Genomic DNA, 57,544 nt, shown 5'->3' with positions numbered 1-57,544 from the left:
GATCGTGGTGGGGACGGTGGTCACGGAGGTGACGGTCAACCCGGCCGAACCCGCCACACCATCGATCGTGGCCGATACGGTGGAGGAGCCAGCTGCAATTCCGGTGGCGGTGACGGTCGACGATGTGCTCGACGAGAGCGACACCACGGTCCCGGCGCCGGTCGCCGCCCACTGCACGGCACGGCCGGAGATGATCGCGCCGTTGACGTCGCGCGCCACCGCGGTGGCCTGCGCCGTGGCACCCGGAAGGATGCTCGACACATTCAGCGTGACCTGCACGGTCTTCACCGTGGCCACGGCTGCCTGGACGGAGAGGCTCGCCCCCCCGCTCTTCCCCTCGCTTTGGGCGGTGATCGTCGCGCTCCCGGCCCCGACCGCGGTGACGTACCCGCTTTGCGAGACCGTGGCGACCGCCGTGTTCGACGAACTCCAGGCGATCGTGCGCCCGGAGAGCGTGCTGCCGCTCGCATCGCGCAAGACCGCCGTTGCTTGCGTCCCCTGCCCCACCGTCAGGGCGGACGAGGCGAGCGAGACCGACACCGACGCCACGGGATTGGCGGTGGGCGTGGCGCCAGCCACCGCGATCGTGACGCTGGCGCTCTTCCCCTCGCTGGTGGCGGTGACGGTCGCCGTGCCGGCGCCGACGGCGCGCACCATGCCGCTCGCATTCACCGTCGCGACGAGCGTGCTCGACGAGGTGAAGTAGATCGTCCGTCCGTTGAGCACCGTCCCGGTGGAGTCTCGCAGCGTCACGGCCAGGAAGGCGGAGTCGCCCACGACCATCGACGAGACGGGACTCGTGAGGGTGACCGAGCTGACCGGGAGCGGCGTCGATGCCTGCACGGTCACGCTCGCGAAGCCTTCCTTCTCCGCCGTCAGGGCCATGATCGCCGTGGACCCCGCGGCGAGTCCCGTGACCGTACCGGCGTTCGAGACCGAGACCGTGGCCGGATCGACGCTGCGGAACGTGACGGGATAGTCGAGGATCTCCTTGCCGCTCGTGTCGTAGACCTTCGCCATCGCGCTCGTGGTCTCGCTCACGCGCAGGACGGCGGAGTTGAGCGTCACCTTCACCGCGCCGACCGTCGGCGACGGCGGCGCCGTCACGGTCACGCTGGCCTGCGCCGATGCCCCTTCGATGGTCGCCGTCACGGTGGCACTGCCAGCCGCAACGCCCGTCACACTCCCGGTCGGCGACACGGTGGCCACGGAAGGCGCCGAGGTGGACCACGCCACGGGACGATTCTGCAGGACGTTACCCTGCGCATCGCGTGCCGTGGCGACGAGCTGCACCGCCTTCCCCGCCTCGACGCTGGGGGCTGACGGCGACACCGATACGCTCGCCACCGGGACGTTCTGGACCGTGACGGACGCGGTGCCGACGAGCGTCCCGACCGCGGCCCGGACCGTCGCGGTCCCGAGCGCGACGGCCGTCACCATCCCGTTGCTGCTGACGGAGGCGACGCCCGTCGCGGACGACGACCAGGTGATCGCCAGCCCGGTCATGACCGTGCCGAACTGGTCGCGAACCTCGGCGGTCAGCGGCGCCGTGGTGCCGACGGTGAGGAGCGCCGACGACGGCGTGATCGCGATCGACGAGGGCACGGCCCCGATGACGGTGAGGCGCTGGCTGGCGACCTTGCCGTCGCAGATGACCGAGATGGTGGTCTGTCCCCCCACCAGCGCGGTGATCACGCCGCTGCTGTTGATGGTCGCCACCGCGGGGTTGCTCGACTGCCAGGCCAGGGGGCGACCGGTGAGCGCTTCCCCGGTCGCGTCCAGGGGAGTCGCCACCGCCTGCATCGTGTTCCCCACCACGATCGAGTCGTTGGGGAGGGTCAACTTCACCGACGCGGCGCTCGCCGACGACACGTTCACCGCCGCGGTGCCGGTCCTGCCGTTCACGCTGGCGCTGATCATCGCACCGCCGACGGCGATCGCCGACACGCGTCCGTAGCGATCGACGCTGGCGACGGCGGGACTGGACGACTTCCACTTGACGTCGCGTCCCTCCACCAGGCGACCGAGGTTGTCGCGCACCTCAGCGACCAGCACCTGGGCATCTCCCACCGCCAGCGCCAGGTTGCCGGGCACCAGCGTGACCGATGCGATCGATGCGGCCGTGACCTTGATGTTGGCCGAGGCGGTCACGCCCTCGATGGTCGCGAAGACCTCGAGGTTCCCTTCCGACACCGTCGCCACCGAGCCATCGCCCAGGAGGCGGGCCGCGTTGGAGTCGGACAGCGTCCATCGCACGCGATCGGTGGCCATGGCCGTGTTGTCCGGCCCGACGAGCGTAGCCTGGAACTGGATCGTGTCACCGGCGGTCGTCGCCACGGCCCCCGGCGCCAAGTGCAGCTCGAAGCGGGGAAGGAAGACGACGAGGCGACCGGTGTCGGCGCTGGTGCCGGCTCGGGCGACGATGCGGGCCTCGCCACTGGCGATCGCGGTGACCGCGTTGCCGGAGATCGTCGCGATCGTGGGGTCGAGCGACGTCCAGGTGACCGGGACACTTCGCGCGGCGCCACCAGTCGTCGTGACGCTGGCGGCGAGTTCGCGGGTGGTGCCGATCAGGATCGAGTCGTCCTTCGAGACGATGCGAACGACCAGCTGATCGGTCGGCGGCGCCGGAGGAGTGGCGACCCCCCCCGCGTCCGAACCGCTGCATGCGGCGCCGGCGAGGGAGACGAGGGCGAGAGCGACGACCCTGACGATGCGCGAGCTGCAGTGCATGCGACCTCCACCTACCTGAGCGTTCGGCGGCCCGACGAGCGTGGCGCGACGGATCGCGCGTTAGCCTCGTAGCTTTGCGTCCGGGGGTTTCCCCTCCGTTTGCCCTTGTCGCGTCTCCGGAACTGGAGGCGCAGATGATGTCGGCGTGCCCCGAGCGCACGCCCATTCGCGGTGAAGACGAGGGCCGCGGCCGAACGTCACGCGATAACTCGTTTCAGCCGTGAGGGTTAGCCGTTTCTCAGCGTGCGACCGAGGTCACAAATCGCTGGTGCGCCGCATCGGCTCGCGTGGCCTTCGAGGCTCACGCGTGGTGGCAGAATGCAAGACGACGAGGGCGACGAGGGCGCGACGGCCGAAACCGTCGCGCCCTCGCGCCTCAGGGGAAGGCCCCCCTGATCAGGGGATGATGATACCCTGCGTCGCCGCGAGCACCCCCGCCGTGTTGGCCCCCTTCCCGGTCGACTGCCCCGCCGACAGCGAGGAGACGAAGGTCCCGTTGGGATACCCGGACTGGAAGGCGCCGATCATCACCACGTTCTTCCAGACCACGGTGCCGGAGAAGGCCTTGAGGGAACTCTCCCCGATGCCGTACCAGGACGAGAAGAACCCGTACTGGCCGTACGACACCAGGTTGTTCTCGTACGCGAAGTTCGTCGCCGCCGGCACGCTGGCGACGTTGACGAACTGGTTCAGGGCGCCCGGCGCGGTCATCGTGTTGCTGCGGATGGTGACGTTCTGCGCGTTCTGCATGATGCTGACGAGGCGCGCATCACCGGTGTAGATCCCGGTATTGATGTTCTCGACGATGTTCTGCTCGATCAGGAGCCGGTTGAGCAGCCCGCCGATGGGGTAGGTGTTCGAGCCCTCACGACCGGTGATGCCGAAGCCGGCCCCGGCGTTGCGAATGATGTTGTTGCGGATCGTGATGTCGGTGGCCGTGCACCAGGTGCAAGCGCCCGACTGGTTCGCGACCTTGAGGACGAAGGCGTAGCCGACCTGGCCATCCTGCCACGAGCCGTCGAAGACATTCCCCTCGATGAGGACGCGCTGCACGTTCTTGGTCTCGAAGAGGTTCTTCTTCGTCCACACGCCCTTCCAGCCCGCAGGGGTGTAGACGTAGTTGCGACGGATCTCGATGTCGCCGGGGACGAGGTTGGGGATTCCGGGGTCCCCCCCACCGAACATGATGTTCTCGCCCGCGCCAGCCAGCGTGTTGTTGACGATCCGGTACGGCCCGGGGCCGTTCCATCCGGCGATGGCCTGCGTGTCGTACCCCTTGGCGTGACAGTCCTGCAGGTAGCTGTCCTCGATCACGGTGCGAGCCGAGTTGAGCGCGACGCAGCGAATGAGCTGGCCGTTGGTGGCACCGTGGATGTAGGTACGGTCGAGCACGAGGTCGAACGGGACACTGCTGAGCGACGTCTGCTTGGACGAGCCCTCGCCGAGGGTGACGAGCCCGTAGTGGATGGCGGTGAGCCTCGGATCGACGAGCATCTCGACGCCCGAGATCCACCACCCGCTCGTTGCCGCCGCCGTCATGAGGGCCGGGGCGACCGTGTTGGCCATCAGCTTGGGCATGAGCGCGGCGTGCGCCGGCGTCACGCGGGTTCCACGCGGGGGAAGGCTCGACTGGCGATCGGAACGGATCACGATCCAGCCGTTGGCCGAGGTCCCGGACTTGGCGGGGAGGACGAAGCTCCCGGTGAACGTTGCCCCTGCCGGGAGCACGATCTCGTCGCCGCGCTGCGCCTGGTTGAGGATCGACTGGAGGTTATCGCCCGCCTTGACCAGCCACGACTTGCCGGTGACCTGCGGGTACGACACGGAGATGGTCTGGGGCAAGGCCGGGAGCGCGAACGACGACGAGGGCGGCGGCGAGGTGATCACGCTCTGCACCGTGATGGACACCTGCCCCGACACGCCGGACGCCGTGGCCTTGATGGCCACGGTCCCCGCGGCGACGCCCGTCACGAGCCCGGCGGCAGTCACGGTCGCGACGGCGCTATTGGACGACGCGAAACTGAAGGCGACGCCGGGGACGATGGCCCCGCCCGCATCGCGGGCCACCGCGGTGACCGTCGTCGTGGCGCCGGGGGCGATGGTCGTCACCCCGGCCGCGACGGTCACCGACGCGACCGTCTGGCTGGCGATCACCTTGACCGGAATCGTGTCCGTATGCTTGGTGGTGTAGGCGATAACCGCGGCGCTTCCGCCCGAGCGGCCCGTCGCGACGCCTCGCGCGCTGACGGAGACGACCGTCCCCGCCGCGCTCTTCCAGTTCACGACCCACCCCTCCTTGGCCGCGACCTTGGACAGCTTGCTCACCGCGTTGAGGTCGCGCGAGTCACCGACGCTGAGGGTTTGCGTGGGCGAGACGACGACCACCTGCGATGCGTCGAAATCGAGCAGGGGCTCGCGAACCGTGGGGGGCTGCATCGCGTCGCAAGCCGCGAGGGTGCCGAGGGCCGCCATCGTGCAGGCAATGCGGAGCGCGCGTACATCGTGCTTCATTGATCCTCCCGAAGGATGTGGAGTCCGTTCGGCGGCTCGACTGGCGTGGCGCGTTGCAACTGCGGTAGCCTCGTAGCTTTGCGTCGCCGTCTTTCGACGGGTTTGCCTTTGTCGCGTCCACCCTTCGAGAGGGTGTGATGCGATCCTGCCGATAGTGATGGGGCTGTGGAAAAGCGGCGCGCCGTATCGGTCAATTCGACCGGGCGGCCGTTCGACGCCCCGAAGGGCGCCAATTACTGTTCAGCAACGCAATGCCAAGCTATTCGGCAGCTTAGCCCGGCTGTTAGGACACACGTCGCAGCGACGCGGTGAGCCAGGTCACGACTACTGCCACAAATTGAGGCATTCTAAGGCATCGCGGGCTGTCGCGAAACGCGACATCGTGCGCCGAGACAAGCCCGCGCACGAATGCACCTGACGGTTCGCGTCCGCGGGCGGAGGGCCGCGGCGGCTCAGGTGGCGTCGCCGGCGACGGCCTGCGCGAGCTTCTCCGCCGTCACCCGCATCGATCCGGGTGCGAAGAAGTCGAGGCTCGTCGATCGCCGCGCCAGCGGGGCGAAGGCCTTCAACGCGCGGCGCGCGGCGAAGCGTGCCGCATACGCCCGGGCACGCGCCGCCAGGCGCAATGGGGCGTTGCGACTGTCGGACTCGTACCCGAAGGCGCGAAGCGTCCGCACCAGCATCGCATCGACATCGCGGGCATCGCCAGGCGCGAGCTCGGTGCGCCAGCGTCCCTGGAACCCCCCGGTCGCCCCCGGAAACGACGTGTTGGGACGCCCAACGCTCCCGATCCCCACACGCACGATGTCCTCGTGGTCGAGGCGCTGGTCGATGAACGCGCCCACCCGGTCGAGCACCTCCTGCGGACGGTCGACCAGTTCCTCGTAGCGTACCTCGAGGTACGCATCGCCCAGCGCGCGCCCCTCGCGCCGGCCGGCTCGCACCACCCAGTCCCAGTACGCGGCCGCCGCAAGGGCAGGGCGATCGCGGTCGGTCGGCAGCGGACGGATCCATCGCTGCCGCGACAGCGATGCCGCTACGTCGCGCCCGTCGCGGACCACGTGGATGAAGAGTGCCCCCGGCAGCTGCGCCGCGATCTCGCGCATGTGCAGCACGTGCGCCGGCGTGGTCTCGGCCCAGCGCCGCAGCCCCTGGCGTCGCCCCATTTCCTCCATGATCAGCCGGAGGAAGTCGCCCGGCGAGCGACAGTCGCGCTCGACCAGGTCGCGGACCACGTCCGCAGGGAGCGCGGACAGCGTGTGGCAGTCGGAGCCGAGCCAGACGTCGAGCGCGCCCTGGATGTCCGCACGACGGCGCATCCCGCCGAAACGCGGGGCGAGGGTGCTGAAGACGTGCGTCTCCGTACGGTAGCGCACGAATCCGCCCGCCGAGAGGAGCATGTGGTACAGCAACGTGGTCCCCGATCGCGGGGACCCCACGGTGAAGACAGGCGCCTGCGCGCGGGAACCAGCCACGCGCGACTACGGGATGATGACGTTCACGATGGCCGCATTCACGCGCGCCTGATCGGCGCCCGCGCCGCCCGACAGCGCCGCGGCGAGCGACGACACGAACGTCGAGCGGGGATAGCCGGACTTCTGCGGGCCGATGATCACGTTCCCGAAGAACGACACGCTGCCGTTGAACCCTGCCAGCGAGCCCTCGCCCACTCCGTACTTGGAGGAGAACAGGCCGTACTCGCCGTACGACACGACGTTCTCGTCGAAGGCGAAGTTGGTCGCCGCCGGGATGCTGGAGAGATTCAGGAACTGCGACAGGCTCCCCGGCGCGGTCATCGTGTTGTGACGAATGGTGACGTTCTGCGCATCCTGCATGATACTCACCAGTCGAGCGTCTCCCGTGAAGGGCGGGGCGTTGATGTTCTCGAAGACGTTGTGCTCCACCAGGAGTCGGTTGAGCAGTTCCCCGACGGGATTCGGGTTGGACCCCTCCTTCCCCGTGATCCCGAGCCCCGCGCCCGCGTTGCGGACCAGGTTGTCCCGAATGATGATGTCACGCGCGGCACACCAGGTGCAACGCCCCGATTGGTTGGCCACCTTCAGCACGAACGCATACCCCACCTGCCCATCGGTCCACGACCCGTCCAGCACGTTTCCCCGAATGAGGAAGCGCTGGACGTTCTTGGTCTCGACGAGGTTCTTCTTCGTCCACACTCCCTTCCAGGTGACCGGCGTGTAGATGTAATTGTGCTCGAGCTGGATGTCACCCGGGATGAGGTCCGGGATGACGGGATCCGCGCCACCGAACATGATGTTCTCGCCTGCACCGGCGAGCGTGTTGTTCACGATCCTGTAGGGGCCCGGCCCGTTCCAGCCGACGATCGCCTGCGAGTCGAACCCGCTCGCATGGCAGTCCATGAGGTAGCTGTCCTGCAACGCCGTGCGCGCGCTGTTCAGCTCGAGACAGCGCTGCACCCCCTGGCTCGGTTGCGGGTGGATGTAGACCCGGTCCAGGACGAGATCCGTCGGGACGACCGCCAGCGTCGTCTGGGGGGCCCCCCCCACGCCCAGGGCCACCACGCGCCCGATGACCGCCGTCACTGATGGGTCCACCGAGAACTCCACCCCGGCAATCCACCACCCGCTCGCGCCGACGGGTGTCGAGAGCGCCGCACCGGTGTTCGGGGTGACGACCTTCGGCATCAGCGCCCCGAAGACAGGTGTGACGCGCGTCCCCTGCGGAGGCATCAGCGCGAGCTTGTCCGAGCGGATGATGATCCACCCGTCGGCAGGCGTGCCGGGCTTGGGCGGGAGCGTGAAGTTCCCGGAGAATGTCGCACCAGCCTGGAGGACGATCTCGTCGCCGCGGCTCGCCGAGTTGAGCACGGACTGGAGATTGTCGCCGGCGCGCACGACCCACTGCTTGCCACGCACCTGGGGGAACGAGAAGCTCAACGTTTCGGGGAGCTGCGGCAGGGCGACGACCCCCGAGGCAGAGTCGGAGACGGTCAGGCTGGCCGTCCCTCGCACCCCATCGATGGTGGCGGCGACCTGGGCGCTCCCGTTGGCGATGGCGGTCACCAGTCCGGTGCTCGACACACTGATGATCCCGGTGCCGCTGACGACCGACCACGTCACCGAACGCTGCGGCAGAACGCGTCCCGCCGAATCGATCGGCGTCGCGGTGGCCTGCACGACCTCGCCGATGCGGACGGACGCCCTCGGGAGCGACACCTTCACCGTGGCGACGGCCGCGTTGGAGGGCGGTGCTTGGCGGACCACCAGATCGCGCGCCCCCTGCACACCGTCGATGGTCGCCAGGACCTTGGCGACCCCGGGGGCGACGGTGCTGACCACGCCGTCGCCCGACAGCGTGATGACCTCGGGATTGGAACTCCCCCAGGTCACCGCGCGGCCGGTGATCGGGTTGCCGTTCGCATCCAGCGCCCGCGCCGAGGCACGTGCGCGGCTCCCCATCGTCAGGAGCGTCGAATCGACGTCGACGTCGACCTCGACCGACCGGACGACCGGACTGCCGGGAACGACGATGGAGGACAGTGGGGTGACGGAATCGGTGCAGCCGCTCGCCAGCGCCACGAGAGAGACGGCGACACACAGCGACTGACGAATCGGGCGGAGGCCCTGCATGAAATATCCTGTTCGGAACCTGGGCTGACGCCCGTGTGGCGCGGTACGCGTGGGCAGGTTGCCGTGATGACACGCCAGTCGTGCGTCGAACCCTACACCCGCAGAGCGGATTCTGCTCCATCATACCACTCCCAGGGCGCTCCACGCCACGGCACCGATCATCCAGCGGCGTGCGAGCACGCGAACCGATCGATGTGTGACGGGCCAGGCTGGCGAGCTGTGCCGCGCTCCGTCAGGGGGTGGTGGCCGGAGTTGTGAGGTACGCCGCCTCGAGAATGTGCAGCACCTCACGTTCACCGAACATCGCGTGGGCGCGGCGAGCTCCCGCCTCACCCATCGCGCGCGCCCGGCTCGGATCATCGAGCAGGACAGCCAGCTGTCGCGCGAGCGCCTCGTCGTCTCCCGGCGGAACGAGGAACCCCGTTTCGCCATGAACCACCGCGTCGGGGACGCCGCCGACCGCGGTGGCGACCACGGGGCGCCCGGCGGCCATGGCCTCGACGATGGAGTTGGGGAAGCCTTCGCCACGCGAACAGAGCACCGAGACTCCAAAGAGCCAATGCATGGATGGCTGTGCGGGACGACGGCCGGCGAATATCAGGCGCGCGGAGACGCCAAGGGAATCGGCGAGCCGAGCCAGGTGCTCGCGTTCGGCCCCATCGCCAACGAGGACGAGCTTGAGGTGCGGGCGACTCGCGGCGAGTCGGGCCAGCGCCCGCACCATCGTGCCAAGATCCTTGATGGCGTGGAAGTTCGCGATCACGCCGACCACCTCGTCGCCGGCGCGCAGCCCCAGCTCGCGTCGCTGCGGCACCAGGAAGGTGTCGTCCGGGGGCACGAATGCCTGGTCTTCGATGAAGTTCGGAACCACCAGGACCCGCTCCGCGGGAGCGCCCTCCTGTATCAGGAGTCGTCCGACCGACGGCGAGTTGGCCAGCACACGATGCGCCATTCGGTACGCCCATCGATTGAGCCAAGCGTGCGCCGGACGGTTCGTCTCGAGCCACCAGCGCCGGCTCGCGATCACGAGCGGGACACCCGCGGCGCGGGCGAACGGGACGCCCCAGATGTTGGTGTAGATGTCGTGCGCGTGAAAGACGTCGACGCCCTCGCGTCGCAGCCAGCGGCGTAGCCGGATTCCCTCGCGCAAGGCCGCACCTCCGACGAGGCTGCCGATCGCGAACTCGGTGACGCGGAATCCGCCGTCTCGCACGCGGGGCAACAGGGGGCCTCGCGCCGCGAGGCAGGTGAACTCGACCGCGAAGCGCGCGCGGTCGAGTCGTTCGGCGGTGCGGATTGCATTGAGCTCCGTCCCGCCCACTTCGAACGTGTCGAGGGCAAAGACGATACGCCGTCGGCGCCCGGAATCGCCGGGCGCCGACGGGGGTCGAACGCCGCCCGCGGAGTGGTCGCCTACCAGCAGATCCCCTCGTAGTCCATGTGGGCCGGCGCCCGCGCGCCGAAGATGCGCACGAGGTCGACCACCTTCTGCCCCTCGCGAATGCGCGGGGCGATGTCACGAAACTCGGCGGTACCGTTGCCGATCACGATGACCTCGGCGTCGGCGAGGACCGCGTCGACCGAATCGCGCATGAGCTCCCAGACATGGGGGATCTCGCGCTCGATGTACTCGCGGTTGGCGCCGATGAGGCGGGCGCTGCGCACCTCGCGATCATAGATGCTGACCTCGAAGCCCTTGCCGACGAGGCGCTCGATGAGGGTGACCATCGGGGACTCGCGCAGGTCGTCGGTCCCCGACTTGAAGGCGAGTCCGAGGACGCCGACGCGGCGCCTACCGCCAGCCGCAATCATGTCGTACGCTCGCCCCACCTGGAGGGCATTGCTCTCCAGCGTGGCGCTGAGCACCGGGGTCGCCACGTCGAGCGTTCGCGCCCGGTGGGTGATCCCCCGCAGGTCCTTGGGGAGGCACGAGCCGCCGAACGCGAACCCCGGTCTCAGGTACGCCGCCGAGATGTTGAGCTTGGTGTCGAGGCAGAAGAGGCGCATCACCTCGTGACTGTCCACGCCCAGCGTCTTCGCCACGTTCCCGATCTCGTTGGCGAAGGCGACCTTGAGCCCGTGGTAGCAGTTGCAGGCGTACTTCAGCATCTCGGCCACCCCCGTCTCCACCGCATGAAAGGGCGCCTGGATCGTTGCGTAGAGCGCCTTCACCTCGGCGACGGTGGTCGCGTCCTCTGCGCCGATGACGGTGAACGGCGGGTCGTAGAAATCCTTGATCGACGTCCCCTCGCGCAGGAACTCGGGATTCATGCCGACCCCGAAGTCGCGCCCCGCCGAGAGCCCCGACGAGCGCTCGAGGGCGGGGATCGCCACCCCTCGCGTGCTCCCGGGGAGCACCGTGCTGCGAATGATGACGGTGTGCCGCGTCGACTTCGAGCGCAGCGCGGCGCCGATCTGTTCGCACACGCGCTCGACATATTCCAGGTCGAGCGCCCCATTGGGCCGGCTCGGCGTTCCGACGCAGACGAGCGAGATGTCGCTCGCCATCACCGCCTCGCCGACGTCGGTGGTGGCGCGCAGCCGCCCCGCCCGCCGCATCTCGGCCACCATCTCACCGATCCCCTGCTCCACGATCGTGGCGATGCCATCGTTGATCATCGCGACCTTGGCCGGATTCACGTCGACGCCGACGACGTCGTGCCCTTCCTTCGCGAAGCAGGCAGCCGAGACGCAGCCCACGTACCCTAGTCCGAAGACGCTGATGCGAGAAGTCATCTGTATAATGGAATCAGGAATGGTACGGTGATGTGCAACGTCAGGCCCCGACCGCGGAGGGAGCGCGACGTTGGGCCTCGCGGCCATGCCAGCGCTCGAGCGTCGCCTCGCACGCTGCGCCGAAATCGGCGGTGACCCGCTCCCAGCCGAAGCGCTGGCGCACCTGCGCCGCCGCCGCTGCCCCCATGCGGGCCGCTTCCGGTGGGTTGCGCAGGAGGGCCACCGTCGCCGCCGCGAAGTCGGCAGCGCTGTCGGCAATTCGGATGTCCTCCCCGTCCGCCACCGGGAGCCCCTCGGCGCCGATGGTGGTCGAGACGATGGGACACTCCATCGCCATCGCCTCGAAGATCTTGAGCCGCGTTCCGCCACCCACCCGCAGGGGGACGAGCACCACGGCAGCCTCCTCCAGGTAGGGGCGAATGTCGGGGACTGTTCCCGTCACGCGCACGCCCGGCGCGACGTCGGCAAGGGCGCTGACCGCCGGAGTCGGATTCCGCCCGACGATCGACAGTTGGGTGTGCGGCAACGAAGCCCGCACGATGGGGAGGACCTCCCGCACGAACCACCCGATCCCGTCCTCGTTCGGCATCCAGTCCATGGAGCCGGTGAAGACCAGCTGGTCGGGATGCCGCGCCCGTTCCGGTGATGGCTGGAAGTAGTCGGTGTCGACCCCGGTCGCGACCGCCGAGACCGACGTGACCCCGTACTCGCGCTCGAACGTGGTGCGATCGGCGTCCGAGACGGCGACCACATGATCGACACGCCGGCACTCCCGTTGCTCGAAACGCTTCATGCGCCGCCACTGCTCGCGCATGTACGCCTTGCGTACCGGGTTGCTCGCCACCGCCGTGTGGCGCTGCCAGATGGCCGCCTCCACGTTGTGCTGGAACAGGAGGACGGGGACGCCGAGGTCGTCGGGGATGTTGATGCTGGGCGTCAGGAAGTCGCAGACCACGAGGTCGACCGCGCCCGTGCGCACGGCGGTACGGATGGCCTCGCGCATCGGCGTCGAGCGGTAGCGCGCCACCGCGTACGGCAGGGGCGACACGACGTTCCGTGCGAGGTCGGCGAAGAACGCGACGCTCCCCTTGGCCGGGGGCGCGAACGGCACCCGCACCAGCTCGTGACAGTACTCGGCGGCGCGCGCGGGTGCATCGGCGGCGGCTGTCCCGTCGTCGAGGGTCAGGTACGTCACCCGGTGGTGCGCCTTCAGGTGCTTCAGCATCTGGTACGTGCGAATCTTCCCCCCCTTGTCAATGGGGTGGAGGAGTTCGGTCTTGAGCCAGAGGAGGTGCATGCGCGATATCCGGGGTCTCAGGGCGTGGCCGCGATGGCGTCGACCGGCTCGCCGTCGAGAAAGATGCGCTGCCAGATCTCGAGATTGACGAGCGCCCAGAGCCGCTGGTCATGCCGCGCCACGCCGCGCAGGTGCTCGTCGGCCATGCGGCTGACGGCGTTCATGTCGAAGAGCGCCCGGTGCGCCGCGCGCGGCGACAACACGAACTCGTCGAGCACGTGCCGGAACGGCCCTGCGAGCCATGCGCCCACGGGTACGGGGAAGCCCATCTTCTTGCGGCTGAGGATCTCGGGGGGCAGGAGCCCGCGCATCGCCTCGCGCAGGATGTGCTTCGTCGTCATCCCCCGAAGCTTCATGCGGATGGGGAGGGCGGCGGCAAACTCGACGAGTGGGTGGTCGAGAAACGGGACACGGCTCTCGATGGATGCCGCCATGCTCATCTGGTCCTGCTTCATCAGCAGCTCGTGCAGGTACGTCCTGGTGTCGGCGTACAGGAGCCGGTTGAGCAGCGAGTGGGCGCCCGTGCGCGCCAGCGCGGCGTGGTGGGCGGCGTACGGGTCGATCCCCGCCAGCTGCTCGCGCAACGCCGGCGCCAGGAGCCCTGCCTGACGTTGCCGGCCGAAGACGGCGAAGTTGTCGAAGTAGATCGTGTCCAGGTCGCTGGGGAGGTACAGAAACGTACGCGTCAACTTGCGGCGAACTCCTGCCGTATCCGGCAGGGCGTCGATGCCGCGTCGCACCGCCGAGCGCAGGGCGCGCGGGACCACCTCCCCGTACCGCCTTCCGAGCCGCGCGTTGTACATCGTCACCCGATACCGATTGTAGCCGGCGAGCGTCTCGTCGCTCCCCTCGCCGGTGAGGACCACCTTGACGCGCTCGGCGGCCAGGCGCGAGACGAAATTGAGGGCGATGCTCGACGGATGGGCGATCGGTTCGTCCTCGTGCCAGACGAGCCGCGGCAGCGCCCCGAAGAACTCGTTGGGCGCCACCACCACTTCGTGGTGATCGGTGCCGTATCGCTGCGCGACGAGGCGCGCGAAGGCGAGCTCGTTGGCCTCGCGTTCGGCGAATGCGACCGAAAACGTCTTGATGGGCTCCTTGACGAGCTGGCTCATGATCGCCGTGATCGCCGCCGAGTCGATGCCACCGGAGAGGAACATGCCGAGGGGGACGTCGGCCATGAGGCGCATCCGCACCGCCTCGCGGAAGCGTGCCAGGTACTCGTCCACCAGCGACGCGTCATCGCGCCCGTCGAGCGTCCCCTCGGCGAATTCAAGGTCCCAGTACTGGCGCACTTCCACCTTGCCCTCGCGCCAGACGAGCGTGTGCCCGGGTGCGAGCCGCCGGATACCGGCAAAGAGCGTCTCGTCGCCAGACGGGGCGTAGTTCGCCAGGAAGTCGGGGAGGGCCGCGGTGTTCATCGCGGCGCGCAGCTCGCCCGAGGCCAGGATGGCCTTGATCTCCGACGCGAAGATCAGGGTCCCGTCGTCCAGGTGGGCGTAGTACAGCGGCTTGACCCCGAACCGGTCCCGGGCCAGGAAGAGCGCTCGCGTGGCACGATCCCAGATGGCGATGGCGAACATCCCGCGCAGCAACGTCGGGAGCGAGTCCCCATGGCGCTCGAACAGCCGCAGGACCGTCTCGGTGTCGCAGTGCGTGTGGTAGGCGACGCCCTGCGCCTGCAGCGCGGGCATCAGCTGCGGATGGTTGTAGATCTCCCCGTTGTAGACGAGCTGGTAGCGACCGTCGTCGGACGCCATGGGCTGTGCCCCATGCGCCACATCGACGATACTGAGGCGTCGATGCCCCAGGGCGACGCCGGGCTCGAGGAAGAGCCCGGCGCCATCGGGACCGCGATGCACCATCGTGTCACGCATGCGCGTGACCTGGTCCTGGCGCACGACGCGATTCGAGCCCGCGGGGGTCACGATGCCGCAGATGCCACACATGGCGTTCCGACTCCTCTCGTTAGGTTTGCCGCCGCCCGGCGTCGATCCCGTCCGGGGCCCCCCGCTCGACCCTCCACCCGGCGGGGCCGTGCGTCGCGCTCACGCTCCCCCCAGGTACGCTCGCCACCGAGGCGCCATCGACCTCGATGCAGGAGCCCCTCACCATCACGAGGGACTCGCCCTCCCCCCCGCTTCCGCCCCGGCGCACCCAGGCGACGTCCGCGTCGGTGCGTACCCCCTCCACCTCGCCCCGCACGTCGAACAGGAGGAGATCGTCGTGGATGACCGACCGGATCGCGATCGCCTGACCCGTCGCGGCCTTCAGGCGCTCCACGTCGTACCCGCCCGCATCGGCCCGCAGGATGACGAAGCTCATCGCCGTGGCCCCCCGCGCCCGGAATCGGAATCGCGCGCGCCGCGACCGCTCACGTGAACCATAACGGGGCGACACGATGGCGTCGTCGACCTCCCATCCGCCGTCCGCACCGATCGCGACCACCGTGGCCAGCGCTCGCCCGTCATCGGTCACCGTCAGCCGCCCTCCCTGCACCGTGGCGTCAAGCCCGGGAGCGCACTGGAAGGTGGAGACGGCATCGTGCTCCCCTTCGCCCTCGATCACGTCGCGCACGAGCCACCATTCCCCCCGTGCCGCCAGGACCTGGCGCCGATGCGACGCAGGCGCGGAAAGGCGCCGGTAGCCATCGTGGTGCCCCTCGAAACAGGCGCCGACGCTCGTCACCACCCACGCATCGCGCACGCCGGACGTCATCACCCGCCACCGGAAGGCCCCGGCCGGCTCGGACGAGGAGGTGCCGTCGAGCGAGACCGTGTTGTGCGCGAGCGAGGAGCGCATGGCATCGCGCTCGGCCGGATCGATCGTGTAGCTGGCGGTCCCCGCGTCCACGAAGAGGCGGCGCCCGCCGATGGAGAGGTCGAAGGCGAGCGTGTCGGCATGCGCGTGCCCCCCGTTGGCGGTGCCTAACGGGCCGCAGTCGATGGCCAGCACGGCGCTGCGCGCGTCCCATCCATCGCGCATCACGTAGAGCCCCCCGTCGGGGAAGGCCCGAGCCAGCGCGGCCGGCGGCGTGGGCGCGATCGCGTCATAGGCGCGCACCCCCTCGGCGCCAAGCATCCACGCCAGCTCGTCGCTCGGCGCCCCGGCCACCGCCGCCAACCGCCCCGCCCGCAGGATCGTCGCCGTGGTCGCCAGCGGCGAGCGCACATCGTCGGGCGCGCGCCCATCCAGGAAGAGCAACTGCCCGCCATCGTCATCGCCGAAGAGCGGGACCGTCCCGTCGCCTCGCGACAGCCACGCCAGCACGTCGGCCAGGGCGACGATCGCGTCGTCGAAGGCCGGCGCGCGCGCGGGAACGTGCCGCTCCCCAAGGAGGCGCGCGTGCAGGTAGATGTCGAGGGTGTAGCGGTGGTAGTGCACCGCCTGCTCGAAGTAGGTCCCATCGGGCCGGACCTGCCGCGGGAGCTGCTCCTCCAGGATGCGCCAGCCGAGCGCGGCCCAGCGCGGCGCGTCACGCAGTTCCGGGAACTGCGTCCCGATGTAGAGCAGCCCCAGCGCCTCGCCCGTGAGGTGCGTGTTGGGGCTGAACCACGTGGACAGGTAGCGCTCGATGTGCCGCGCGCTGGCGTCGAGCGCCTTGAGCCAGCGCACGAGGAGCCGGTCGTCCGGTTCCGGCGCGTCGCGCAGCAATCGGTGCGCCCACGTCCACGAGACGGCGCGGTACGCCACCTCGAGGCTGCTGGCCCAGTTGACGCCGCGCTTGGGCGGGTTGGCATCGAGCCACGACGCCAGCAGCGCCGCGGCCCCGCGGGCGTAGCGTGCATCACCCGTCAGCTGCCACGCCTGCCCCAGCGACACGAGGATATGATGCCGGTTCAGCTCCCAGACGACCTTGTGGTCACCCACCACGCGCGCGTCCAGGAAGGCGATCCGGCTCCAGTGCGCGTCGGGGGCGGTGACCCCCAGCGTGGCATCGCGCGACCAGGGCGGGGGGAATCCCAGCTCCAGCACGGGGTGGCCGAGGAGCTCGAAGCGCCCGCGGAGGATCTCGTCGGCTACACGGGCAATCTCGCCCACGCGTTCCGGGAAGCGCTCGGCGATGAATCGCGCCGTCGCCGCCGGCGCGGCCATGCCCGGGACCAGGTGCGGGCGTTCCCCCGAGCGAAGCCGGACCGCGAGCGCCGCCGACCCTGCAGCGGCCACGGCTGGGGCCAGCCGCCGCCTGAACTCGTCGTCTCCTGGCTCGCCGACGCCACGCATCCCCCACCGCTCGCCCACGGCGGCGAGGGCCTGCGCGGCGCGCTCCTGCAGCTCGGCGAGCGAGCGACCGCGCAGCTTGGCGAGGAGCCGACCGGGGCGCATCGTCAAGCCGCCTCGAGGTGGTCGAGCGTGGTGCCGGAAGCCGCGGCGTCAGCCGCCCGCTCATACAGCGTCACCCAGGCGTCGCGCACCCTGGGCCACGTGTAGCGATCGAGGCATTCCTGCCGCGCCTGCGCCGAGAGGCGGGCCGCAAGCCCCGGTTCGTGAAGCAGGCGCAACGCCTCGCGCGCCATGGCCGCGTCGTCGCCGCGCGGCACCATCAGCCCGTTCTCTCCATGCCGCACGATGTACGGGATCCCACCCGCATCGCTCGTCACCACCGGGAGCCCGGCGGCGAACGCCTCGATGACCGAGTTGGGCATGTTGTCGATGTCGGGAGAATTGAGGTAGACGTCGGCGGCATCGTACAACGCCGGCATCTGCTGCGGCGACACGCGTCCGAGGAATGTCACGCCGCGAAGTCCGAGGCTCGTGACGAGCCGCTCCAGCTCGCCGCGCTGGCTCCCGTCGCCCGCCACCACCAGTTCGGCCTGCGGCACCTCGCGTTGGATGCGCGCAAAGGCCTGGATCGTACACGCCACGTTGTACAGCGGCTCGAGGTTGCGGTTGGAGAAGAATCGCGGCGCCAGCACGTCGCGCGGCCGGAAGGCGAGCCGATCGACTTCCACGAAGTTCACGATCGCGTGTGCGCGCAGGCCGTGCCGGGCGAAGACGTCGACCAGGTAGCCCGAGGGGACGACGATGGCGTGCGCCAGCCGCATGAGGGGGACGGCACTGCGCCAGTTGGCCAGGTGGTCGTCGGCCTCGCCACTGCGATAGTTGAGGACGACCGTCCGGCCAAAGAGACGTCCGATGATCATCGCGGGGACCGGGGCCAGGAGGAACGACCAGTACGACGCCGAGAACGCGTGCACGACGTCCACGTGCCGCATCGTCCGCAGCAGCGACCACGCGTAGGCGACGCTCGTCACGACGGTCCGGAGGTACTTCACGCGCTGCAACGCCGAGAGCGCCCCCGGGAGCCGCGGGTTCACGGGGAGAAACGACACCTCCAGGTCTGGCACGGTCGCCAGCCGCTGGCGCAGCCGATTCAGGATGATGGCCTGCCCGCCAAGGATGTCGAGCGAGGGACCCACGAGGCAGACGCGCAGCGGGGGCGTCGCACGCCGCGCGCCCGGCGTGAGGGCAGTTGCTGGCTGACGGCTCACGGCTCTCGTGCCTCCGGATGCGCGAGCCTGGTCCGCCGCGGCAGGAGCTCCGCCAACCCGCTGGCCCACGACTCGAAGGTCAGCGGACTGAGGGACTCGGTGACCACGAGGCGCGGGAGGAGCAAGGACGGGGTGTCGTGCGCGGCGAGCCCGGGGTCGCACGTGGTCGCCGATGTCACCCCCGCCTCGCGCAGCCACGCCATCGCGTCGCGGCGATACACGCCGCTGGGATAACAGAAGTGCGTGGCCACGCGACCGGTCGCTCCCTCGAGAAGGGAACGATTCATGTGCAGGTCGGCCGTGAACGCCTCCCGTTCCTCGAACAAGCGGTGACGGTGCGTGTGCAGCTGGAAGTCGATCCCCTTCCCCGCGAGCTCGGCCATCTCGCCGGGCGTCATGAGCGAGACGATGCGCTTCGCGACGAGCGAGCGGAAGTCGATCCCCAGGACGGCAGCGAGACGTTCGGCGAGGTGCTGCCTGGCGACTTCATCCAGTCCGTGGGTCTCGGCGAATCGCAGGATCGTCCAGAACGCCGCGTCGCGCCGTGCCGGGGTGTCCAGCGCACCCGCCGGCGCACCGGGCACCACCGTCGAAAGATCGACGGTGCGGTGGCGTCCCTTCCACAGGAGATACGAAACGAAGACGTCGAACACCGGGGTGCCGACCTCGGAGTAGCGTGTCGTCTGGTACACGGTCGCCGGGTAGCCGAACTCCTCGAGCACGGGATACGCGCGCGCGTAGAAGTCGTAGGTGCCGTCATCGAACGTGAGGGCCACCGCGGCGCGCGGGAGCGTTCCGTCACGCAGGCGTCGGACCCCGTCGTCGAGCGACACCACGCTGTAGCCGCCGTCGCGGAGCTGCCGCAGCCGCTCGCGGAGGACCTCCTGGCGAATGAACAGCGCCGGCTTCCACTCGTGCTCGTCGTCGAGTGAGACGCCGTGGAAGCAGAGGATGAGGAGGCGTTCGCGGCGGAATCTCGAGCGGCGAACGAGGGCCATGCCACCCGTGGCGCGCGCCAGGGCGTAGATCCCCTCCCTCGCCATGCGGACGACGCTCACGTCGCCCTCCCGGACCGCTGCGGGGCGCTCCCCGTCGCCATGCCTAACGATTCCATACGTCCCACCGCCCGCGGAGCCCGTTGATCGTGGCGCGAACGACGGCCGCCTGCATGGCCGCCGCCATCGCCAGCGCGCCGCGCACGCGTGGAACCGCGGCGACGAGCGCCCCCAGGGCGATCAGGGCGAGCGCGAGCAGCCACCGCCCGAGGGCCGGGGCGGACGACGACAGCGCGGTGGCCGCCCAGGCCAGGGCACCCAGCGCCGCCAGCAGCAAGAGGTACGGCGTCGCCAATCGGAGCAGCTTGTGAAAGAGGAACTGGAGCCAGATCGGATTGCGCCAGGGCAGCACCACCTCGGGGAGCCAGGCGCACAGCTGCAGTACCCCCGTCAAGGTGCGTGCCTTGCGCCGGAATTCCTGGGCCGGCGCGAACCGGCGATCGTCGAACGCCTGCGCCGATGGCTCGAAACCGACCCGATACCCCCTCAGCACCAGCTGCATCGGCCCATACAGGTCGTCGAGGATCAGGCCGGCGGGGAGCGGATGCCAGCACACGCGCCGCATCGCATAGATCGCCCCGGTGACCCCCACGGCCGAATGGACGCGCGCCTCCTTCATCCGAAGCCACCGCTCGAACAGCCAGTACCGCTCGGCCAGCGTCGACGGACGCCCGTCGCGGCCGATGTGCAGCGCCCCCGACACCGCGCCGAGTCGCTCGTCGGCCAGGGCTCCGACCAATCGCCTGATGGCGTCACGCTCGAAGCGCTGGGCAGCGTCGGTGAAGCAGAGGATCTCGCCCGTGCTTGCGGCGACCCCGGCATTGAGCGTGACCGCCTTGCCGCCAGGAGGTGGCCCGGCGACGACACGAACCCTGGGAGCGAGATCCTGCAGGGATTCCGACGGCACCGGCCCTTGCTGGTCGAGCGCGACCACCACCTCGAGAAGCTCGGGTGGGTAGTCACCGGCCAGTACGTCGGCCACGCGATCGCGGATGACGGCCTCCGGGTCGCGCGAGGCGATCACGACGCTCACCCGCCGGAGCGCCATCTCCGCCGCCGGACGGGCATTCCCCCGGATGGCCGCGAGCGCCGCCATCAAGAGGGGGTAGCCCAGCCAGATGACGGCGAGCGCGAAGAGGCATCCGAGTGCGAAGAGGAGCATGTCTGTTGAAGGATCACGCACAAGACGAACCAGCCATGGCGCGGGAACGCCCGCGCACCGCACACGAGCAAGGGGAGTACCGGGGCACTCGGGCTCGTCCGCCGCCGCCTCGCTAGATTGGGTCGACGGGACTGGGTGGCGCGACGCCCCGACTGTTGCACCGTCTCGACAGGCGGTGTGGGACGCCGGCTCGCGACTCCGCCGGTAATCTGCCCCGCCTGCGCGGCGTGGGACACCTCCCGGGGGGCCGGTTGTGGCGTCGGCCGTGGATGCCCGTCTTCAGGAGTGAACGACTGGTGTGCGGTTTGCACCTTACCGATGTCGCCCCGGGCATTCGCCCTCGACCTTCTACGCACTGGCATGTCGTCTCCCCTTCGCACGCTCGTCACCGGCGGCGCCGGATTCATCGGATGCAACCTGTCGCGCCACCTCCTGGCGCGGGGGCATGTGGTGCGCGTGGTCGATAATCTCTCGACCGGTTTCCGGAGCAACCTGCGCGACATCGAGCGGGAGATCGAGTTCGTCGAGGGAGACCTGCGCGACCCGGCCACGGCCCAGCGCGCGACCCGCGCCATCGACGTGGTGTTCCACGTGGCGGCGCTGCCGAGCGTTCCCCGCTCGCTCAAGGACCCCATCGGGTGCCACGAGAACAACGTGAACGCGACGCTGAATGTCCTCGAGGGCGCGCGCGCCAACGGGGTGCGGCGCGTGGTGTACTCGGGTTCCTCGTCGGCGTATGGGGACACGGCCGTCCTGCCGAAGGTCGAGAGCATGGAGCCGCTCCCCCGCTCACCTTACGCCGCGGCCAAGCTGGCGGGCGAGCTCTACACGCTGGCCTACGCGCGGGCGGGACTCATCGAGGGGGTCGCGCTCCGGTACTTCAACGTCTTCGGCCCGCGTCAGGACCCCTTCGGGCCCTACGCGGCGGTGGTCCCCGCCCTGTTCAGGGCCGCCGTGAGCGGGACACCGATGCGGATCTTCGGCGACGGGGGCCAGACTCGCGACTTCACCTACGTGGACAACGTCGTCCTGGCCAACGAGCTGGCGGCGACGCAGCCGGCCGATCGCGCCAGCGGCCAGGTGGTAAACGTCGGCGCCGGCGAGCGCACGTCCATCCTCGACCTCGTTCGACTGGTAGGCGAGGTGACGGGGCGACCGGTCCAGGTCGAGCACCAGCCGCCGCGCGCGGGCGACGTGCGCGACTCCCTGGCCTCGCTCGAGCGCGCCCGTCGCGTCCTCGGCTACGAGCCGCCCGTGTCGCTGCGTGAGGGGATCGCCCGGCTCTGGGCCTGGCTGCGCGAGCACCCGGAGGCGATCGAGGCGCCCGCGCCGGCGGCGACTCGTTAGGTGGTCGCGACGTGCAGCGTGGCCCGAGCCAGGGCGTCGACCACGCGCTCCCCGGCATGACCGTCCCATCCCTCGGGGGCGCGCGCCCCGACCGGCACGCGCCCGTCGGCGAGCGCGGCGCGCGCCGTGGCGAGGATCCCGTCCCGGGTCAACGGCCACCCGGCCAGTCGGTTGGTCCCCTCCGACACCGTGACCGGACGTTCCGTCGTCCGGCGAAGCGTCACGCAGGGGACGCCCAGGACGGTGCTCTCTTCCTGGATGCCGCCGGAGTCGGTCAGCACCACCGCCGCCTCGGCCTGCAGCGAGAGCATCTCGGTGTAGCCCAGGGGCTCGAGGACGCGCAGCGGCGCGAGGAGCGCGTCGAGGCCGAAGGTGCGCACCCGCCCTCGCGTGCGCGGATGCATCGGGAGGAGAATGGGGAGGTCGTGCGCCAGCTCCGCGAATGCGGACAGGATGAGCGCCAGTTGCGCGGGATCGTCCACGTTGGACGGGCGATGCAGCGTCGCGACCGCGTAGGGGGCACCGTCGACGCCGAGTGCCCGGGGGGTTTCGAGCGCGCGGGCGTGGGGGAGCATGCGCAGGAGCGAGTCGATCATCACGTTCCCCACGAAGACGACCCGCGAATCCTCGATCCCCTCGCGCCGCAGGTTCGGCGCGGCGTCGCGCGACGGCGTGAGGAGGAGGTCGCTGAGGCGGTCGGTGAGGACGCGATTCACCTCCTCGGGCATCGCCCAGTCGTTGCTGCGCAGGCCGGCCTCGACGTGCGCGATGCGGCACCCGAGACTCTCGCGCAGCTTGGCCGCCACCAGGGAGCAGGCGAGGGTGGAGTTGACGTCGCCGACGACCACGATCCAGTCGGGGCGCGACGCCTCGAGCACCGGCTCGAAGGCTTCCATGACGCGCGCCGTCTGGGTGGCGTGCGAGCCGGAACCGACGCCCAGGTGGCAGTCGGGGGTGGGGAGCCCGAGGTCATGGAAGAACGCGTCGGACATGGACGCGTCGTAGTGCTGGCCCGTGTGCACGAAGACGCGCGAATGCCCCTGGCGCTCGAGGGCCTGCAGCACGGGGGCGACCTTCATGAAATTGGGCCTTGCACCTGCGACCACGAGGACTTTCATACACGGAACGTGAACGGTTGGGCGCGACGATGCACAAGGTAGCGGCTGCGCGGGCGGCGGGCGACGCATGCACCGCGGCGACCCGCGCATGACAGGGACGGACGAGCCCCCGCGCGGGTCTCAATCACCCGGACCCGGTGAGGGCGGTGGGGACTCCCGCGCGCACCTGGATCGGTCGCTGACGCACGGCGTGGCGTGGATGGGATCCGTCCGCTGGGCCACGCAGCTCGTCACCTGGGCCAGCACCCTGATCGTGGTGCGCCTCCTGTCGCCCGACGACTACGCGCTGGTGGGGCTCGCCACGATCTACCTCGGCGTCGTCACCATGCTGAGCGAATTCGGGATCGGGGCGACCATCGTCACCCTTCGGCACCTGACGCCGTCGCAGCACGCGCAGATCAACACGCTGGCCGTCGCCTTCGGGGTGGCCAGCCTCGCGGTCTCGGTCGCCGCCGCCCCCATCCTGGCGTGGTACTTCGAGTCGCCACGGCTGACGGCGGTGATCGTCGCGATGTCGACCATCTTCGTGATCACCGGCATCCGCACCGTGCCCCAGGCCGTGCTGCAACGCGACATGCGCTTTCGCGACCTGGCGCTGAACGACGGACTGCAGGCGATCGCCCTCGCGGTGGGGTCGGTGGTCTTCGCGTGGCTCGGCCTTCGGTACTGGACGCTGGTGCTGGCCGCGGTCGTGGGGGCGTTGCTGTCCACCATCGGCGTGCTCTGGCTCGTGCGGGTCCCGTTCGAACGCCCACGCTGGGAGACGATGGCGGGCGCCGTCGCCTTCAGCCGCGACACGATCGTCGCGCGCCTCGCCTGGTACCTGTACGCCAACTCCGACTTCTTCGTCGCGCAGAAGATGCTGGGCGAGAACGCGATGGGCGCCTACCGCGTGGCGTGGGACCTCACCAGCGCCCCGTTGGAGAAGATCACCTCGTTGGTGGGGCGCGTGACGCCGTCGGTGCTCTCGGCGGCGCAACACGACGCGGCGGCCCTTCGGCGTTACCTGCTCCGCATCACCGAGACGCTGGCGCTGGTCACCTTTCCCGCCACCATCGGCATGGCGCTGGTGGCCAGGGACCTGGTTCCGCTGGTGCTGGGGGAGCGCTGGGTGGGGATGATCGCTCCCCTGCAACTGCTGGGGATCGCGGCGACACTTCGGGGCATCAACCCGATCCTCCCGCAGGTGCTCGTGGTCACCGGCGGCAACCGGCTGATGATGCTCCTGAACCTCCTCGGACTGCTGGTCATGCCGGTCGCGTTCATTTTCGGGAGCCGGTGGGGGACGGCGGGGGTGGCAGCGGGGTGGATCACGGCGTACCCGGTCCTCGTGGTGGCGCCGATGATGTACCTGACGTTCCGGCAGGTGGACCTCCGCATCACCGAGTACCTGCGCGCCCTGGCGCCCGCGGTCTCGGGCGTGCTGCTGATGTGCCTGGCGGTGGTCGCTACCCGCCAGCTGCATCCGGCGTCCATGCCTCGCGTCATGTCGCTCGCTGCCGACATCGCCACCGGAGCGGCCGCCTACCCCGCCGCGCTCCTGCTCCTGTATCGCGATCGCATGCTCGCGCTCGTGTCCCGCGTGCGCGGGACCCTGACCTGATCGCCGTGACCGAATCCTCCGCGCCTCCGTCGCCATTCTTCACCGCGCCACCGGCCGGTCCTGCCGCCCGGCGGTTGCTGCTGGTCAGCTACAGCTTCCCACCGGATTCCAGCATGGGCGCGCTGCGCTGGGAGAAGCTCCTCGGCTACGCCGCGACGCGCGGCTGGCAGGGCGATGTCCTGATGATGGACCCGGCCACCGCCGCCGTGCGTGACGACTCGCGCCTCGCGGCGCTGCCGCCGGGGACGCGGTTGTGGGCAGTTCCTCGTCGCACGCCGTGGCTGCGCCACGTCGAGCAGTGGGTCGTGCGCCGGCGGCAGGCGATGCGCGCGTCGGCCGACCGTCCCTCGCGGCGGGCATCGTCGGCCGCCCCGGCGTGGACGGGACCGATCGTCGAGCCGGGACTTCGCGGCCGGATCAACGGGCTCAAGCGCGGATACCTCGCGCGCATGCACTATCACGAGTGGATGCTCTGGGCGCGCGACGCGGCGGCGCTGGGCGCGGCGCTCGCCTCGGCCTCGCGGTACGACCTGGTGGCGAGCTCCGGCCCGCCGCAGATGGCGCACGAGGCGGCACGGATGATCGCGCGGCGCACCGGGCTCCCGTTCGTGATGGACCTGCGCGACCAGTTCTACGCTGGCGATACGCAGCCGCCGGAGCTGCGCAGCCATTCATGGCTGGCGCTGACGAAGCGGTACGAACGACGCTGCGTGGAGGCGGCGCGGCTCGTCGTGACGAACACGGCGGCCATCGAGGCCATCATGCGCGAGCGATATCCATCATGGGCATCGCGCTTCGTGACGGTGATGAACGGGGCCGACGCCGACGTTCACAGCACGCGCCAGCTGGCCGAGACCTTCACCGTCACCCATGGCGGAAGTCTCTACAACGGGCGCGACCCCCGGCCGCTATTGCGCGGGTGCAAGCTGGCCATCGACGAGCTGGGCGTGGGGCCTGACGAGTTTCGCATCCGCATCTTCGGCGACGACTCGTACGAGGGGACGCCGGTATCGGTCATCGCGCACGATGAGGGGGTGGGGGCGTTCACGCTCACGGAGCGCACGGTGCCGCGCGGCGAGGCCATTCGCCGGCAGGAGGAATCCGCCGTCCTGGTCGTGCTCCCGCAATACCAGGTGGAGTGCATTCCCGGGAAGCTGTTCGAGTACGTGCAGCTCTCGTCGTGGGTGCTCGCCCTCACCGAACCGGGGACGGCGACGGAGCTCCTGCTGCGGGGCACGGGGGCCGACGTCGTCGCCCCGGACGCCCCCGCGGCGATCGGTCGTTGCCTCGCCGCGCGCTACCGGGAATTCAAGGCGGGGCGCCGTCCCGGTCCCGTGAACGCCGATGGCCGGTTCGATCGCGACGCACAGGCCAAGCTCCTGTTCGACGCGATCGACGCGCGCCTTCTCGGCGCCGAACGTCGTTAGGCCGCGCGGCCCTCGCTATCTCCCCTCGCCGTCGCCGAGGGCCTCCCGCGAGGGGGCAGTCCCCGGCGCGGCCTCCGGCGCGGCGGCGGCGGCGGCGGCGGCGGCGCGCGCCAACCGTTTCGCGTGCAGCCGGCGGCGCACGGTCCCAGCCAGCTGCGACGTCCACCCCGCGATCCGTGCCCGCCACCGATGCGGTGCGTACTCCCACTCCTCGCCGAGCGCGATCTCGTCCTTGGTGAAGCCGCGCTTGAAGTCGGAGATCCCACCCAGCGCATCGCTACTGCCGAGCGTCCCGGCGGTGACGCCCCCCATGTCGAACCACTCCCCCGCCGAGCGCTTCGCCCATGAGACGAGGTCCCAGATGGCGGGGTAGAGGATGGGGAGGCGCACGCCAGGAATGCGAGCCGAGGCCCCGGTGTGGTACTCTACGCGTTCGCCGTGGTGCAGCCCCCACGCGAAGCCGACCAGGTCCGCGGGTTCGCGCGCCGATCCGCGGAAGACACCGACGACACGCGAACGGTGAGGGAGCTGCCGGCACAGCTGCACGATCGCCCCCCAGTCCATCACCTGCGCGGGGGCGCCGGTGCGGGCCAGCGACTCCTCGAGGAGCAGGTTCATCCGCGCGCCGTACCGTGCGTCGTCGATCGGCGCCACCTCGAGTCCGTGCTTGGCGGCGCTCCGGATGTTCTGCCGCGTGCTGCGACCGAACGAAGCGAAGATCTGGTCCTCGGACGGGGCGAGGTCGATGGCAAGCGTCCGCTCCGACACCCGCTCGGCGCGTGACCGCACGAAGCCCGCCTCGTGAAGCATGGCCCGCAGGGTGGTACGCGCCGCCTCGTCGCGGCACTCCAGCTCCACGACGGCGCGCAGGATCATGGGGTGTCGCCGCGACCACGCCGTCAGGCAGCGCAACAGCGCCGCCCCGGCCGCCGTGGCGTACGGCTCACCGAACGACTCGACGCGCGCGACAAGGTGCCATGGCAGCGCGCGTGTCCGGGTAATGGACACGCTGGCGAGCGCCAGGCACTCTCCCCCCGCCCCGCGCGCCACCATGGTTCGATCTCGCGCGCTGCCGAGCGCGGTGGCCCACGCCACGCGCGACGGCAGTGGGATGGGGAATCGCCGGGCGTCGAGCTCTCGCTCCGCCTCGCGCACCGCGGCGGCGTCGCTCGCGAGGACCGTGGCGCTCACTGCCGGCCAGCGCTCGACGGTCTGATCTGGCGCAGTCGTCGCCTCGACTGCCGCGTCGCGGCCGGCCGGATCAGGCATCGGACACCATCGCGATGCGCGCCGGTAGGCGAACGCCGCAGACCCACGTGCGTTCGTGCGTGCCGACGAACCGCATGCCGACGTGCAGCATGTTCCTGCGTGGGGCCTCGTTCCAGTCTTCATGCCACGCCACGAGCGTCGTGGCGCCCAGCGATTCGGCAACGCGACTCGTCTCGCCCATCAAGGCCCGATTGATGTGCCGGCCGCGGAATCGCGGCAGTGTCTGCGCCGAAATGAACACGGCATCCGTCTCCCCGAGTTGGAGCGTGGTGTCCGTCTCCGTGAGTGGCCAGTCGTACGCGCCCACGAAGACGATGCACCACCCCGCCACCTCGCCGTTGATCTTGGCCAGCAGCAGTCGCTGGCCGGGAATTTCCACCGAAAGGTACGAGCCCAGGAGGGAGAGCACATCGCTCGGCGCGTCACCGAACGCGCGCGCCTCGTCCCACGACAGGTTGTCGAGCGTGAAGGTCCATCCGTCGTCGAGCCTCGGAGGCAATCGGAGAACGCTCGCGATGGGTGACCGGTAGAAGAGAAGCGTCCTTTTCCGGTGCACGAACGCGAGCAGTCGCACCGCGGCGATGCGGGCCGTTGGAACAGGGCCATGACGGCGTAACGCGGACAGCAGTCGAGACATGGCGCGGGAGAGTCGTGGATGCCGCGGGCCTGACGACCCGGCACTGACCATGGCACCGTGCGAGGCACAATCCGGGCCATGGGCATGCCGGCTTCCCGACCAGCGCGGGGACCGGAGGAAGGGAGTTGCCCCCCGGAGGCGACGCGGGCGTTGCCCCTACCGCCGGATCCGGCGCTTGAGGTCCAGGGCGCTGAGCCCGCGATGGACGTTCAGCGTGTGCGGACCGCTCGTTCCGGGAGGGGAATCGGCCGCGACATGACCTACGGGTTCCTCGTGGTAGTCCGTGGTCGTCAAGGTCGTGATCCGCCGCAGGGTGATGGCCCCGCCGTAGGTGCGCGAGCAATCCTGGGCCGGGCGGATCCACATCCCGCCGTCACGAAACAGGCGGCCGGCAGGACGCGCGCTGCGCACGTCGGACACCACCGGGTTTCGAGGATGGGGGATCCACGGTCCGAAGGGGGAGTCGGCGTGAAAGAGGAGGAGGTCGGTCCATGGCTTGAGCTCCTCGCGGTATTCGCAGGCGAACATCCACCATCGACCGTCGATCTCGGCGAGCGTGGCATCCAGCAACATCGCCCCCTGCAGGATCACGCGGTCGAGCACCCACTCGAACGGCGCCCGGACCGCGCGGTAGAGTTCGAGTCGCCCCTCGAGGGCCATCTCCGGAAGGAGATACAGCTCGCCGCCGTACTCGAAGGTGAAGGGATAGGACAGGTGAAAGGGGCGCTGCAGCACCGTCGTCGGTTCGCCGACCGGACCGTCGGGCCCGACCTCGATGACCGACAGGTGCCCGATCCCTTCGGCAAAGAGCAGTTCCTCGAAGAGGAGGAAGTCGCGCCCGTCCACGCGTACGGGGAAGGGGTCGGCCCAGAAGCGATCACGGGAAGGAACGATCTCGCGATAGCGCGACGGGTCGCGCTCGGGAAGCGACGGCGTGGCCCCGCCTTCCGCGCCACGATGATAGGCCAGGACCCACTGGTCGCGCGTCGCCCGTCCGCGCAGGAGGTAGCGCGCGTAACGCCCCGTCAGGCGCAGCAGGGCGAGCGGAGTCCGCGGGGGGCGCGCGGCCGGCCGCTCGACGTTGGTGTCCGGCGCGTCGAGCGCGGTCCTCGCCTCCGCGTCGTCCATCTCCTTGGCCAGGGATCGCCCCAGACGGGCCAGCAGCGTCGTCGCGTGCCTGGCGGCGATGTCCCTCGTGCGGCCGACGGAAAACGGATGCGTATTGGTGACCGTCGCGACGGCGGTGTTGGGTGGGCGGCCCATGCCCGGCCAGCGTTGCAGCCGCACCCGAATCACGGGGTCCCCGCGCAGCACCTCACCCAGCCCGAACGCACCTCCTCCCTGCTGGTCCGTCTCGCCGAGAGCGAAGGCGACGGCGCCGCATGCGGCGAGGCCAGCGAGCGCCGAAGTCTCGACGTGGCCGGAGAGGTTCAGGATCACATCCAGCGGTCCCTCCTCCAGGGGGGAAGGGGCGGCGATCGTCGGCGGCGAGCTCGCGTCCCCGATGTGCAACGGCACCGTGCGCGCCTCGGCGGCGAGCGGACGCAGCGACGTGGGGGCGAACAACCCCTCGTCGGGATGAAATCGTGCCCGGTCGGCGGCCCGGTACAGCCGCTCGAGCAGGGAGGGAATCGGCTGCGGGCGCGAGGCAGGCGCGCCCCGGTTCGGTCCGGTCGATGTTCGAGTCAGCAGGACGGCGCCCACCGTCATCACGCCCGTGGTCACCGCCTCGCGAAGCGCGTCGGAGATCCAGCGCGGCTGCTCCCATGCGTCGATCACGAGGCCCAGGCGCACCTGACGGCCCGAGCCACGCGGGGTATCGGTGCGCCGGAGGATGCTCGCGTGGTCCATGGGGAGTGGTCTGGATATGCCGAGCCGTCGCGCGTCCGCCGCCGTGTGCCGCGGAAGCGCACTGGCGGCGCCACCAGCGCCGTCGTATGGTCGGTCGGCGTGAATGATCGTTTCGCGCACGGACGGAATCCAGCGCCGGCCCTCACCATCCGCAGGTGCACGGGACTTGCACGGGCACGAATCGACTACCACTTGACGGACCACATGCCGATTCGCGCTGCCAGGCGCCCCCCGACGCCGCCCCGCTGGGCGGCGACGCCGACATGACCACGCGGCGCCCTTCGATCCTCGAGGGGGCGGGTGGAAGGTGGGTGATCGACCCGACGCAGGCGCGCGGCGTGGCACTCGTGCTGGCGTTGGCGCACGCGCTCGCCGCCTGGCTGATGCGCACTCCCGGCCTGGGTTGGGGCGAGGATGACGCCGGCTACCTCTTGCTCGCCCAGGAGCTGCGCCACTTCTCCTACCGCGAGATCCAGGACGTGCTGGCGCCGATGCACGCGCGCTTCCCGCCGGTCTTCCCCCTCCTGCTGTCACTCGTGGGGGCGCCCTTCGGTGACCGGCTCGACGTCCTCCTCGCCTTCGTGGCGCTCTGCTCTGCCGCCGGCATCCTCTTCTTCTTCGAAGCGGCACGCCGGTTCGTCGGGGACGAGCTCGCGCTGCTGGTGTCGGCGCTCTACGCCCTCAATCCCGATACCCTGTGGGACGCGCAGAACCTGATGGCGGAGGCGCCATTCAAGCTCTTCGCCATGATGGCCCTGTGGGCGCTGTCACGCGAGCGCGACGGGGTGCGCTTCGCCGTGATTGCCGCCGGGGCGACCATCCTCGCCGCGCTGACGCGGACGGCGGGGGTCGTGTTCGTCGCCGCCCTGTTCGCGTACTGGGTCCTGTCGCGGCGGTATCGTTGGGCCTTCGTGTACGCGGCGGCGGCCACGGTGTTCGTCGGGGGGTGGATCGGCTTCGCGTTCACCGCCCCGAACCCCGACGACCACCGGCTGTACGTCGCCGACCTCGGGTTGAGGGGGCGCGACGCCCCGGAAGGGGTGTTGCACGCGATGGTCACGCGGCTGGTGCCGCGCATGCGTCGCTTCACCGTCATCTTCCCGTGGGTCCTCTCCCTCCCGACGGTCGCCGGCACCATCATCGACAACGTGTTGTGGCTGGCGGCGTTGCTGGTGTTCGGGATCACCGGATTCGCGGTCCTCGTGCGCCGATGGATGGCGGCGGCGCTCTGGCTCGCCTCCTACGTCATCCTGCTCATCGCCTGGCGGTACGCGCTCGAGCGGTTCGTGTCACCGATCGTGCCGCTGCTGTATCTGGTGTTGCTGACCGGCTGCGCGTGGTGGGGGGTGCGGCGCTTTCCGTCGCAGGGGCGCCTGGTGACGTACGCGCTGGCGTTGCTGCTGGCGGTGGGGACGTACCCGCGCGACGCCAAGCGGGCACGCCTCATGGCGGCGTGCGACCGCGCGCATCCCGAGGCGTCACCGACGTGCTGGCCGGCCGACCACCGCGAGTACCTCCAGCTGGCCCACTGGGTCCGCGACTCCGTGCCGCCGGATGCGATCATGCTGGTGTCCAAGGAACGTGCCTTCTACGTCCACTCGGGACACAAGTCCATCAACCAGAACCGCGCCCTCGAGGAGGATGCACGCTCGCTCGCACCCTACCTCCGCTCCCGCGACGTGCGCTACACGGCCGTGTCGCCGATCGGCGTGCGCGCCCGCGAGCATGCAGGGCTGATCGCCGAGTCCTGCCGGGACTTCGCGCTGGTGCGACGATTCTCGCAGCAGACGCTCCTCCTGCGCCTGCGCGCAGCGGACGAGGCTCCAGTCGACGACGGGACGTGCGCCGCGCTGCGCGCCGCCGTGCCGCCTCCCGACGACCGATGAGCCGATTGAGGAGCGCGTGATGCGCCGCACCATCGCGGCAGTCGCGCTCAGCATGGCCGTCGCGGCGATCGCAGTCGCCACCCTCCGCCCCGCCCCCCCGCCGACCATTCCCCTCCCGGTGCTCTGCCTGGTGTGCGGCGAGCTCGGCGGAGTCGACGTCGTCCTCAACGTGGCACTCTTCGTCCCGCTGGGGATCGCCCTCGTCGCGGCGGGCATGACGTGGCGGCGAGCCGCCCTGGTCGCCGCCGCACTGTCGTTCGGCATCGAGGCCACGCAATACGCGCTCATCACCGGCCGCGACGCCTCCCTCTCCGACCTCCTGACGAACACGACGGGCGGGACGCTGGGGGCGCTCATCGCCGCGCACTGGCGCCGTGTCATCGCCCCGGCGCCGCGCATCGCCCGTGCCGTCTCCCTCGTCGCCGCAGCGGTCACGTTAGGCATCCTGACGGCGACCGCCGCCCTCCTCCGCCCGGCGATCCCCCCCATGGGCATCTGGGGGCAGTGGACCCCGCAGAAGCTGCACTTCGAACCATACAGCGGGACCGTGCGCGACTTCCGGATCAACGGGATCGTCGTACCCTACGGCCTCGTCCCGCAGAGCGGGACCCTGCGGCAGCGTCTCCTCAGCGGGGCGACGCGCGCGCACGTGGAGTTCACGGCAGGGCGACCCCCCTCGCGCCTCTCGGCCATCGCGCGGGCCGGGAGCCGCTTCCAGGAAGTCATCCTCGTGGGGGCCGACGGCCGCGACCTGGTCTTCCGCACGCGCCTCGCCGCCCGGGACTGGCGGCTGCGCGCCCCGGGGATCGCCCTTCCAAACGTGCTGCCGCGAGAGGGCGAGCCCGTGGTGGCCGAAGCAGGGCTCCGCGACCGGCGCTGGTACGCGACCGTGATCACCGCGAAGGGGGGCGTGTACCGCAGCGTCCCGTTCGCGGTCTCGCTAGGGTGGACGTTCATCCTCCCCTTCGACCACGCCCTCGCGCCGCGAGACGCCTGGATCTCGGCACTCTGGCTGGCCGTCCTCGCCTTCCCCGCCAGCTACTGCGGGGCGCGCGGCGGGACGCCTCGCCCCCGACTGCGGACGCCACGCGACGGATTCAATGCCTGGTGGAAGGCGGCGATGCTCGTCCTCGCGCTCGGGCTGTTCACCATCCCGCGCCTGGCGCACTTTTCGGCGGCCGGGCCGCTGGAATGGCTCGGCCTCGCCGTGGGAGGGATCGCCGGGGCGCTGCTGGCCGCCCCGCTGGACCGGCTCGCGGAGGAGAAGGAGCCACTCTGAAACACCACCTGCGATGACCGACCCATACGCCGTACCGAGCGCACCGGGGAGCGACGAGTCCGTCGCGAGCGCCATCGCCCGCGCCCGCCGGGCGCAACCGGAGTGGGCGGCGCGCCCGGTGGCCGGACGCGCGCGATGCCTGGAACGGTTCCGCCAGCTGCTGTATGCACGGCGCGCCGAGGTGGCGGCGGTCATCTCGGCCGAGAACGGGAAGCCGGCGCCGGAGGCGACGATGACCGAGGTGGCGACCACCCTCGACATGGCGCGCTACTACGCCCGCCTCGCCCCCGAGGCTCTCGCACCTCGCACCCTCACCTCCGCCTCGCTCGCGCTCTGGCGCAAGCGGTTCATCGTCACCAGTGAACCGTACGGGACGGTCGGCGTCATCTCGCCGTGGAACTATCCCTTCCTGCTCCCGGCGGGCGTCCTGCTGCCCGCCCTGGCGGCCGGGAATGCCGTTCTCTTCAAGCCGTCGGAGCTGACCCCCTCCACCGGGGCGCTCCTGGCCGAGCTGCTGCACGCGGCGGGCGTCCCCAACGATGTGTTGCAGGTGTTGCAGGGCGACGGGAGCGTCGGGGCGGCGCTCACGCGTGGCGACGTCGACAAGGTCTTCTTCACGGGCTCGGTGGGCACCGGGCGGCAGGTGGCCCATGCCTGTGCCGAGCGCCTCGTCCCATGCGCCCTGGAACTGGGGGGGAGCGACCCCGCCCTGGTGCTCGAGGACGCCGACCTGGAGCATGCCGCGAGCGGGATCACCTGGGGGCGCTTCACCAACAGCGGCCAGACGTGCGTCGCCCCCAAGCGAGTCTTCGTGGTCGGGGACGCGTACGCAGGATTCGTGGCGGCCATGGAGCGCCGCCTGTCGGCGTTGCGGCTGGGCGAGCCCGGAGAGGGCCCCTACGACCTCGGCCCGCTGATCCATCCGTCGCAGCACGCCGTCCTGGCGAGGCAGCGTGACGAGGCGACCGGGCGCGGGGCGCGTGCCGTGACCGCCTCCGCACGGGGCGGCGAGGTTGCGCCTGACGGCATGGCCGCCGGCCATTTCCTCCCCACCCTCCTCCTCGACGTCCCGGCCGACGCGCGCGTCCTGCGCGAGGAGACGTTCGGCCCGCTCCTCCCGATCGTGCGGGTGCGCGACGACGACGAGGCAATCGCCCTCGCCAACGCCACCCCCTTCGGCCTGAGCGCGAGCGTGTGGAGCCGCAACCGGCGCCGCGCACGCGACGTGGCGGCCCGCCTCGAGGCGGGGACGGTCGTGATCAACGACGTCACCCTCGTGGCCGGTGTGGCCGAGGTCCCGCATGGCGGCGTCAAGGAGAGCGGAAGCGCGCGGGCGCACGGGATCGCGGGGTTGGAGGAGTGCGTCCGGACCCGCACCGTGGTCGACGACTACTTTACCGGCTGGCGGCAGGGGTGGTGGTTCGGCTATGGCGCCGAGGCCCCGGCGCGGAGCGACGCGTATGTGCGCCTCGCGCACGGTCGGTCGCTGCGCGAGCGCCTGTCGGGGGTCGGCCGGGTCCTGGCGCTCCTGTTTCGTCCCGAGCGCCCGGTCTGACGGCGACGCTCGTCGCCGGCTGCGCCGCACGACGCGCTTGAAGCGCCCCTCCCCATCGGCGAGAATTCACCGTGCCCTCGTTCCTCCTCCTCCTGGAGCGCATCCGACTGATGCTCGGCGCCGCCTTCCTCGCCATCGGCGTCGCCCTGGCGGTGATCTGCGCCGTGGACTGGCTGGTGCGCACGCGCCGCCTCAATCCCTTCGGCCCCGTCGCGCGCTTCTTCCGCCAGAGCGTGGAGCCGCTGATGGCCCCGGTGGAGCGCCAGATCGTGCGCGCCGGCGGCGTCCCCTCGACGGCGCCGTGGTGGGCACTCGGGGTGGCGGTCATCGGGGGGATCGTCTTCCTCAGCCTGTTCGACTTCGTGCGCCAGCAGGCCGCGGGCTTCTACTTCGCCTCCCAGAACGGGTCGCGCGGCGTCGTGCGGATGCTCATCGGCTGGACGTTCGAGATCCTCCGGCTGGCGCTGATCGTCCGCGTGATCGCGTCGTGGGTGCGGGTCTCGCCCTACTCGCGGTGGGTCCGCTGGTCGTACACACTGTCGGAGCCGATCCTGCGGCCGTTGCGGCAGGTGGTGCCGACCCTGGGGATGATCGACGTCACCCCGATCATCGCCTACCTGCTGCTGGGGCTTCTCGAGGGATTCGTGATGGGGATGACGTGAGCGCGGTCACGGTGGAGGCACGTCCCGGGGGGGTACGTTTCCCGGTGCGCGTGCAACCTCGCGCCTCGCGGACCGAAGTCGCGGGAACGCAGCAGGGAGCGCTGAAGGTGCGGCTCCAGGCGCCGCCGGTGGACGGGGCGGCCAACGAGGCCCTCGTGGACTTTCTCGCCGAATCGTTAGGTGTCCCGCGCCGGCAGGTGCGCATCGTGTCGGGCGCGACCGCGCGCACCAAGGTCGTGGAGGTGACGGGGGTCGACGTCGACGCCGTCATGCGGCTCGAGGCAGGGAGCTAGCGGCCGATGTTCCTCCTGATGGGGCAGGACGAGGCGCTGCTCGAGGGGATGGCCCAGCTCCTGGCGGGCGCCGGTCACGGAGTGCGGGTAGCGCGATCGCTGGACGAAGCCGAGGAGCTGGCGCGGCAGCGCGCCCCGCTCCTCATCGTGGTCGATCGCACGACGGTCAGCGCCGACGGCGGCGAGCGCCTCTCGCGGCTCCCTCTCGCTCCGGGCGGGGCGTTCGTGATGTACCGGACGACGAACGACCAAGGCCCGAACCTCGCCTTGGCGCACGGCATCGCGCGACAGACGCTGGCCGACTTGTCCCTTCCGCTCGAGCGCCAGCGCCTGGCCGCGCTGGCCCAGTACGTCAACGCGAGGGCGCGCGGGAGCGGTCGGTTCCGGTACGAGCCGCCGCCGGAGCGTCGGGCGCCCTAGGCGCCGGTAACCTTGCCCAGAATGGACGAGGGCGCTATTCCTCCATGCAGGCCGTGTGCGCACCTGCGTGCGTGACGCGGCACCGACAACCGAAGGTTCGTGGCGATTTCCCGGCAACTTGCGGCCACGTTAAACAATCCGCTAAAGCGCCCGCCCGGCGCATCCATGCCCCGGGCTTTTTTCTTGTCGAGGATCTCCGTGCCTGACTCGTTCAACGTTGCGCGTCTCCCGCTCCGGTCGGCGTACCTGGATGCCCTGTCCCGTGGGGTGCTGGTGTTCGACGGCGCGATGGGGACGAGCATCCAGCGCTTCCACCTGTCGGCCGAGGATTTCGGCGGGAAGGCGCTGGAAGGGTGCAACGACCACCTGGTGCTCACGCGCCCCGACGTGATTCGCGGCATTCACGAGTCGTTCCTGGCGGTGGGGTGCGACGTGGTGGAGACGTGCACCTTCCAGTCGACGCCACGCCGGCTGGCCGAGTGGGGGCTCCTGGACAAGGCGCGCGAGATCAACGTCGCCGCGGCGCGTCTGGCGCGCGAGGCGTGCGACCGGCATGCGACGCCGGAACGGCCTCGCTTCGTGGCGGCGTCGATCGGGCCGACGGGGATGCTGCCCTCGAGCAGCGACCCGGCGCTGTCGAACGTGACGTTCGATGCGTTGAGCGAGGATTTCTACCTGCAAGCGAAGTACCTGGTCGAGGGGGGCGTGGACCTGCTGCTCGTGGAGACGTCGCAGGACATGCTCGAGGTGAAGGCGGCCCTGGCGGGCTTCGCGCGCCTCTTTCGCGAACTGGGGTATAGGGTGCCGGTTCAGGCGCAGGTCACGCTGGACACCAGCGGGCGGATGCTGCTGGGGACGGATGTTGCGAGCGCGATGACGACGCTCGAGGCGTTGGGGGCGGACGTGATCGGGCTCAACTGCTCCACCGGCCCCGAACACATGCGCGAGCCGGTGCGCTACCTGGCGGAGCATGCGTCGCGCCCGGTCTCGGTGATTCCCAACGCGGGATTGCCGGTGAACACGGGGACGGGAGATGCGGTGTACCCGTTGGAACCGGCGCCGATGGCGGCGATGCTCGGGGAGTTCGTGCGGGACTTCGGGGTGCGGATCGTGGGGGGGTGCTGCGGGACGACCCCGGAGCACCTGCGGGCCATCTGCGAGGTGGTGGATGGGCTGGGGGTGCGGGGGGCCCCCCCCAATGAACACGCTACCAGCGCCCCCGACCGTCGGCGTGACCATTCCCTTCCCCGCCGGACCACCCCGTTGCACCGCCCGCACCACGCCGTCCCCCGCGCCTCCTCGGCGATGCGGGCCATCACCCTGCACCAGTCGCCCCCGCCTCTCCTGGTCGGCGAGCGCGTCAACGCCCAGGGGTCGCGCAAGGTCAAGCGCTTGCTCCTGGCGGACGACTACGAGGGAATCGTCGAGGTGGCGCGGGAGCAGGCGGAGTCGGGGGCCCACGTGCTCGACATCTGCGTCGCGCTCACCGAGCGCGCCGACGAGGCCGAGCAGATGGCCAGGGTGGCGAAGCTCCTGTCGATGTCGGTCGAGCTCCCCCTCATGATCGACTCCACCGAGGCACCCGTCATCGAGGCAGCCCTCGCGCACATCCCGGGGCGCGCGATCATCAACTCCATCAACATGGAGAACGGGCGCACGCGCATCGACAGCGTCGTCCCGCTCGCCATCACGCACGGCGCCGCGCTCGTCGCCCTCACCATCGACCAGGCCGGGATGGCCCGCACCCGCGAGCGCAAGCTCGAGGTGGCGCGCGCCATCCACGACATCGTGGTGGGCGAGTACGGACTGCAGCCGTCGGACCTCATCTTCGATGCCCTGACCTTCACCCTGGCCACCGGCGACGCCGAGTGGATCGACTCGGCGCACGAGACGATCGAGGGGATCCGTCTCATCAAGCGCGAGCTCCCGGGTGTCCTCACGATCCTCGGCGTCTCCAACGTGAGCTTCGGCCTGGCGCCGGCGGCGCGTGCGGTGCTCAACTCGGTCTTCCTGCATCACTGCGTGCAGGCGGGGCTCGACGCCGCGATCGTGAACCCGGCGCACGTCACGCCGTACGCCGAGATCTCGGCGGAAGAGCGCGCCTTGGCGGACGATCTCGTGTTCAACCGGCGGCCGGATGCACTGCAGCGGTTCATCGAGCAGTTCGCCGGGACGGGAGACGGGGGACGGGAGACGGGCGTGGCGCTTCGCGCCGATCCGACGGAGGCGATGGTGCCGGCGGAGCGGGTGCATTGGATGGTGGTGCACCGCAAGAAGGAGGGGATCGAGGGCGCGCTGGACGCGGCGGGAGTGCGCGAGGATCCGGTGCGCGTGCTCAACGAGGTCCTCCTCCCGGCAATGAAGGAGGTGGGAGACAAGTTCGGCGCCGGGGAGTTGATCCTCCCCTTCGTGCTGCAGTCGGCGGAGGTGATGAAGCGGGCCGTGAAGCACCTCGAGCAGTTCCTCGAGAAGCAGGAGGGATACACCAAGGGGCGGGTGGTGCTGGCGACCGTATACGGCGACGTGCACGACATCGGGAAGTCGCTGGTCAACACGATCCTCTCCAACAACGGCTACACGGTCTACGACCTGGGGAAGCAGGTCCCCGTCAACACCATCATCGAGAAGGCGGTCGAGGTCAACGCGGACGCCATCGGGCTCTCGGCGCTCCTGGTGAGCACGTCGAAGCAGATGCCGCTCTGCGTGCAGGAGCTCGACCGGCGCGGGTTGCAGCTCCCGGTGCTCATCGGCGGGGCGGCGATCAACCGGCGCTTCGGGCGGCGCGCGCTCTTCGTGGATGGCGAGCGAGCGTACGACGCGGGCGTCTTCTATTGCAAGGATGCGTTCGAGGGGTTGGAGACGATGGACCGGCTGCAGGATCCGGTGCAGCGCCAGGGCTTCGTGGCCGGCATGCTGGACGACGCGCGGAACGACGTCTTCCTGCATTCCGGGGTCGGAAAGGACGTGTCGCGGGGCGAGGCGGGCGGGGAGCGCAGCGCGGTCCGCGCCGACAACGCGGTCCCCGGCGCGCCGTTCCTCGGGACGCGCATCCTGCGCGACATCCCGCTGGGCGAGGTCCTGGCGCTCCTCGACCTCGACGAACTGTATCGCCTCCAGTGGGGCGGGCGCGGCTCGGGCGAGAAGTTCGAGCACGCGGTCCGCACCGAGTTCGAGCCCACGCGCCGGCGGCTCGAGGCCGAGGCCGCGCGCGACGGATGGCTGGCCCCTCAGGCGGCGTACGGTTTCTTCCCGGTGCAGTCCGCGGGGAACGAGGTGATCGTGTACGACCCGGACGCGTATGATGCCGATGGGGGGACGCTGCGCGAGGTGGCGCGCTTCCACTTCCCCCGGCAGGAAGGGCGCGAGCGGCTCTGCCTGGCCGACTACTTCCGCCCCGTCGAGTCGGGGGAGGTGGACGTGATCGGGCTGCAGATCGTGACCGTGGGCGATGCCGCCACCCGGCGCTTCGAGGAGCTGCAGGCACTCGGCGAGTATGCCGAGGCGTTCTACGTGCACGGGATCGCGGTGGAAGCCGCAGAAGCGACGGCGGAGTGGATGCACCGCCGCATCCGCGCGGAGCTCGGCCTCCCCCCGGGGCAGGGGAAGCGCTACTCGTGGGGCTACGGCGCCTGTCCCGACCTGGACGACCACGAGACGGTGTTCGCGCTCCTCCCCGCCGAGTCGTTAGGCATGTCGCGAACCGTCGCCCACCAGCTCATTCCCGAGCAGTCCACCGCCGCACTCGTCGTCCACCATCCCGAGGCGAGGTACTACGCCGTCCGGGGCGACGGCGGGAGCGAGCGTCGCGCCACGGCGGCGGAGGGCACGCCGTGACCTCGCGCGCCGAGCTCCGCCAGCGCCTCGTCGACCCCGACACCGTCGTCGTCTTCGACGGCGCCATGGGGACGATGCTGTACGCGCGCGGCGTCTTCATCAACCAGTGCTACGACGAGCTCTCGCTGCGTGCCCCCGACCTGGTGCGGGGGATCCACGACGAGTACGTGCGCGCCGGCGCCGAGGTGCTCGAGACCAACTCGTTCGGCGCCAACCGCTTCAAGCTCGCCCACTTCGGCCTGGCGCACGAGGTGGGGGCCATCAACCGCGCCGCCGCGCGCATCGCGCGCGAGGCGGCCGGCGACTCCGCGCTCGTGGCCGGCGCCGTCGGCCCGTTGGGCGTCCGCCTCGAGCCATACGGCCCCACCAGCTTCGCCGAGGCCCGCGAGGCCTTCGAGGAGCAGGTCGCGGCGCTCCGCGACGGCGGCGCCGACTGCATCATCCTCGAGACCTTCGCCGACCTCGAGGAAGTCACCCAGGCCGTGCGCGCAGCGCGCGCGGTGGCCCCCGAGCTCCCGCTCATCGCCCAGATGACGGTCGACGTCGACGGGGTCACGGTCTTCGGCGCGACCCCCGAGGATGTCGCACGCGCGCTCGATGCGCTGGGCGCCGACGTCGTCGGCCTCAACTGCTCGGTGGGGCCGCAGATCATCCTCGAGGCGCTCGAGAAGATGGCCGCGGTCACGCGCCGCAAGCTGAGCGCCATGCCTAACGCCGGGATGCCACGCGAGGTCGGCGGGCGCAAGATGTACATGGCAAGCCCGGAGTACATGGCCACCTACGCCCGTCACCTGTTGCAGGCCGGCGCCAAGGTGATCGGCGGCTGCTGCGGAACCACGCCAGCGCACATCCGGGCGATGGTGGAGGGGATCCGGCCGCTGGTGCCGCGGCTCGCCGCCGCGCGGCGGACGGAGGCTGGCGGGGGGGACGGGACCCCGGCGACGGGGAGCGGGAGCGCGCGCGCCGTGGGCGAGCGCGAGGGGGTGCCGCGGCACGTGGGGGTGGAGCCCGTTCCGCTGGCGCAGCGCTCCCGGTGGGGGGAGAAGCTCGCCACCGGGACGTTCGTCACCTCGGTCGAGATCGTCCCGCCGCGCGGCGTGGATGCCTCCCGGATGCTCGACGACGTGCGCACCCTCGCGACGGCCGGCGTCGACGCGGTGAACGTCCCCGATGGCCCGCGCGCCCAGAGCCGCATGGGGGCCATGATGACGTCGCTCCTCATCGAGCAGCAGGTCGGCATCGAGACCGTCTGCCACTATGCCTGTCGTGACCGCAACCTGCTCGGGATGCTGTCGGACCTGCTGGGAGGGGCGGCGATGGGGCTGCGCAACCTCCTCGTCATCACCGGCGACCCGCCCAAGATGGGCCCCTACCCCGACGCCACCGCCGTCTTCGACATCGACAGCATCGGGCTCACGAACCTCGTCCGGAGCCTCAACCACGGGCTGGACCCGGGCGGCCACCCCATCGGGGCTCCCACGCGATACGTGATCGGCGTCGGGGTGAACCCCGCCGCCATCGACCCGGTGCTGGAAGGTCGCCGCTTTGCCTACAAGGTCGAAGCAGGCGCCGAGTTCGCCATCACGCAGCCGGTGTTCGACCCGCGGCAACTCGAGCGCTTCCTGCGCGACGTACGGGAGACGCGCATCCCCATCGTCGCCGGCATCTGGCCCCTGGTCTCGCTGCGCAACGCCGAATTCCTCGCCAACGAGGTTCCCGGCGTGGTGATTCCCGACGAGATCCTGGCGCGCATGCGACGTGCGCACGAGCAGTCGGCCGACCACGCGCTGGCCGAGGGGATCGCGATCGCGCGCGAGATGCTGGCCCTCGTGCGGGGGGAGGTGCAGGGGGTGCAGGTCTCGGCGCCGTTCGGGAAGGTCGCGCTGGCGCTCGACGTGATTCGGGGCTGATCTCGGCTGCAGGCGCGAGGCACGGAGGCCTTCGCGCCGGCCCCCGTGCCGGGCAAGGATATTGCGTAGAGGTGCCGCACAGCTCGCCTCCGCAAATCCCCTTGGTCATGTGCGGCATTGTCGGCCTTTGGAACCCCAACGATCCGGATCCGTTGACGCGCGCGCGCGCGATGGCGTCGACCATCGTGCACCGCGGACCTGACGACGCAGGATTCCACGCCACCGACGGCCTGGCGATCGGCATGCGGCGGCTCTCGATCATCGACCTGGCCGGGGGGCACCAGCCCATCTTCAACGAAGACGGTTCGCTGGCCATCGTCTTCAACGGCGAGATCTACAACCACGCCGAGATCCGGGCGTCGCTCGAGGCACGCGGGCATCGATTCGCCACGCGCTGCGACACCGAGGTGATCGTGCACGCGTTCGAGGAGCACGGCGCCGATTGTGTGCACCTCTTCAACGGCATGTTCGCCTTCGCGATCTGGGATGCGCGCACCCGATCACTCTTCCTCGCGCGCGACCGGATGGGGGTGAAGCCGTTGTACTGGACGTGGGACGGCACGCGCTTCGCCTTCGCCTCGGAGATGAAGGCGCTCGTCGCGTCGGGGGTGGTCGCCAAGCGGCTCGACGAGCGCGCCCTCTGGCATTACCTCACGTTCGGGTATGTACCCGGAGAAGCCGCGATCTGGGACGGCATCCGCAAGCTCCCTCCGGCGCATCGGTTGACGCTGACGCCGCGCGGCGGGGACCCCGTGGTGGAGCGCTACTGGGACATTCCCGGTCCGGCACCCGAGGAACTCACGACGGCGCAGCGGGACGAGAAGTTCGCCGAGCTGTTCGAAGATGCCGTGCGGCGCCGGCTCATCGCCGACGTTCCGGTGGGGATCCTGTTGAGCGGGGGACTCGACTCGAGCGCGGTGGCCGCGGTGGTGCGGAAGGTGCACGACGGGCCGGTGTCGACATTCTCGGTCGCCTTCCGCGACGGAGGCGTCGCCGACGAATCCGGGTACGCACGGCTCATGGCGCGCGCGATCGGCGCCGATCACCACGAGATCTTCATCGGCGAAGAGGAATTTTCGGCCTTCCTCCCGGAGTTCGCCTGGTTCGCCGACGAGCCGCTGTCCGACTCGGCGTCGATCGCCCTGTACCATGTCTCGCAGCTCGCGCGACAGCACGTCAAGGTGGTGCTGAGTGGCGAAGGCAGCGATGAGCTGCTGGGGGGCTACGCGTTCGAGGAAACGCTGCGGTATGTGCGCCAGCGGGAGCGCCTGGCCCGTCGGTCGCGCCCACTCCGCCAGCTGACGCCGTCCTGGCTCGCCTCCCTCGTGTTGGCCCGAGCGCCCGAATCGCGACTGGCCAGGCTCCTTGCACACGAGGACGAGGTGCTGCGGTTGCTCGCGCCCAACATGACGCGCGTGATGTCCAGCCGCGAGAAGCGCCGACTCTGGCCCGCCGGGCCACGGTTCGAGGACTCGATGGAGGTGGTGCGCCGCGTCTACGATCGCGCCCCTGCGGGGACGACCCTCTCCCGAATCCTGTACGCCTACTCGCAGGATTGGCTCGTGGAAGACCTGCTCATGAAGGCGGACAAGATGACGATGGCGAACTCGATCGAGCTTCGGGTCCCGTTCCTGGACTACCGCCTGGTGGAGTGGATCTCGCGCCAGGACGACGCGAGCAAGCTCCGACTGGACGAGTCCGGGGCGGCCACGCGGAAGGTGCTGCTGCGCCGATACGCGAGCGGCCGCCTGCCGCCCGAGATCGTCGAGCGCCCGAAAGTCGGCTTCGCCACTCCCACGATGGAATGGGTACGCACGGACCACAACGGCTTCAGGTCACGAGCGCTCGGGCGTCCTGGTGCCTGGGTACGGGATCGTTTTTCCCCGAAGGTCATCGACGAGATCGCCCATCGTGCGGGCTTCGATCGACGCGCCACAGCCCAGGCCTGGCTGCTGATCGTGCTGGAGAACTGGGCGCAGCGGTGGCTGTAGGCGCGGCCTCGCGCGGCGCTCACCCGGCGGTCATCTTCCGTTCATCCTGCACCGCTAGGATGTGCGACACGAACAGCGGTTCGGCTGGTGCCGCCCGAAGTGGTCTCGTGGCTGGGGTATCTTGAATGCGCCTCCTCTTCGTAGAAGACGACGCACGCATCGCGGAGTCGGCCGCCTCCTACCTGCGAAAGGTGGGGATGGCCGTGGACATCGCCGCAACGGGCGAGGACGCACTGCGCCTGGCGGCACTCAATGAGTACGACATTGCCGTCCTCGACGTTCGACTCCCCGGGATCGACGGGTTCGAGGTCTGTCGTCGCCTGCGGTTCTCCGGCTATCCCATCCGGATCCTGATGGCCACGGCCCGCGATACCGTCGAGGACCGCATCGCCGGGCTCGACCTCGGCGCCGACGACTACGTGGTCAAGCCGTACGTTCTCGCGGAGCTCGAGGCCCGCGTCCGCGCGCTCCTGCGCCGCCCGGCCACCGTCGTCCCCGTGAAGCTGCAGGTCGAGGACCTGACGCTCGACACCGGAACGCGCATCGCCGAACGCAATGGCCGCGAGATCTCGCTCACGAGCAAGGAATACGCGGTGCTGGAGTATCTCATGCGCCACCCCGGCGAGGTGGTGACGCGCGAGAAGATCAGCGCCCACGCCTGGGACGACAACTACGACCCCGCGAGCAACGTCATCGATGTCTACATCGCCCGGCTGCGCAAGAAGATCGACGACCCGGCGGAAGCGCCGCTCGTCTCGACGATTCGCGGCGCCGGGTATCGCCTCGGGACGCCCAAGCACGCGCGCCTGCGGTGACGACGCCTAGCCCCCGCATCCGGCTCCGACTCACGGCCTGGTACGCGGGGAGCGTCTTCGTCCTCCTGCTCGCCTCCGTGTTGTCGATGCGCGCCATCGCCCGGCGCGCCCTCACGGCGGAACACCAGGATTCCGTGGAGCGAGCCATCGAGCTCGTACGCTCCTTCTTCCGCGCCGAGCTCTCGGAATACCGGCACGTCGAGGCCACGCTCGCGCACATCTCCGGCGAACTGGTCTTCGCCGGGATGGAGTTCGAGTTCCTGCGCCCCGATTCGACCTTCTTCTCGCGCGCCAGGATCCCGAATCCGGCGTCCGCGCCGCGCTCGCCGGCGCGGGCCTACGTCGTCCCCCTGGAGCCGGGCCTCGCGCCGGGGTGGAAGTTGCGCCTGACGGTCAGCGTCCACGACCTGGTGACGGCCCATCAACGCATCGACCGGGCGACCCTCGTCGCCCTCCCCTTTGCCGTGGCGCTCGCCGCCCTGGCCGGCTGGCTGGTCACGGGGCGCGCGCTGCGTCCGGTCGCGATGATGGCCGATGCGGCAGAGAAGATCGACGCGGGGACCCTCGGGGCGCGCCTCCCAGTCGCCGACCCCAACGACGAGCTCGGACGCCTCGGCCGGCGCTTCAACGCCCTGCTCGATCGACTCGACGGCGCCCTTGGCCAGCAGCGCCGCTTCCTGGCCGACGCCGCGCACGAGCTGCGCACGCCGCTGGCCCGGATGCTGGGCGAGGCGGAGGCGCGCCTGGCCTCCGAGCCGGGGACCGACGACCGCACCTCGTTGGAACGCATCCAGGGCGACCTGCGAAGCGCCTCGTCGCTGGTCGACGAGCTGATGCAGCTGGCGAGAGCCGACGCCGGAAGCGTGGACGCCGTGCTCGCCCCCGCCTTCCTCGACGACGTCGTCAGCGACGCGGTGTCGCCATGGCACGCCGAAGCGCGCCGGCGCGGCATCGCCCTCGACGTCACCGCGCTCGACGAGGCGCCAGCCCGCCTGGATCCGAAGCTGATCCACCGGCTGGTGGGGGTGCTGCTGCACAACGCGCTGGAATACACCCCGACCGGGGGACGCATCGAGATCCGCGTGGTCCGTCGAGACGCGCACGCAGTGCTGGAGATCGAGGACAGCGGCATGGGCATCCCGCAGGGGGAGCGCGAGCGCATCTTCGAGCGATTCTACCGGGGAGCCGCGGCCCGGCAGCGCGCACCTGACGGGAGTGGCCTCGGCCTCGCCATCGCGGGATGGATCGCGCGGCAGCATGCGGCCACGATCACGGCCGGCGATGCGGAGCTCGGTGGCGCGCTCATTCGCGTCATCTTCCCGAGAGACGGCGACGCCGCCTCCGGATCGGGGAGATGACCGGCGCCACGACACAGACCCTCCGCGCGCCGAACCTGCGTCAGCGGATGCCGACGCGTCGGCGTTGAATAACGAAACGGGGCGCTTCTGCGCCCCGTTTCGTTCACGGTCAATTCATCGCCCTGTAATACCATCCGGTCCATGAGACTTGCATTGATCGCCCTGCTGGGTTGGGCGCCGGTGGCGTGGGGCCAGGGAAACGTGCTCACGGTGGAGCGCGCCGTTGGCATCGCCCGTGCCCGCGGACCGCTCGTCGCCACGGCCCAGGCACGCCGCATCATGGCGCAGGGGCGCGCGCGCGCCGACGGCGCCTTTCCCAACCCCATCGCGGAGTGGCGGCGAGAGAACTATTCCAGCCCGCTGCAGCCCGACCTCTTCCAGACCATCCAGCTCCCCGTCGACGTGACCGGACGGCGCCTGGCGCTCCGCTCCGCCGGAACGGCGCTGGTGGCACGAGGACGGGCCGACTCCAGCGCCGTGGCGCGACAGCTCGACGCGGAGGTGATGCGCGCCTTCTGGCGTGCCGCGCTCGGCGCCGAGTTGCTGGCCGTCGCCGTCGAGGAGCGCAAGGCGCGTGACGTCGTCGCCGAGTTCGACGCGCAACGCTTCCGCGAGGGTGCGGTCGCCGAAGTGGCCGCCATCCGGACGCGTCTCGAAGCGGATCGCGCGCGCATGGCGGAGGCGGGCGCGCGCGTCGAGGCGTCACGCGCCGCGGGCGACCTGGCGCGTCTTCTGGGGCTGGCCGTCGATTCGCTGCCGCCGCTGGCCCGGCTTTCGACGGTCAGCACCCTCCCCGCTCCTCCCGACGAGGAGGCGGCCGTGGCGCAGGCACTCGCGCAGCGCGCCGACCTCGTCGCCCTGCGGCACGCGGCGGACGAAGCGCGCTACCGCGTGACAGCGGAGCGGCGCGGCGTCATTTCCGACGTGCAAGTGATCGCCGGGAGCAAGGAGACATCGGGGTACAACACCGGCGTCCTCGGCTTCATGGTCCCGCTCCCCCTCTTCAGCCGCAACGAGGGGGTACGCGAGCGGGCGCGCGGGGAATCGCTGGTGGCCGACGCCGAACGGCGCGACGCCGAGCTGCGCGTGCGCGGCGAGGTGGCGGCCGCGATCAGGGGGATCGTCGCGATGCGCGAAGCGCTCGAGGCGGGGGCGTCGGGGATCGACGCGCGTGCCGCCGAAGTCGCGCAGATTGCCGAGGGGGCGTACCGCGAGGGCGCCATCTCGCTGATGGAACTGGTCGAGGCGCAACGCGCGCGTGCCGAATCGCGCGCCGCCGCGCTGCGCTGGACGGTGGATCTCCACCTGGCCACGCTCGAGCTCAATCGCGCCATCGGGGCGCCGCTCCTGGAGAACCGATAGATGTCGCGCCGCCAAACCCACGTCGCCCTGCACGCCGCGCTTGCCGGGCTCGCGCTGGCCACCGCCTGTTCACCGTCCGACCGCGGAGAGGCACCGGCCGTCGAGGCGAGCGCCAATGGCGCGCGCCCCGACACAGCCCTCCTCTCGGCGGAGACAGTGAAGATCGGGGGCTTCACCACCGCCCCCGTGACCCGGACTCCATGGCGCGATGCCTGGACGGCCCCGGCGCGCCTGACGCTCGACGCGGCGAACACCGAGCCGATCGGCTCGATCGTGGAGGGGCGCGTGGTGCGCGTCTACGCGATGCCTGGCGATCGCGTGCGCAAGGGCGAGGTGCTGGTGGCGATCCACAGCCACGAGATGATGGACGCCCGTGCCACGCTCACGCGGGCCAGGTCGGAGACGCGGCGCGCCGAGGCCGCGCTGCGCGTGGCGCAGAATGCCGCCGATCGGGGCGAGCGGCTCTACACGGGCAAGGCGCTCTCACTCGCCGACCTGGAGCGGTTGCGCGCCGCGCGCACCGACGCGCAGGCGATACAGGAGAGCGCGGCGGCCGAGCTGGTCCGGGCCGAGGAGTTCCTCCAGCACCTGCTGGGCGACGGCCCCGAGGAGGCGGGGGCCGACCCGCACTGGGTGCTGGTCCGCTCGCCGCTGGACGGGCTGGTGATCTCCCGCGAGGTGCAACCCGGAAACGTGGTCCTGGTCGGCGCTCCGCTCATGACCGTCAGCCGCCCGTCGGCGCTGACCCTGGTGATGCAGGTCCCCGACGCGGCGACCACGCGGATCGGTGCCCCGATCAGCTTCACGGTCACGGCAGCGCCCGGCGAACGGTTCGAGGCGACGGTGACGCGGGTCTTTCCACAGGTGGACACGGTGACGCGCACCATCGAGGTGCACGCCGCGGTGCGCGACCCGCGCGGCATCCTCAAGCCGGAGATGTTCGCGAGCGCCGAGCTGTTCGGCGTGCCGGATGGGGTGGTGACCACGGTGCCGGCCGGGGCGGTGCAGGCCTTCCAGGGCGACACGGTGGTGATCGAGGCGCAGCCGCGCGGCGAAGGAATGCACCTGGCGGTGGTGCCGGTGCGGGTGGGGCGCCGGACCGCCACGCTGGCCGAGATCCTCCAGGGAATCGATACCGGGCGCACCGTCATCGTGGGCGGGGCGGCGGTGGCGAAGGCCGAGATCCTCAAGCGCCGCGGCGGGGGCTGAGCATGCGGCGCCTCATCGAGTTCTCGCTCCGCAACCGGCTGTTTGTCATTGGCGGGGTGCTGACGATCGTCGGCTTCGGTCTGTTCGCGCTCATGCGCGTCCCGTTCGACGCCTTCCCCGACCTGACCGGGACGAGGGTCGAGGTGATCACCGTCGCCCCGGGGATGGCGCCCGAGGACGTGGAGCGCCTCGTGACCTATCCGCTGGAGTCCTCGCTGATGGGGATCCAGGGGGCCAACGAAGTGCGATCGGTCTCGAAGTTCGGGCTGTCGCTCATCACGGTCCCGTTCCCCGACAAGATGGACATCTACTTCGCGCGGACGCTGGTGCAGCAGCGCCTCAACGACGCGAAGGGATCGCTGCCGGCCGGGGTCGAACCGACGCTGGGGCCGGTGTCGACCCCCATGGGGGAGCTGTACCAGTACGTCATCACGAGCGACTCCCTCACCCTGACCGAGCTCAAGACGCTGCAGGAATACACCATCCGGCCCCGCCTGCGCACCGTTCCCGGCGTGTCGGAGGTGAACACGTGGGGCGGCTTCACCGAGCAGGTGCAGGTGGAGGTCGACCCGACGCGCCTCGCCGCGCGGCGCCTGACGATCGATGACGTGCATCGCGCGCTCGCCGACAACAACCTGTCGTTCGGCGGTTCGTACCTCGAGACGGGGGGCGAGCGCTACACGCTCCGCGGACTGGGACGCATCGAGCGCGCCCGCGACGTGGAACAGGTGGTCATCAGCTCCACCGACGGGATCCCGGTGCGGGTGGCAGACGTGGCCCGGGTGAGGATCGGCGCCCTCCCGCGGCAGGGTGCGGTCACGCACGACGGCACGGGAGAGGTGGTGAGCGGGATGGTGCTGAAGCTCAAGGGGGCCGACTCGCGCCGCGTGATCAAGGCGGTGCGCGAGCGCATGGACGAGATCCGCGCCGCCATCCCGGCGCACGTCCAGATCACCCCGTTCTACGACCAGACCGACCTGGTGAGCCGCACGACACGCACGCTCACCAAGAACCTCATCGAGGGTGGGCTCCTCGTCATCGCGGTCCTCTTTCTCTTCCTGCGCAACGTGCGCGCGTCGCTCATCGTGGCGTCGGTCATCCCGCTGTCGATGCTCATCGCCTTCGGCGGGATGTACTTCTTCGGGTACTCGGCCAATCTGATGAGCCTCGGGGCGCTCGACTTCGGCCTCATCGTCGATGCGTCGGTGGTGATGGTCGAGAACTTCGTGCGGCGCCTCGAACACGGGAAGGAGAGCGAGCGCCTCGCCCTCTTCCGCTCGGCGGCCCTCGAGGTCGGGCGCCCGATCCTGTTCGGCATCGCGATCATCGTCGCCGTGTACATCCCGATCTTCACGCTCGACGGGATGGAAGGGCGCATGTTCAAGCCGATGGCGTTCACCGTCGTCACGGCGGTCCTCGGATCGCTCCTGCTCGCGCTCACCTACGTCCCGTCGATCAGCGGATGGCTCCTCCACCATCACGTGGAGAAGCCGAGCCCCTTCTTCGAGAAGCTCAACCGCAATTACGCCCGCGCGTTGGAGTGGACCCTGGCCCGCGGATTCAGGGTCGTCGGCGTCTCGGCGGTATTCGTGGTCGTGGCGGTCTCCTCGTTAGGCTGGATCGGGACCGAGTTCATGCCCAAGCTCAACGAGGGGTCGATCCTGATCACGACCCGCCGCCTCCCGTCCATCTCGCTCGAGGAGGCCACCAGGCTGTCGCTCCAGGCCGAACAGATCATCAAGAGGTTCCCCGAAGTGGTGACCGTGGTGACCAAGGAGGGACGCCCCGACCTGGCCACCGAGGCGATGGGACTCTTCGAGGGCGACATGTACGTCATCCTCAAGCCGCAGGACGAGTGGACCTCGGCGAAGACGCAGGAAGGACTGGTCACCGTCTTCGACGCGGCGCTCGCCGTGATCCCCGGACTCGAGATCTCGTTCACCCAACCGCTGGCCATGCGGCTCGACGAGGCCGAGAGCGGGATCAAGACCGACCTCGGCATCAAGGTTATCAGCAACGACATCGAGCGGAACCAGGCGCTGGCCGCCCAGATGCTGCAGATCATCAGCACCGTCCCAGGGAACGCCGACGCCGCCGTCGAGGTCAGCGAAGGATCGGGACAGATCGCCATTCGCATCCGGCGTGACGTGCTGGCGCAATACGGGCTGTCGGTCGCCGACGTACAACGCCCGCTCGAGCTGGCCATGGGGTCGCACGTGGCCAGCGAGCTGGTCGACGGCCCCAGACGCATCGGCCTCGTCGTGCGCTATCCCGACGCACACCGCGACGACATCTCGGCGCTCGCCCAGCTGACGATCCGCACCCCGTCGGGGGCGATGGTCCCGCTCACCGCGGTCGCCGAGCTCGTCTCCACCACCGGCCCGGAGCTCATCGGGCACGAGGACGGGCAGCGGAGGGCGCTGGTGCTCAGCAACGTACGCGGGCGCGACCTGGGGAGCTTCGTGCAGGAAGTGCGCGCGCGCATCGCCCGCGAGGTGCAACTCCCGCCCGGCACCTTCCTCGAGTGGGGCGGGCAGTACGAGAACCAGCAGCGCGCGATGGGGCGGCTGGCGCTCGTCGTGCCGGCGGCGCTCCTGCTCATCTATCTCCTCCTCTTCGCGTCGTTCCGCTCCATCACGCAGTCGTTCCTCGTGCTCACCAACGTCCCCTTCGCGCTGGTGGGCGGAATCGCCATGCTCTGGCTGCGCGGGTTGAACCTCAACCTCTCGGCGAGCATCGGTTTCATCGCGCTGTTCGGCATCGCGGTGCTCAATGGCGTGGTGCTCGTCACGCATATGAACGCGCTGCGCGCGGGCGGCCTCCCGCTCGACCTGTCGGTGCGGCACGGCGCCGCCGACCGGCTGCGCCCGGTGCTGATGACCGCGCTGGTGGCGAGCCTGGGCTTCGTCCCGATGGCGCTCTCCCACAGCCCCGGGAGCGAGGTGCAGCGCCCCCTCGCCAGCGTGGTCATCGGCGGCCTCATCACCAGCACCATCCTCACCCTGTTCGTCCTCCCGACGCTGTACCTGGCGCTGGAAAAGTGGCGCGTGCGACGCCGGGCCGAGGAAGAGGCGGGGTGGAGCGAGCCGGCGGTGTCGCAATTGCCGGGGACCGCCACCGGCGAGTACAGCGTCTAGCCACCGGCCAGCGACTCGTGTGGCCGACGCCGCGCGCGGTCGGACCACTCTACACCTCGGGCGCCTCCTTCAAGGGGCGCCCGAGGTCGTTTCGACGCCGGCAGACGCTACATTACGGGGCGTCGCCGGCGGATCGCGGTCGCCCGCCGGAGCAGACCTCACCGCGCCGCCATCGAGCCCGCCATGACCTCCCCCCTCACGACCTTCACCGAGGACGAAGTCCTCTTCCGTGACGCCGTCGCCGCCTTCGCCCACGAGGAAGTCCGTCCGCTCGTGGGCGAGATGGAGCGCAACGGCAAGATCGACCCCTCCCTGATCGCCAAGGTGTTCGAGCTCGGGCTCATGGGGATCGAGGTCGACGAGGCGCATGGCGGGGCCGGAGGGTCGCTCATGATGGTGGCGCTCGCCGTCGAGGAGCTCAGCAAGGTCGACGCGTCGGCCGCCATCCTCGTCGATGTCCAGAACACCCTCGTCGAATATCCGCTGCGTACCTACGCCAGCGACGCGCAAAAGGCGAAGTACCTGACCAGGCTCACCTCGGGAACGGTCGGCTCGTATGCCCTCTCGGAAGCCGGCTCCGGCTCCGATGCCTTCGCCCTCGCCGCTCGTGCCGAGCGTGACGGCGGCGACTGGGTGCTCAACGGGCGCAAGCTGTGGATCACGAACGGCGCCGAGGCCGGGGTCTACATCGTCTTCGCCAACGCCAACCCCTCCGCCGGCTACAAGGGGATCACGGCATTCATCGTCGAGCGCGACTTTTCCGGCTTCGCGGTCGGCAAGAAGGAGGACAAGCTCGGAATCCGTGCGTCCAGCACCGTCGAGCTCCTTCTCGACAACTGCCGCGTCCCCGGCGCGAACGTCCTTGGCCAGGTGGGGCAGGGATACAAGATCGCCATCGATACCCTAAACGTCGGTCGCGTGGGGATCGGGGCACAGATGATCGGCGTGGCGCAGGGGGCGCTCGGGGTCGCCACCGCCTACCTCAAGGAGCGCAGGCAATTCGGGAAGGCGCTGGCGGAGTTCCAGGGGATCCAGTTCCAGGTGGCGCAGGCGGCCACCGAGGTGGAAGCGGCTCGCCTGATGGTGTACAACGCCGCGCGCCTCAAGGACGCGGGACACGACATCGCGCGCGAGGGGGCGATGGCCAAGCTCCTCTCCTCGCAGGTGTGCGAGCGCACGACCTCGCTCTGCGTCGAACTCCTCGGCGGCTACGGGTATACCAAGGACTATCCGGTCGAGAAGTTCTACCGGGACGCCAAGATCGGGACGATCTACGAGGGGACGTCGAACATGCAGCTGCACACCATCGCGAAGGCCGTCCTGAAGTAGCGCCCATCCTCCGTCCCCATCCGCCGCATGCGCCGCATCCTCCTCGGACTCTCGCTCCTCCTTGCCACCCCGGTGTCGGCCCAGGTGACCGCGGCCGAGTATGCCGCGCGCCGCGGCGCGCTGGCCAAGGTGCTGGGCGAGGGGGTCTTCGTCACCCGCGGCGCGACGGCACCGGTGCTGGACTACCTGTCGTTCTTCCAGCTCCCCGGCTTCGAGTACCTCACCGGCTATCGGGAGGCCGACGCGAGCCTGCTCATGACCAGCACGGGCGGCGAGGTGCGCTGGACGCTGTTCGTGCAGGGGAAGAATCCTGCGCAGGAGGTGTGGAGCGGGCGGCGATACGGTGCGCGCGTTGCAAGCGAGCTGACCGGGATCCCGGCGCGCGATGCGCGGGAGTTCGACACGGCGCTCGATTCGGCGCTCGCCGGCAAGCCGACGATGCACGTCCTCGCCAACCTCTCCGAGGGGGGCGACACGCTGAACGGCGACGAGCGCTTCGTGCAGGCGCTCCGCGCGCGCCATCCGGGGGTCGCGATCGCCAGCGCCAACGCGGCGGTGGCGCGGCTGCGCGGCACCAAGAGCGCGGCCGAACTGGAGCTGATCCGGAAGGCGGTCGCCGTCTCGATGGACGCGCATCGCGAGGCGATGCTGGCGGTGGAGCCGGGGATGAACGAGTTCGAGATCCAGGCGCTGGTGGAGTACATGTTCCGGCGCAATGGCGCCGATCGCCCGGCCTATGCCTCGATCGTCGGCTCGGGAGAGAACTCCACGACGCTCCACTACAACAAGGACGACCGCTTCGTGAAGGCGGGGGACGTCGTGGTGATGGACGTCGGCGCGCAGTACCGCGGCTACGCGGCCGACATCACGCGCTCGTTCCCGGTGAGCGGGACCTTCACCCCCGAGCAGCGGGCCGTCTACCGGGTGGTGCGCGACGCGCAGGCGGCGGCCGAGCGCAATGCGACGCTCGGCGCCCCGGCGCGCGCCATGAGCGACTCGGCGCGCGCGGTGATCGCCGCCGGCCTGGCCCGCCTCGGCCTCATCGAGTCGCCCACGGCGACGTACGATTGCGGGACGCCCGAGCAGCCGCGCCAGTGCTCGCAGGTGCAACTCTATTACATGCACGGCCTCGGGCATGGCATCGGCCTCGAGGTGCACGATCCCGACCAGTACTACTTCACCGGGATCATCGCCCCGGGGAGCGCCTTCACCATCGAGCCCGGGATCTACGTCCGCGGCAACCTTCTCGACCTCCTCCCCCGGACGGCGCGCAACGCGCAGCTGGCGGCGAAGGTCGGCGACGCGGTGCGACGGTACGCCGACGTCGGCATCCGCATCGAGGATGACTACGTCGTCACCGAAGAGGGAGTGGAGTGGATCAGCTGCGGGCTCCCGCGCGAGGCCGACGAGATCGAGGCGTTGATGCGCGGGGACTATCGGGGCGCCCCGCCGCGCGACGCCGGCAAGGTGGACTGGTACAAGGGGGACGGCACGCGCCCCGCGCCGCGCTACCAGCGCCCGTCGTCCTGCGTGAAGATGTAGCGCCCCGCAACGCCGGGGGCGGCGCGTGCGGCGCGAACGCCGATCCCCCCATCCCTCCACCCGGTGACCATGGTGAGGTACACACTCCTGCTCCTGCTCGCCTGCGCCCACTCCCTCGCGGCCCAGGCTCGGCGCCCCATGTCGTGGGACGACTTCGCGCGCTTGCGGGCGGTCTCCGACGCGCAGCTCGCCCCCGACGGGCGCCAGGTGCTGTACACGGTGCGCACCACGGACGTCGACGCCAACCGGCGGATCCCGGCCACCTACCTCATCGCCACGGCGGGAGGCGCCCCGCGCCGCTGGCCCAACGATTCGGTGCAGGCCACCGAGGCCCGGTGGTCTCCCGACGGGAGCCGGGTGGCCTACACGGCGCAGGGACAGCTCTGGATCGCCAACGTCGACGGCTCGGGGGTGCGGCGCCTCACCTCGTTGCACGGCGGCGCCAGCGGACCGGTGTGGGCTCCCACCGGGGACCGCATCGCCTTCACCTCGAGCGTCTACCCCGACTGCGCCGACGACGCCTGCAACGCGGCGCGCGCCAGGGCGCGCGAGGAGAGCAAGGTCAAGGCGCACATCGCCGACCAGCTGCTCTACCGGCACTGGACGTCGTGGGACGAGGGGATGCGCTCGCACCTGTGGGTGGTTGCCCCTGACGGCAGCGGGCTGCGCGACCTGACCGCCGGCGCGCGCTACGACGTCCCGGTCCCGCCCTTCGGCGGGAGCGAGGGGTACAGCTTCTCGCCGGATGGGCGCGAGGTGGCCTACACGGCCAAGGACGCGGGGCGCGAGGAGGCGTGGTCGACCGACGTCAACGTGTACACGGTGCCGGTGCAAGGCGGGGCGCCGACGGTCATCACCGCCGCCAACCGGGGCGCCGACCAGAACCCGGTCTACTCCCCCGACGGTCGCTTCATCGCCTATGCCGCGCAGCAGCGGGCCGGCTTCGAGTCCGACCGCTGGCGGCTGATGCTCTTCGACCGGCGCGCCCGCGCCGCGCGCGAAGTGGCCCCGGCGTGGGATCGCAACGCGGAGTCGTACTTCTTCCGCCCCGACGGGAGCAGCCTGTACGTGGGCACCGGCGACCAGGGGCGCGACAAGTTGTTCCGCATCGCCCTTGCCCCTGACGGAAGCGCGGCCGCCCCTCCGCACGCGGAGATCACCGCCCACAACAACGTCGGCTTCACCCTGTCGCGCGACGGGCGCACGCTGGCGTGGGTGCGGGATGCGGTCCACCGTCCCGCCGAGGTGTACGTGCGCACCGAGATTCCCGGGACGCGCGAGCCGGTGGGGACGGAGCGGCAGCTCACCACCGAGAACGACGCCGCGCTCGCCGCCCTCTCGCTCCCGCCGGCCGAGGACTTCTGGTTCCGGGGGGCGCGCGGCGACTCGGTCCACGGCTTCATCGTCAAGCCGCCCAACTTCGACCCGGCGCGGAAGTACCCGGTCGTCTTCCTGATCCACGGCGGGCCGCAGGGGGCGTGGCTCGACAACTGGGGGGGGCGCTGGAACTTCCAGCTGTTCGGCTCGATCGGCGCGGCGGTCATCGCCATCAATCCCCGCGGCTCCACCGGCTACGGCCAGGCCTTCGTCGACGGCGTCAGCCGCGACTGGGGAGGCAAGGTGTACGAGGACCTGATGCAGGGGCTCGACGCCGCGCTGGCGCGCAACCCGTGGATGGATGGCTCCCGCGTTGCGGCTGCCGGCGGGTCGTTCGGCGGCTACATGGTCAACTGGATCGCCGGCCACACCGACCGCTTCAAGGCCCTCGTCTCGCACGCCGGGATCTTCAACCTCGAGAACATGTACGGCGCCACCGAGGAGCTCTGGTTCACGGAGTGGGAAATGGGGGGCCCCTTCTGGCAGAAGAAGGCCATGGACGAGCAGTACCGGCGCTGGTCACCGCACCTCTCGGCGCAGCACTTCAAGACCCCGATGCTCGTGCTGCATGGCGAGCAGGATTTCCGGGTGCCGTACTACGAGGGGGTCGCCCTCTTCTCCGCCCTGCAGCGCCAGGGCGTCCCGTCGCGCCTCGTGCTCTATCCCGACGAGGGGCACTGGATCCTCAAGCCGCAGAACTCGCGCCTCTGGTATGGCGAGGTCCTGCAGTGGATCAGCAAGTACGTGACGCCGAAGGTCACCAGCTGACGGAAGGGGGGGCACACGCGCGCGTGGGGCGGCCGGCCGGCCGCCCCACGCGCGTCTCACGCCGGGCAGGGCCGGCGACGCGCCGATGCCCGGCTGCCCGTCACTTGTCGACCGCCCCCGTCATGATCCCGCGCCGAATGCGCCGGGCCTTGCCCGACGCGGCCGGGTCGAAGATGATCCGCTGCGACGTGGTGACCTCCATCCGCACCGTCAGGGTCAACGTCACGTCCCGACCGTCACGACGCACCTTGATCGGGATCGACTGCCCTTCCGCGCGTCCATAGCGCGCCCGGAATCGCGGCCCGAAGCCGTCCGTCACCGGGATGTCGCCGATGCTCACCAGTTCGTCGCCCGTCTGCACGCCGGCCTGCGCCGCCGCCCCGTCGCGCGTGAGCTCGGTCACCACCACGCGCCCCGCCGAATCCAGCGCCGTGAAGACGCCGATCCGCGGCTCGCGCAACGTGTCCACCTTGAGCCTGAGCCCCGCCAGCGGCAACAGGGTCGCCCACGGAAACGGCTCGCGCCCGTCGATGTAGCGGGCTTCGAGGTCGGCCACGCTCCTCCCCTTCGCGGCGCGCGCCACCGCCCCCCACCAGTCCTGTGCCGTGAAGCCGCGCCCCGCCTTGTAGGACTTCCGGTAGACCTCGCGCATCACGTCGTCGAGGCCGGCCGTGTTGTCGCTGGCATCGCGGATGAAGACGTCGAGCATGAAGCCGGCCAGCGACCCCTTGGGATAGTACAGGTACCCGGTGCCGTCCTTGGGATGGATCCACGTGGACAGCGAGGCGTCCTCCAGCGCCACCGGCGGCGCCTCCTGCACCTCCCCGATCTTCCCGCTGGTGAGCGCCAGGAAGCCGGACGAATCGATCACCCCGCCTCGCACCAGCGCCAGGTCGGCGTAGTAGTCGGTGATCCCCTCGCTCACCCAGAGCCAGGGGGTCGGCATCGCGCGGTCGTATCGATACGGCACC

General features: G+C 70.4%; 36 protein-coding genes, 1 pseudogene and 3 other annotated features (1 of these 40 running past the window's edge). Of the genes and pseudogenes, 20 read left to right on the top strand and 17 right to left on the bottom strand.

Annotated elements, in window-relative coordinates; all coding sequences use genetic code 11:
- From ABS52_11045 to ABS52_10990, 12 genes and pseudogenes are all read right to left on the bottom strand, one after another.
- Positions 1-2,733: pseudogene (locus ABS52_11045) on the bottom strand (hypothetical protein).
- 22 nt (positions 2,734-2,755) lie between these two features.
- Positions 2,756-2,847, bottom strand: a binding site (cyclic di-GMP riboswitch class I).
- Between the two features lie 282 nt (positions 2,848-3,129).
- A complete protein-coding gene (locus ABS52_11040; protein ODT03133.1) occupies positions 3,130-5,244 on the bottom strand; it encodes a hypothetical protein in 2,115 nt (704 codons plus the stop codon).
- A 27-nt stretch (positions 5,245-5,271) separates the two neighbouring features.
- Positions 5,272-5,361: a binding site (cyclic di-GMP riboswitch class I), on the bottom strand.
- Positions 5,362-5,696: 335 nt separating this feature from the next.
- The gene (locus ABS52_11035) at positions 5,697-6,683 is read right to left on the bottom strand and encodes a hypothetical protein (GenBank protein ID ODT03132.1); all 987 of its coding nucleotides are present in this window, start codon (positions 6,681-6,683) and stop codon (positions 5,697-5,699) included.
- 42 nt (positions 6,684-6,725) lie between these two features.
- The gene (locus tag ABS52_11030; GenBank protein ID ODT03131.1) at positions 6,726-8,801 is read right to left on the bottom strand and encodes a hypothetical protein; all 2,076 of its coding nucleotides are present in this window, start codon (positions 8,799-8,801) and stop codon (positions 6,726-6,728) included.
- Between the two features lie 283 nt (positions 8,802-9,084).
- Positions 9,085-10,173, bottom strand: a complete 1,089-nt coding sequence (locus ABS52_11025; protein ID ODT03130.1) for a hypothetical protein — start codon at positions 10,171-10,173, stop codon at positions 9,085-9,087.
- Positions 10,174-10,265: 92 nt separating this feature from the next.
- A complete protein-coding gene (locus ABS52_11020) occupies positions 10,266-11,588 on the bottom strand; it encodes a GDP-mannose dehydrogenase (GenBank protein ID ODT03129.1) in 1,323 nt (440 codons plus the stop codon).
- A 40-nt stretch (positions 11,589-11,628) separates the two neighbouring features.
- Positions 11,629-12,885, bottom strand: coding sequence for a hypothetical protein (locus tag ABS52_11015; GenBank protein ID ODT03128.1), 1,257 nt, complete (start codon positions 12,883-12,885; stop codon positions 11,629-11,631).
- A gap of 17 nt (positions 12,886-12,902) precedes the next feature.
- The gene (locus tag ABS52_11010) at positions 12,903-14,834 is read right to left on the bottom strand and encodes an asparagine synthase (glutamine-hydrolyzing) (GenBank protein ODT03127.1); all 1,932 of its coding nucleotides are present in this window, start codon (positions 14,832-14,834) and stop codon (positions 12,903-12,905) included.
- A 19-nt stretch (positions 14,835-14,853) separates the two neighbouring features.
- A complete protein-coding gene (locus tag ABS52_11005; GenBank protein ODT03126.1) occupies positions 14,854-17,211 on the bottom strand; it encodes a hypothetical protein in 2,358 nt (785 codons plus the stop codon).
- A 2-nt stretch (positions 17,212-17,213) separates the two neighbouring features.
- Positions 17,214-18,305, bottom strand: coding sequence for a hypothetical protein (locus ABS52_11000; GenBank protein ODT03125.1), 1,092 nt, complete (start codon positions 18,303-18,305; stop codon positions 17,214-17,216).
- A gap of 68 nt (positions 18,306-18,373) precedes the next feature.
- The gene (locus ABS52_10995; GenBank protein ODT03124.1) at positions 18,374-19,420 is read right to left on the bottom strand and encodes a hypothetical protein; all 1,047 of its coding nucleotides are present in this window, start codon (positions 19,418-19,420) and stop codon (positions 18,374-18,376) included.
- A 58-nt stretch (positions 19,421-19,478) separates the two neighbouring features.
- The gene (locus ABS52_10990) at positions 19,479-20,594 is read right to left on the bottom strand and encodes a hypothetical protein (GenBank protein ID ODT03123.1); all 1,116 of its coding nucleotides are present in this window, start codon (positions 20,592-20,594) and stop codon (positions 19,479-19,481) included.
- A gap of 360 nt (positions 20,595-20,954) precedes the next feature.
- On the opposite strand from ABS52_10990, the gene ABS52_10985 reads away from it, so the two are divergent.
- Entirely contained in the window at positions 20,955-21,941 is a 987-nt protein-coding gene (locus ABS52_10985) for a hypothetical protein (GenBank protein ODT03122.1), read from the top strand.
- Here the strand turns inward: ABS52_10985 and ABS52_10980 are convergent.
- Entirely contained in the window at positions 21,938-23,059 is a 1,122-nt protein-coding gene (locus ABS52_10980) for a UDP-N-acetylglucosamine 2-epimerase (protein ODT03121.1), read from the bottom strand. The two genes, ABS52_10985 and ABS52_10980, sit on opposite strands and share 4 nt — an antisense overlap.
- Before the next feature lie 190 nt (positions 23,060-23,249).
- Between ABS52_10980 and ABS52_10975 the strand changes: the two genes are divergently transcribed.
- On the top strand, positions 23,250-24,662 hold the full coding sequence (locus ABS52_10975) for a hypothetical protein (protein ODT03120.1): 1,413 nt from the start codon (positions 23,250-23,252) through the stop codon (positions 24,660-24,662).
- Between the two features lie 113 nt (positions 24,663-24,775).
- Positions 24,776-26,089: a hypothetical protein gene (locus tag ABS52_10970; GenBank protein ID ODT03119.1), complete on the top strand. Its 1,314-nt coding sequence runs from the start codon at positions 24,776-24,778 to the stop codon at positions 26,087-26,089.
- Between the two features lie 15 nt (positions 26,090-26,104).
- On the opposite strand, the gene ABS52_10965 is transcribed toward ABS52_10970, so the two are convergent.
- The 3 genes from ABS52_10965 to ABS52_10955 form a co-directional block, all read right to left on the bottom strand.
- Positions 26,105-27,358: a hypothetical protein gene (locus tag ABS52_10965; protein ID ODT03118.1), complete on the bottom strand. Its 1,254-nt coding sequence runs from the start codon at positions 27,356-27,358 to the stop codon at positions 26,105-26,107.
- Complete coding sequence (locus tag ABS52_10960; protein ID ODT03117.1) at positions 27,351-27,857, bottom strand: hypothetical protein; 507 nt, start codon at positions 27,855-27,857, stop codon at positions 27,351-27,353. The genes ABS52_10965 and ABS52_10960 overlap by 8 nt, the downstream gene beginning before the upstream one ends.
- A gap of 294 nt (positions 27,858-28,151) precedes the next feature.
- On the bottom strand, positions 28,152-29,846 hold the full coding sequence (locus tag ABS52_10955; protein ODT03116.1) for a hypothetical protein: 1,695 nt from the start codon (positions 29,844-29,846) through the stop codon (positions 28,152-28,154).
- A 311-nt stretch (positions 29,847-30,157) separates the two neighbouring features.
- Between ABS52_10955 and ABS52_10950 the strand changes: the two genes are divergently transcribed.
- The 17 genes from ABS52_10950 to ABS52_10870 all read left to right on the top strand — a co-directional run bounded on the left by ABS52_10950 (position 30,158) and on the right by ABS52_10870 (position 56,573).
- Positions 30,158-31,732, top strand: coding sequence for a hypothetical protein (locus ABS52_10950; GenBank protein ODT03115.1), 1,575 nt, complete (start codon positions 30,158-30,160; stop codon positions 31,730-31,732).
- 19 nt (positions 31,733-31,751) lie between these two features.
- Positions 31,752-33,011 (top strand): hypothetical protein, encoded by a 1,260-nt coding sequence (locus ABS52_10945; GenBank protein ID ODT03114.1) that lies wholly within the window; start codon positions 31,752-31,754, stop codon positions 33,009-33,011.
- Between the two features lie 13 nt (positions 33,012-33,024).
- Positions 33,025-34,566 (top strand): hypothetical protein, encoded by a 1,542-nt coding sequence (locus ABS52_10940; GenBank protein ID ODT03113.1) that lies wholly within the window; start codon positions 33,025-33,027, stop codon positions 34,564-34,566.
- A 425-nt stretch (positions 34,567-34,991) separates the two neighbouring features.
- Positions 34,992-35,228 (top strand): hypothetical protein, encoded by a 237-nt coding sequence (locus ABS52_10935; protein ODT03142.1) that lies wholly within the window; start codon positions 34,992-34,994, stop codon positions 35,226-35,228.
- Entirely contained in the window at positions 35,225-35,521 is a 297-nt protein-coding gene (locus tag ABS52_10930) for a hypothetical protein (protein ODT03112.1), read from the top strand. The genes ABS52_10935 and ABS52_10930 overlap by 4 nt, the downstream gene beginning before the upstream one ends.
- 6 nt (positions 35,522-35,527) lie before the next feature.
- A complete protein-coding gene (locus ABS52_10925) occupies positions 35,528-35,941 on the top strand; it encodes a hypothetical protein (protein ID ODT03111.1) in 414 nt (137 codons plus the stop codon).
- Between the two features lie 89 nt (positions 35,942-36,030).
- Positions 36,031-36,107, top strand: a binding site (SAM riboswitch).
- 122 nt (positions 36,108-36,229) lie between these two features.
- Positions 36,230-39,775 (top strand): methionine synthase, encoded by a 3,546-nt coding sequence (locus tag ABS52_10920; protein ODT03141.1) that lies wholly within the window; start codon positions 36,230-36,232, stop codon positions 39,773-39,775.
- The gene (locus ABS52_10915; protein ID ODT03110.1) at positions 39,772-41,685 is read left to right on the top strand and encodes a bifunctional homocysteine S-methyltransferase/methylenetetrahydrofolate reductase; all 1,914 of its coding nucleotides are present in this window, start codon (positions 39,772-39,774) and stop codon (positions 41,683-41,685) included. The genes ABS52_10920 and ABS52_10915 overlap by 4 nt, the downstream gene beginning before the upstream one ends.
- 107 nt (positions 41,686-41,792) lie before the next feature.
- The gene (locus ABS52_10910) at positions 41,793-43,676 is read left to right on the top strand and encodes an asparagine synthase (glutamine-hydrolyzing) (protein ODT03109.1); all 1,884 of its coding nucleotides are present in this window, start codon (positions 41,793-41,795) and stop codon (positions 43,674-43,676) included.
- A 125-nt stretch (positions 43,677-43,801) separates the two neighbouring features.
- Positions 43,802-44,491 (top strand): DNA-binding response regulator, encoded by a 690-nt coding sequence (locus ABS52_10905; protein ID ODT03108.1) that lies wholly within the window; start codon positions 43,802-43,804, stop codon positions 44,489-44,491.
- Positions 44,488-45,849 carry a hypothetical protein gene (locus tag ABS52_10900; GenBank protein ID ODT03107.1) on the top strand — a complete coding sequence of 454 codons (1,362 nt, stop codon included), beginning with the start codon at positions 44,488-44,490 and terminating at the stop codon, positions 45,847-45,849. Before ABS52_10905 ends, ABS52_10900 begins: the two co-directional genes overlap by 4 nt.
- A gap of 153 nt (positions 45,850-46,002) precedes the next feature.
- Positions 46,003-47,211 carry a hypothetical protein gene (locus ABS52_10895; protein ID ODT03106.1) on the top strand — a complete coding sequence of 403 codons (1,209 nt, stop codon included), beginning with the start codon at positions 46,003-46,005 and terminating at the stop codon, positions 47,209-47,211.
- Entirely contained in the window at positions 47,212-48,420 is a 1,209-nt protein-coding gene (locus ABS52_10890; protein ID ODT03105.1) for a hypothetical protein, read from the top strand.
- Between the two features lie 2 nt (positions 48,421-48,422).
- The gene (locus ABS52_10885) at positions 48,423-51,557 is read left to right on the top strand and encodes a hypothetical protein (GenBank protein ID ODT03104.1); all 3,135 of its coding nucleotides are present in this window, start codon (positions 48,423-48,425) and stop codon (positions 51,555-51,557) included.
- A 183-nt stretch (positions 51,558-51,740) separates the two neighbouring features.
- Positions 51,741-52,886: an acyl-CoA dehydrogenase gene (locus ABS52_10880; protein ODT03103.1), complete on the top strand. Its 1,146-nt coding sequence runs from the start codon at positions 51,741-51,743 to the stop codon at positions 52,884-52,886.
- 27 nt (positions 52,887-52,913) lie between these two features.
- Entirely contained in the window at positions 52,914-54,428 is a 1,515-nt protein-coding gene (locus ABS52_10875) for a hypothetical protein (protein ODT03102.1), read from the top strand.
- 69 nt (positions 54,429-54,497) lie between these two features.
- Positions 54,498-56,573, top strand: coding sequence for a hypothetical protein (locus ABS52_10870; protein ID ODT03101.1), 2,076 nt, complete (start codon positions 54,498-54,500; stop codon positions 56,571-56,573).
- Between the two features lie 100 nt (positions 56,574-56,673).
- Here the strand turns inward: ABS52_10870 and ABS52_10865 are convergent, their stop codons facing one another.
- Positions 56,674-57,544: the 3' end of a hypothetical protein gene (locus tag ABS52_10865; protein ID ODT03100.1), read on the bottom strand. 965 nt of this gene lie beyond the right edge of the window; 871 of the gene's 1,836 nt are visible here — the last part of the coding sequence; the start codon falls outside the window, past its right edge; it ends in the stop codon at positions 56,674-56,676.

The sequence above is a fragment of the Gemmatimonadetes bacterium SCN 70-22 genome, assembly GCA_001724275.1.
Taxonomy (GTDB): Bacteria; Gemmatimonadota; Gemmatimonadetes; order Gemmatimonadales; family Gemmatimonadaceae; genus SCN-70-22.
This window is presented reverse-complemented; position numbering and strand designations above follow the sequence as displayed.

Bases quoted from the DNA above. Each gene is read 5' to 3' on its own strand.
- ABS52_11040 (ODT03133.1), bottom strand. From the start codon at position 5,244: ATGAAGCACGATGTACGCGCGCTCCGCATTGCCTGCACGATGGCGGCC.
- ABS52_11020 (ODT03129.1), bottom strand. From the start codon at position 11,588: ATGACTTCTCGCATCAGCGTCTTCGGACTAGGGTACGTGGGCTGCGTC.
- ABS52_11015 (ODT03128.1), bottom strand. From the start codon at position 12,885: ATGCACCTCCTCTGGCTCAAGACCGAACTCCTCCACCCCATTGACAAG.
- ABS52_11010 (ODT03127.1), bottom strand. From the start codon at position 14,834: ATGTGTGGCATCTGCGGCATCGTGACCCCCGCGGGCTCGAATCGCGTC.
- ABS52_11005 (ODT03126.1), bottom strand. From the start codon at position 17,211: ATGCGCCCCGGTCGGCTCCTCGCCAAGCTGCGCGGTCGCTCGCTCGCC.
- ABS52_10995 (ODT03124.1), bottom strand. From the start codon at position 19,420: ATGGCGAGGGAGGGGATCTACGCCCTGGCGCGCGCCACGGGTGGCATG.
- ABS52_10990 (ODT03123.1), bottom strand. From the start codon at position 20,594: ATGCTCCTCTTCGCACTCGGATGCCTCTTCGCGCTCGCCGTCATCTGG.
- ABS52_10985 (ODT03122.1), top strand. From the start codon at position 20,955: ATGTCGTCTCCCCTTCGCACGCTCGTCACCGGCGGCGCCGGATTCATC.
- ABS52_10980 (ODT03121.1), bottom strand. From the start codon at position 23,059: ATGAAAGTCCTCGTGGTCGCAGGTGCAAGGCCCAATTTCATGAAGGTC.
- ABS52_10970 (ODT03119.1), top strand. From the start codon at position 24,776: ATGGGCGCGCTGCGCTGGGAGAAGCTCCTCGGCTACGCCGCGACGCGC.
- ABS52_10965 (ODT03118.1), bottom strand. From the start codon at position 27,358: ATGCCTGATCCGGCCGGCCGCGACGCGGCAGTCGAGGCGACGACTGCG.
- ABS52_10955 (ODT03116.1), bottom strand. From the start codon at position 29,846: ATGGACCACGCGAGCATCCTCCGGCGCACCGATACCCCGCGTGGCTCG.
- ABS52_10945 (ODT03114.1), top strand. From the start codon at position 31,752: ATGCGCCGCACCATCGCGGCAGTCGCGCTCAGCATGGCCGTCGCGGCG.
- ABS52_10940 (ODT03113.1), top strand. From the start codon at position 33,025: ATGACCGACCCATACGCCGTACCGAGCGCACCGGGGAGCGACGAGTCC.
- ABS52_10935 (ODT03142.1), top strand. From the start codon at position 34,992: ATGCTCATCGGCTGGACGTTCGAGATCCTCCGGCTGGCGCTGATCGTC.
- ABS52_10925 (ODT03111.1), top strand. From the start codon at position 35,528: ATGTTCCTCCTGATGGGGCAGGACGAGGCGCTGCTCGAGGGGATGGCC.
- ABS52_10920 (ODT03141.1), top strand. From the start codon at position 36,230: ATGGGGACGAGCATCCAGCGCTTCCACCTGTCGGCCGAGGATTTCGGC.
- ABS52_10910 (ODT03109.1), top strand. From the start codon at position 41,793: ATGTGCGGCATTGTCGGCCTTTGGAACCCCAACGATCCGGATCCGTTG.
- ABS52_10905 (ODT03108.1), top strand. From the start codon at position 43,802: ATGCGCCTCCTCTTCGTAGAAGACGACGCACGCATCGCGGAGTCGGCC.
- ABS52_10890 (ODT03105.1), top strand. From the start codon at position 47,212: ATGTCGCGCCGCCAAACCCACGTCGCCCTGCACGCCGCGCTTGCCGGG.
- ABS52_10885 (ODT03104.1), top strand. From the start codon at position 48,423: ATGCGGCGCCTCATCGAGTTCTCGCTCCGCAACCGGCTGTTTGTCATT.
- ABS52_10880 (ODT03103.1), top strand. From the start codon at position 51,741: ATGACCTCCCCCCTCACGACCTTCACCGAGGACGAAGTCCTCTTCCGT.
- ABS52_10875 (ODT03102.1), top strand. From the start codon at position 52,914: ATGCGCCGCATCCTCCTCGGACTCTCGCTCCTCCTTGCCACCCCGGTG.
- ABS52_10870 (ODT03101.1), top strand. From the start codon at position 54,498: ATGGTGAGGTACACACTCCTGCTCCTGCTCGCCTGCGCCCACTCCCTC.